Below are 57,552 nucleotides of genomic sequence, written 5' to 3'. Positions count from 1 at the left end.
CGCCACGGGCTGCAGATCCAACCCCATGCGGTCCTTGAGCGCGCGCTTGCGCTCCGCCAGGCAGCGGTCGTGGCACCGTTGATCGCCGCTGACGTTGAGCTTCAAAGTCTCTACCTGAGTATCCGCAACCGGTCGGCGTCCGGCCGATGAACACGGCGGCAAGCCACCAGACACCCGACCGCGGGTCCAGCGACCGCTGGCTCTTCTATGCCCTGGTCGCCTTACTCGTCTGGGCGCCGCTGCCGCTCGGCAGCAATCGCCCCTGGTCACAAGCCCTGCTGGAGTTTGGGATCTTTGCGCTGGCCGGTCTCTGGCTGGGTCTTGCCCTGCGCGGCCGCGTGGGACCGACCGCCGCCTGGTCGCAAGCCCGCTGGATGCTGATCGCCCTGATCGGCTGGCTCCTGCTCGGACTCCTGCAAGTCCTGCCGTTGCCGCTCGCCTGGCTGACCGTGATCTCGCCGATGGCAGCGCAACAATGGCTGGAGACGGCACTGGCCCTTACCGGCGGCCCGCCACCAACCTACGCGACACTGAGCCTTGACCCCCACGCCTCCCTGGTCTCGTGGCGACTTGGCCTGGCCTTGATCAGCCTGTTCGCGCTGCTATTGGTGCTGGCCCGCAGCCGCCGCCGCCTGCGCATCCTGGCGAGCACGCTGGTGCTGGCCGCGGTGGTGCAGGCGATGCTCGCCAGTTGGCTCACACTCTCGGGCGAGCCCTTCCTGTTCATCGCTGCGACCGGACGCGCCCACGGGACCTTCGCCAACCCCAATCACTTGGCCGGTTTCCTGGAGATGACCATTGCCTTGGGTATCGGCCTGCTGATCGCGGACCTCGCTCAACCGAATCAATATATGACCTGGCGGCAGCGCCTGCGCACCTGGACCAGCACCCTGTTGGGACCCAAGGCGCGATTGCGCATCTATCTCGCGATCCTGGTGAGCGCACTGGTGATGACAGCCTCGCGGATGGGCAACACCGCGTTTTTCATCAGTCTGGCGATCGCCGGACTCATTGGCGTACTGAGCTTTCGCCACTCACCGCGGCCGGTGCTGATCCTGCTGTTCAGTCTGGTCTTGGTGGATTTGTTGATTCTGGGGAGTTGGTTCGGACTCGACCGCGTGCGCGAGCGTTTGGAACAGACCGTATTGACCGAGGATGCCCGTTACCAGATCGGCGTGCGTGCGACGCGGTATCTGGAGGACTACCCCTGGCTGGGCAGCGGCGGCGGCAGCTTCTCCAGCGTCTATCCAGCCTACCGGAACGCGGAGTCGATTCCGCTGCATTTCGCGCACGCGGAAAATGACCTGCTGGAACTGCAACTGGAATACGGAATCATCGGCATGCTGCCGCTGGTCGCCGGCGTCGTGCTGTCCCTGGGCGCGGCACTGCGCGTGCTCTGGAGCCGGCGCGACGCCTTGTCGCGCGGCATGGCGTTCGCAAGTCTGATGGGCGTCACCGCGATCCTGATCCACTCCACGGCCGACGCCAATCTGCACATCCCGGCGAATGCGGCCCTGTTCATGGTCCTGCTCGCCCTGCCCTGGCTCGGTCTGGCGATCGGGCATGAGGAGACGCGCATCCCGCCGGAACAGCGCGGTCAACTGGCCGAAATCCCCCGCAGACCGGACATTCGGGGTCCGCGGTCAGGCGGACCTGCCGCCACTCCATAGCGGCGGCATCGAGCAACAACAAGCGCCCGAACAAAGGCGCCCCCAGGCCAGTCAGCACCTTGATCGCCTCGACCGCCTGAATGCTGCCGATGATGCCCACCACCGGCGCCAGAATAGCGTTGGCCGTGCAGGTGTCGTCGTCGGCGCCGCTCCTGGGGTAAAGACACTGGTAGCAAGGCCCGCCCGGTTGGCCTGAGAAGGTCGCGACCTGTCCCTCCATCCGGATGGCCGCCCCGCTGACCAACGGGCGACGCGCCGCAACACAGGCGGCATTCAGGGCAAAGCGGGTGGCGAAGTTATCGCTTCCATCCACCACCAGATCCAGGTCCTGAAGCAATGCGGGCAGGGTCTCCGCGGTGAGGCTGCGCTTGACGGTCTCCAATTCAACATCGGGATTCAACGCGCGCAGTGCCAGCCGTGCCGAATCCGCCTTCGCCATCCCGATCCGGTCCGTGGTGTGGAGGATCTGACGCTGGAGATTGGACAGGTCCACGGCATCGAAGTCAGCCAGCACCAGACGCCCGACCCCGGCCGCGGCCAGATACATCGCCACCGGCGACCCAAGTCCGCCGAGCCCGACCACCAGCACCCGCGCCTGGCGCAACCGCTCCTGGCCCTCGATGCCGAAGCCCGGGAGCATGATCTGCCGACTGTAACGCAGTAACTGAGTGTCGTTCATGCCTAAACCGCGTCCAGCGCGACATGCGAAATTTTCATGGTGTGTTCGGCCTTGGGGATTTCGCTAACCTCGGTGGAGACGCGGTTTAATGTCGTTGTCGTTGTCGAGTTAATCGTAGCCCCCGAATGCTCTCGCACCTCAATGCTTCGCGGTCCGCGCTTGGTCAGCCATGATGGCCCTCGCGCCTGCCGGTTATTGCCCCCCCAATACCAGCCGACCTTGTTCGTCGTCGATGGTAACTCGAAAACGGCCCAGCAGGCTCATGCCGAGCAGGGCGTTCCCGCCGAGCCGGCTGTCCTCAATAAAAGCGACCTCAATCCCGGCGATGCGTTGATCCTTCAGCCAGACCGCCGGGAGGGTACCGAGTGCCGCATCGGTTGGTCCGTTGGCGGTCTGCACCTGTTGCTGACGCAGCCCCTCGGGGGCGAGGCCCAGTTGGCCGATCAGCGAACTGGGGAGCACCACGTAATCCGCCCCGGTATCCACCAGCAGCAACCGCTGGACCCGCCGGCCGTTCGCGCCCTCCAGGGTCAGGGTCACCGCGTGGGAGGCGCCGACCCGCTGGGTTTCCAGCACCGTCTCACCCGCGGCCGCCTCGCCCCCCTGGGGCGCCGCCCCTGGGGCGGCGGCGACCGGCGGCGGCGGGACGTAAGGGACCTTCTCCCCCAGGATCAGGACCCGCTCAACCCCGCCTTGGGGCGACTGGACGATCACATGGTCGAACCCCTCCAGGAGCACGCGCAGATGCGGCAACAGGTCCGTGTCCTCGGCCCGGCCCTGCTTTTCACGGGTCGCGTCCAGGTCCGCGGGCTTCATCGTGAAGCCATGTACCGCCATGAGCCGCTCCAACTCCTGTGCGACCTCGACCTGAGGCGCACCGAGCAGCGGGCTGCCGCACGACCAGGCGAGCAACAACACCAGCCAAGCCAGCCGGGGTCTGGGGAAAAAAGATCGCGCGCGGGAATAGAACATCGAAATCGGACTCCTCAGGGCAAGCGGAGTGGAAAGGGTGCGACCGCCATCGAGACCCGCCGATGATCAGGCCAAAGCACCGGCAAGGAACACCGATGCGACGATCTTTTTCAATGGGCCTGGGGTATTGCGCTCACGGCACTCGCGACTGAGTGCGATGGTAACGTACCCAAGGTGCGGTCTCGACCCCGCGATGACGGTCGTTACCCGAGTCACGCGGCACAACAACCTCAAAGACGGAGCAAGACGATGAAACAGAGTCACCGTGCACGATCGGACACCAACGCTGTGACCCCAAGCGACGGGCGCGAGGACACAGCGAGGAACGCCGGTCTGAACGCACTATACCGCTTGGCCACCGCCTTCATCTTCGGCGGCGCTGGTGCCCTGTCACCGCTGCTACCCCAGGCCATGGGTTCGCCGGCACCGCCGCCCAGCCGGATCTGCACCCTGGACCAGGTGCTCGACGGCGACTCCCTGCGTTTGACCTGCAAGGGCAAGTCGGTCGAGGTCCGGCTGCACTGCATCGATGCCCCGGAGTATGAGCAAATCCCCTGGGGCAAAGCATCCCGCCGCCACCTGCGTGAGATCACGCCCCGACGGGTGGAACTCAAAACGCTCGACATCGACCAGTTCGGGCGAATCGTCGGGGAGATCTACACGACTGGTGCCAACCGCCGCTTTCTGAACCTGGAGCAGGTCGGCAGCGGTCACGCGGCGGTCTACGAACACTATTGCTCGGACCCGGCGTTCACGCAGGCGCAGCGCAAGGCACGCAAAGCCGGTCTTGGCATCTGGTCCAAGCCCGGGGCACAGCAGACGCCCTGGGTCTTCCGGCATCGCAAAGGGTCTTAAGGAGCGCTTGCTGTCACCTTGGTCGCCTCAAACCGGCCGCTCGAACAGATAGTGACTGACCCACCACTCCTGTCCGTCGCGATAGCCGAAGAGTTCGGCGCAGGCCATGAAAAACAGCCGCCAGCGCATCCACCAGACGCCCGCCTGCGCGGCCCCGTAGGTCTGCTCCAGGATCGGCCAGACCCGCGGGCGGGCGGCGTCCATCTGCGCCAGCCAGGTGTTGAGCGTGCGCTCATAATGGCGGCCATCCCAGCGCCAGCGCGCGAGAAACCGCAGGTGATCCTGAAAGTGCAGCGGCAGGTCGTCACTCGGCATGATCCCGCCGGAGAAGAAATACTGGCTCATCCAGTCGCTTGGTCCCTGATCCTCGAAGGCGTAGGGGTGGGCGCGGTGAACGAAGATATGCATCAGGAAGCGCCCGCCGGGCTTGAGCCAGTCATGTACGCGGGCGAACAACTGCCGGTGGTTGCGCATGTGCTCGAACATTTCGATCGAGACCACGCGGTCATAGCGCCCCGGCGCCTGGAACTGATTCATATCCGCGGTGATGATGGTCAGATTGCCGATCCCGCGCGCGCGCGCCTGCGCCTCGATGAAGCCGCGTTGCCCCTGCGAGTTGGAGACCCCGGTCACCCGGCAATGGGGGAAGCGCTCGGCCACGTAGAGGCTGAAAGCACCCCAACCGCAGCCCATTTCGAGGACCTCCATGCCGTCCTGGATGCCGGCGCGCTCCGCCGTGACCCGCAAGGACGCATCCTCCGCTTGAGCCAGGGTGTCGACCCCCGGCGGCCACAGGCAGGAACTGTACTTGCGCCGCGGTCCCAGGACCTCGACGAAAAACTCAGGCGGCAGTTCGTAATGCTGGGCGTTGGCCAGTTCCGGAACCGCGGCGATCGGCGCGGCATCCATCCAAGCGACGAAATCACGCACGGCATGGGCAGCCGCTTCGCAATCCTGTGTCGGGAGTGTGGCAAGCCGTTGACGCAGCAGCGCGCGAATTCCGCCACGCGTCACCCCATCGGGCACGACGCCCTGTTCCACCCAGCGGATTGCCGTTGCGGTTGCGTCGAACATCTCTGCGTCCCCCTGATTGACTGGATACCTCATAATCAACCAAGGTATTGCCGCCAACGCGGAATGCCAAGCCCTTCCCGGCGATCAGGCCCGCAGGACCCGCCCGGTACACCCGTCGCGGATCATGGACGGACGACCGGCCCCAACGCAGGTGCCGCCGACGATCAGGTCCGGTCCGTCGGGCAGGGCCAGCCGCACACCCAGGGCCGAGCGGGCCGGCGGGCGATCAGCGACGTTCGCACTGGTGGAGACGATGGCTCCGCCGTAGGCGCGACACAGCCCGGCGGCCAGCGGATGGGCAGTGACCCGCACCGCCAGAGTGTCGAACCGGCCGGTGAGCCAGCCCGGTGTCCGGGGCCGTACCGGCATCAGCCAGGTGTTGGGGCCCGGCCACGAGGCCAGGATCTCGGCCATCCGCGCGGGCGGCAGATCGACCACGAACGGCAGCAACTGGATCGGCTCGGCGGCGATCAGAATGAGGCCCTTGGCCGGGTCACGGCGCTTGATCGCGAGAATGCGCGCCACCGCCGCAGGGTCCCAGGGGTCGCACCCCAATCCGAAGACCGCCTCGGTCGGGTAGGCGATCACCCCCCCGTTGGCGATGACACGGGCGGCGAGGCGCAGTCGGTGATTGAGGAAGGCGGCATTCATATCGATCGTTATCGCAGCGGATTGCGGACAGGAACCAGGTCACTCGCTTATTCTAAACGTCACCCCGCCCCAACCGGAGGCTCGACCACGATGCACCCTCACCATGACTGACCAGCGCTCAAGGGAGACTTGAGCTTGACCCGCCTGTTTCCAGTCCTCACCGCGGCCTGCATACTGGCAGTTGGGCCGGGCGTCACCCGTGCCCTGGACCTAACCATCGCCTGTGGACGCACCGTCCAGGAAACCGCCCTGTGCAAGGAGGCCGTAGACGAGTGGGCGGCCAAGACAGGTCATCAGGTGCAGGTGATCACCGCGCCGACCGATGATGCGCAGCGGCTGGCCCGCTATCTGGACCTGCTCCAGGTCCGCGCTACGGAACTGGACGTGCTGGAGATCGACGCCCTCTGGTGTGGGCTGCTCAGCGCGCACCTGGCCGATCTGAAACCCCTCATCGCCGATCCCAATGGGGCCGATCCCAATGGGGCCGATCCCAATGGGGCGGATCATAACGAGGCGGATCACAACGGGGGAGATCCCGACAAGGCCGCGTTCGACTTCCTGGATCCACTGATCCGCAACGCGACCCTGGGTGAACGCCTGGTCGCCCTGCCGTGGTACCTGGAGCTCGGCCTCCTCTACTACCGCTCCGATCTGCTCGCCCGCTATAACCTTCAGGTCCCCCGCACCTGGAGTGAAGTCGAGGATGCCGCTCTGCGCATCCAGGAGGCCCAACGGCTCTTGGGTAACACCACCTTCTGGGGTTTCGTCTGGCCCGGCGGCGACGACGAGGCGCTCACCGCGACCGCCATCGAATGGATCAGCAGCCAAGGCGGGGGGACACTGGTCGAGCCGGACGGCCGGGTCTCGGTGAACAACCCCAGGGCCCAGTTCGCCCTGCAACGAGCGGCGGATTGGATCCGCGGCATTACCCCGGCGGCCGCCCTCACGGCTACGCCGCAAGACAACCTGGACGGTTTCCGGACGGGTGCGGCCGGTTTGATGCGCAACTGGTCCACGGCCTGGGCATCCCTGCAAGACCAACCGACTCCGGTCGCCGAGCGCGTCGCGGTGGCCCCGCTGCCTAGGGGCTCGGGTGTACCGGCGTCCGTCCTGGGCGGTGGTCAGTTGGCGGTCTCGCGTTACAGTCGCCACCCCACGGAGGCTGCGCGCCTGGTGCAACACCTCACCGGTGCCGCGGTCCAGCGGCGCCGCGCGCTGGACGCCGGCTTCAACCCGACGCGGGCGGACCTCTACACGGACCCGGAACTGATCGCGGCCCGGCCACTGCTTGCGGATTTGACCCCGGTCCTGCCCAACCTGATCGCGCGCCCATCGACGCCAACCGGCGCCCAGTACCCGGAGGTGAGCGCGACCTTTGCCGCCGCCGTGCGCGCGGTGCTGCGCGGCGATGCGGCACCGGACGCGGCGCTGGCGGGGCTGCAACGTACGCTCGACGCCCTGAGTCAGAACGGGACGGCCTGGTGACCCAAACCCGGCTCGCCACCTGGCTGCTCCTTACCCTGCTCGGATGCTCGGCCGGGGCCGCACCCGAGCGCCTGCGCATCGGCGTGGTCGGCCGGGAGGCGCCGCAGAATTTCATCGAAGCCCGCGGCGCGCTGCGGGGTTTCGACCACGACGTGGCGCAGGCGCTGTGCGCGCACCTGCGCGTGCAGTGTGAGCTCGTTCCCGTGGATCGGGACAGCCTGCTCCCGAAGGTCCAGAACGGCTCACTCGACGCGGCCGTCGCCTCCCTGTCGGTCACCGCCGCACCGCAGGCCCAAATCGGATTCACCCGACCTTACCACCGCAGCCCGGAGCGCTTCGTGGCACGCGCCGATCGGTTCGGACAGATCGATGCGGACGCACTCAAGGGCAAGCGCATCGGCGTGCGGCGCGGCACCGCCGCCGACGACTATCTCGTGAAGACCTACCCGGATCAGGTGCGGCTGGTGCGCTACAGTACCACCGACGACGCCTTGCTGGACCTGCTGCTGGGACGTCTGGACCTGGTGTTCGGGGGACAGTTGCTGTTGGACCAGGGCTTTCTGCGCAAGGCACAGGGCCGGGGCTTCGCCTTCGTCGGTCAGCCGCCCGCCGACCCGCGCTTGTCCGGCGACGGACCTGGTGTCGCGGTACGCCCGGATGCCCCGGACCTGCTCGCCCGCCTGGACGCCGCGGTTGCTGCCTTGGATGAGAGCGGGGTCTTCCGACACCTGGCGCGTCGCTGGTTTCAGGAGGACGGCCCGGGGCCGATCGCAACCCCCGCCACAGTCCCGACCGAAGTCGCCCGCCCCGCGGCACCAGCCGCACGTAAGCACTAGCGATCCGGTCCCGCTTGACCCTGATCGTCACCCGCTTCGTCTCGCCGTATCGCTGCTGCCAGTCCGTCGAAACCTGGCCGTCCGCATTTGAGACCGGCCAGAACGATCGCGCGGGTCAAAGCATCGGCAGGGGACGCGCCGCGCAGCAACCCATCGATGATCCCGGCATTCAATACGTCCCCGGCACCCAGGGTGTCGACGACCCGCTCGGGTGCACAAGCGGGGAGATGCAGCGGCGCGGTATCGCGCACCAGCAGCCAAGCCCCCGCATCACCCCAGCCGAGCACCAGGATGTCGGCAGTCGTCCGTTTCGCGAGCTCCGTGAGATAGACACGGGGATCAGCGGCAACCCCCGGACCGCCGTCCGCCAGAGCGAAGCCCCGTGCGATCAGCAGCACGTCCGGACCGCGTAACAGGGATTCAATTCCGGATCTGGGCTTTTCAAGCTCGACCGACAGAGGGATCCGCGGTAAGGCGCGACGACAGCGCGCCAACATCTGCCGCGTCTCATGCGGATTGCGCCCCTCGAAGTGAATCCAGTGCCAGCCGTCCAAGGGAATGCGTGCGAAGGCGGCGGCGTCCAGTTCCGGAAGATCGCGGTAGTGCACGATGGTGCGGCTGCCGGTCGCCTGGCTCAGGGCCACATAGGAGGTGGGGCTGATACCGTCGGGGACACGCACGGCATGGCGACAGTCGATACCGCGGGCGCTGAGATCGGCCTGGAGAAAGGCGCCGCCCGCGTCCTCGGCCAGCGTCCCGGCCCAGGCGCACGCATGGCCGAGGTCAGCCAATACGGCCAGGGTGTTGGCGCAGTTGCCGCCCCTGGCGCGGCGCTGCGCCGCGGCCCGCACCTCGGCGTCCTCCGGCGGATAGACAGCCACTGTATTGATCAGGTCGAGGGTGGCGATGCCGACGCCGAGTATGCGCCGCCGAGTCGGGGCATCCTGCACGGCCGCCTGCTGTTCCGAATGCCGTGTGTTCAAGGATCGCGCGCAACCCGAAACCCCAGCATGTTCAGCCGACTCTCAGGGAGAAACTTGGCCCGCACATGGGTCTTCATCGACGCGGCCGGTTTGTTGAAGGCACCGCCGCGGGCAACGCGATTGGTGCAGCCGCCATCGACCCGCGCACGCCCATCCGCCGGGGCACCCTCATAGCTTGCCGTATAGCAGTCAGCAACCCACTCCAGGACGTTTCCAGCCGTATCGTAGAGCCCGAAGGCGCTCGGCGCAAAGCTGCCAACCGGCGCGGTGGAGCGATTGTCCCACTGGCTGCCGCAGTCGAAACACAGGGCCTTACCGCGCTCCATGGAGAACCCCCAGGGGTACGAACTGCGCACCCCGGCGCGCGCGGCAAACTCCCACTCGGCCTCGCTTGGCAGACGGTAACGCTTGCCGGTCTGACGCGTCAGCCAGTCCGCATAAGCCTGGGCGTCCGACCAGGAGACCGCGACCACCGGACGCGTTCCGCGTCCCCAGCCAAAGGCTTCGGGCAACGGCCGCCCGGTGGCGCGCGCAAACCCATCATACTGCTGAAACGTGACTTCAAAGACACCGATCAGGAAGGGCGGGATTCGGACCTCATGCTCGGGTCCGCTGTCACTGCCGCCCATACTGTTCTGCCCCATCCGGAAAATACCGCCCGCCAGTACGGCCATGGTCGGCCCCAGGCTGCCGCCGCGCAGCCGGTCGCGCAGGGTCGGCGGCGGTTCGGCGGGCGGACCAACCGACACCGCGGGGATGAGCGTGACCTCCTCTTCGGGTCGCTCGGAGGCCCGGACCGCCTCGACCGCAACCGGCTCTGCCGATGCACCCTCCCCATCCGACGAGGTCGTACGCTCCCAGAAGCGGGGCAACTCCAGGCTGATGCCGCCCCATAGGAACAGCGCTACGACGGCAATCACGGCGAGTCCCGACAGCAATCCGGCCGAGAAGCTGATCACCTGGGGCACGACGCGTGGCGGGGTACTCAGGTCCACCGGCGGGAGGGGCAGCAGGTTCGAGTTCTGAGCCTGATGGACGACTGCCGCGATATCAACCGACTGCTCTTGAATCTCGGCCATTTGGCGCCGCAGCCGCTGAAGTTCGTCGCGCGCCGCCTTGAGCGACGTCTCCTTGCGCTGGACCTCGTTCTTGAGCGCATCAGCCTCCTGATGCCGGTCTTCCAACTCGTCTTCAAGTCGCCGGCACTCACCCGTGATCCGATCGAGTGTCTTGCCCCGCTCCCCCAGTGAATGCCTCAGGGTGGTGAGTTCCTGCTGCATGGCCTGCCGCTCGGTCGCGGACGAGACGGTGCTTTCCATTGCGTATTCGCGCTCGGCCAACTTGCGATTGAGGCGCGCGATCTCTTCCGCCGCATCTCTGCGCATCTGCTCGAGTTGGTTGCGCAACTCAAGCGTACCGCCGGTGTCGGCGAGCTCAAGGCGATCGGTTTGTTCGTTCATACAGGCATCAGCATCAACCGGTTCCGTCACCCGCAATCGAGGAACTCGGGGGCGACTCGAGGCGCCACATGGTCCAGGGTCGCCCAACCACACCGATCAGCGCACGACTATAAGCGTAAGCCAGCAAGAGCGACAGAACGACGTAGACGAACAGACTGGCTGACGCCATAAAGGCCTGCGGAAGATCCTGAAGGCTGCGCGCCAGATTCTGCACCGACCATTGTCCCAGGTCGTCCAGGGCCGAAACCAGCGAGGCGATCGTTGCGACCGGGGCGCAGGGGAGATCGAATCTCGTACTCCCATAGGTAATGACCTCCTGCCAGCGCAGTCCGATGAAGTTTTGCTCGTTCGCGAACACGAGGACCAAGAGGGACTCCAGCCAAAGAAACAGTGTGCTGACCCACATGGCCCAACGGCGGGCCGTGACATAACGGTACGGCTCGCGCAACTGTCCGGCGAAAACCCCGTAGAACCGCGGCAGCAGCAGCGACACCAACAAGACGTCGGCGAATATCAACGACCAATGACGCGACGCAAAACTCAGCGCGCTGACCATGAGGAACAGGGCCAGCACGGCAGACGTGAGGATCTCGATGGCGATGAGCAGGTAGCGACGCTGTAACAGCCGAAACAGGAAGGTGCGCGGCTCCAGGCACTCATTGAGAAACACGCGTCGCTTCGCCAGCGCGCTCTCAATACCGGAGACGAACACGATCACGGAAAAAACGACCCATATCCCCAAGATCGCCACGCAGCCGCTGCGATCGGCGATGAGGAACCACACCAGCAACAACAACCACACGATGGTCATCGTCAACAGGCGCGGAATGTCGCTGTATGTCACTGAAGTAATCTCCGATCCCGGCCGATGGCACATTGTAGTCCAGGGTGACTGGACGCCACTTGGAAAACGCGCACCACGCGATCAGCCCGGCCTTGATCATCGTTCCGGCCGTAGGGTGGACAAGCGATAGCGCAGTCCACCGAATCCGGCGTCGTCGCTGGTGGACTGCGCTGCGCTTGTCCACCCTACGATGTCCCGTGGCCGGAGCCGTGATCGCGGCCATCAGCCCCTCCTCAGCGCGACAGCCTGGTAGCGCGGCGTCCTCCAACTATCCAATACTGGATCGCGTGAGCCGGCGCCGTGAAGTTGTTCGCAGAAGCGCCGCACCGTGCCCGTTCCAGGCGGACAAACCGCTTAAAACCATTTCGGAAGCAGGATCAACCCCCAGGTCAACACGGTCAACGCGAAGCTCATGAAGACCGCGGCGGAGGCAATGTCTTTCGCGCGGGCGGACAGCTCGTGCCGCTCCATGCCGACGCGGTCCACGTTGGCCTCGATGGCGGAGTTGAGCAGTTCCACGATGAGCACGATCAACAGGCAGCCGACCAACAGCACGCGCTCGATCGGCGTTTCCCCCAGCCACAACCCGAGTGGGGCAAGAAACATCAACAGAAATAACTCCTGACGGAAGGCTTCCTCCGCCTCGAAACAGACCTTGAACCCCGCCATGGAATAGCCGAAGGCGTAAATGAGCCGCCGCCAGCCCCGAACGTTCTGATTGGCCATACTATGTACAGTTGGCTGTAGACCGCCACGCCAGATCCAATTGACGCGCCGCGCGCACGTCGTCGAGCCGGCGCACCGGCATGGTGTGTGGGGCGCCTTTCACCAGCTCCGGGTTGGTTCGTGCCTCCTCGCGAATGGCGACCAGCGCGGCGACGAAGTCGTCGAGCTCTTCCTTGGTCTCGGTCTCGGTCGGCTCGATCAACAGACACTCCGGCACCAATAGCGGGAAATAGGTGGTCGGGGCATGGAAGCCATAATCGAGCAGGCGCTTGGCGAAGTCCATGGCGTTGACGCCCAACTCTTTGGTTTCGCGTTTCATGGTAATAATGAACTCATGGCTGGCGCGCCGTTGCGGGTAGGCGGCATCGAATCCCGCCGCTTTGAGCCGGGCCATCAGATAATTTGCGTTGAGCGTCGAGAATTCGGAGACTCGCTTCATGCCCTCACGCCCGAGCATCCGCGCGTACACATAAGCGCGCAGCAGGATGCCCATGTTGCCTCCGAAGGCGGTCAACCGGCCAATGGATTGAGGCCGCTCGTGTTCACTCACCCAGCGATAGTCATCGCCGTCCTGGACGACCAGGGGCACCGGCAAGAAGGGCTCCAGGCGCTTGGATACGCCCACCGGACCAGCGCCTGGACCGCCGCCGCCGTGAGGGGTGGAAAAGGTCTTGTGCAGGTTCATGTGAATGACGTCGAAGCCCATGTCACCGGGCCGCACCTTGCCCAGAATGGCGTTGAGGTTGGCGCCGTCATAGTAGAGCAGTCCCCCGGCCGCGTGGACGATGCCCGCGATCTCCTGAATATTGCGGTCAAAGACGCCGACGGTGCTCGGATTGGTGAGCATGATGCCCGCGGTCTGGGGGCCAACCGCCTCACGCAGGGCCGCGATATCCACGTCCCCGTTCGGGCCGGTCGGGATCTCCCGTGCCACAAAGCCGCACATCACCGCCGAAGCGGGATTGGTCCCGTGGGCGGCGTCCGGCACCAAAATCTCGGTGCGGGCACCATCGTTGCGGGCGCGATGGTAGGCGCGAATCATGGCGACACCGGCGAACTCGCCCTGTGCCCCGGCAGACGGCGCCAGGGACACCGCGTGCATCCCCGTGACCTCCTTGAGCATCTCCTGCAGTTCGAACAGACAGGCCAGCAGCCCTTGGCCGTGGCTGTCCGGGGCCGCCGGGTGACGGGCCAGAAAGCCCGGCAGCATCGCCAGCGTATTGCAGGCCCGCGGGTTGTACTTCATGGTACAGGAGCCCAGCGGATAGAAATGGGTGTCGATAGAGAAGTTCTTCTGCGACAGCCTGGTGTAATGACGCACCGCCTGCAGCTCCGAGACCTCCGGCAACACCAGCGGGGCAACGCGCCGGGCGCTGACCGGAATGTCGGACACCTCTGCAGAATAGAGCGGCGCCTGAGCGGCGGCACGACGGCCGGGTCGGGATTGTTCGTGGATCAGCATGTGCGGCTTGTTTCGGTTCGGTGGGGTACTGCGCGGATCGCAGGACGTGGCAGGACCGATGAGGCCCATGGTGGCCTCATCGGTTCCGCGACTGACTAGAGCGCGGCCAGTGCCGCGTCGTAGTCCGGCTCTTGGGTGATCTCCGGGACCAACTGCGTATAGACGACCTTGTTGCCGGCATCGAGCACCACGACGGCGCGGGCGGTGATTCCGGCGAGCGGCCCATCGGCGATCAACACACCATAGTCCGTCGCGAAGTTGCGTGAGCGCATCATCGACAGACTCACGACATTGGTAATGCCCTCGGCCTCGCAGAAGCGGCCCATGGCGAACGGCAGGTCGGCCGAGATGACCAGTGCGACCGCGTCGGTCTTGCCGGCCATGGCCTCGTTGAACTTCTTGGTGGACGCGGCGCACACGCCGGTGTCCAGGCTCGGTACGATGTTCAGCAGCTTCTTCTTCCCGGCGAAGTCGGCCAGGGTCTTGTCACCCAGGTCTTTGGCAACCAGATGGAAATCGGGAGCCTGGCTGCCGACGGCGGGCAGTTCGCCGGACAGGCTGACGGGATTACCTTGCAGAGCGGTCTTGGCCATATGTCATCTCCAGTGGTGGTTGGGTTGGCGGATCATTGATGGCGGGTCGCACTATGGAAGGGTGCTAGATCTTAGGCTCCACGGGGCACTTCGCCTGCGTCCTTGCGGCGATCACCCGAGCCAGCGTCGTCACGTAGCGCTGCATTTCCTCCTCGGTCCGCAACTCGGTCGCGCAGACCAGAAGTGCCGGGTCCAGTTCCGGATAATCCGGACCCAGATCGAATCCGCCCAACACACCGTGGGCGGCCAGTGCATGCAACAAGTCCGCGGTCGGAGCGGGCAGGCGCAGCACTTGTTCGTGGAACATGGGGCGATCGAACCGGGGTTCCACCCCCGGAATCTCGCACAGCAGGGCCGCGAGCCGCCGGGTATTGGCGTGACAGGCCGCGGCCACCCGCTCCAGACCCGCCGTACCCAGCAGCGCCAGATGAATGGTGGCGGCGGTGACCAGTAACCCCTGATTGGTGCAGATGTTGGAGGTCGCCTTGCCGCGGCGGATATGCTGCTCCCGCGCCTGGAGTGTCAGGGTGAAGCCCGGCTTACCCTCCAGATCCAGGGTGCGGCCGACGATCCGCCCCGGCATCTGACGCATCAGGTCTTTCTTGCAGCACAGAAAACCCGCGTAGGGCCCGCCGGAGGAGAGCGGCATCCCCAGCGGCTGGGCCTCACCGCAGGCGATGTCCGCACCCCGCTCGGGGCCGGCCGCGCCCCACTCACCCGGCGCCTTGAGCAGTGCCAGGGCAATCGGGTTCACCACGGCGATGGCCAGCGCTCCCTGGGCGTGAGCCCAATCGGTCAGCACATCCACGTCTTCGATCACACCGAAGAAGTTCGGCTGATTGATGACGATCGCGGCAAAGCCGCCGTCACCGACCAGGGCGTCCAGCGCCGCGACCGGGGTCTGCCCGCCCTGGCGGTCGAAGGGGGCCTCAATGACCTCGATACCCTGAGATTCGACGATCCCGCGCAACACCCGCCGATAGGCCGGATGCAGGGCACGCGGGACCAGCACGCGATGCGACTTGGTCTTGCGGTTGGCGCGCACCGCCATCAGCACCGCCTCCGCCAGCGCCGAGGCTCCGTCATACAATGAGGCATTCGACACATCGAGCGCGGTCAGGGCCGTCATCATCGACTGGAATTCGTACAGCAGTTGCAAGGTACCCTGGCTCGCTTCCGCCTGATACGGCGTGTAGGCACTGTAGAACTCGCCGCGGGAAGCGATCTGCCACACCGCCGCCGGGATGTGGTGGTCATAGGCCCCAGCGCCAATGAAGCAAAGCGGCTGGCCATCGGCACGGGCCCGCGCCTGCATCAACCGGGTGATGTCCATTTCAGCCATCCCCGCGGGAATGGCGGCGAGTTCGCCGATGCGCAGTTCGCGTGGAATCTCGTCGAACAGGTCGTCGATGGTGGCGACGCCGATCGCACCGAGCATCGCGGCCACGTCTTCGTCGGTATGGGGTACGAAAGGCATGTCTGACTCAGGCCTCCGCGTCCAGCGCCGCCTGATAGCCGGCGGCATCGAGCAAACCATCGACGGCACCCGCATCGGCGATGCGCAGGGTGAAGATCCAGCCGTCCCCGTAAGCACTCTCGTTGATGAGTTCCGGTGTGTCGGCAAGTGCCGTATTGACCTCGACCACCTCGCCCGCCAACGGCGCATAGATATCGGACGCGGCCTTCACCGACTCGACCACGGCGCAGCCGTCGCCGGCCTCTACCTGCCGGCCGACGTCCGGGGTCTCAACGAAGACGATGTCGCCCAGCGCCTCTTGGGCATGGTCGGTAATGCCGACCGTGGCGGTGCCGTCGCCATGGACCTTCACCCACTCGTGGGTCTTGGTGTAGTGAAGGTCAGCGTGGACTACGCTCATGGTTCTCTCCGGGTAGGGGCCGGCGCGGCCGGCCATCGCTGTGAATCTAAAAGGCTTGAGCCGGTTTGCCGTGGCGCACGAAGGTGGTCTTGACCACCAGCGCCGGTACGGCCTTGCCGCGGATGTCGACCGCACAGGTCGCACCGAGCCCAGGCGCGACCCGCGCCAGCGCGATCGAGCGCTCCAGGGTCGGCGCAAAGCCGCCGGAGGTGATCTCGCCGACCACGCGCCCTTCGCTCAAGACCTGTTGGTGGCCGCGCAACACCCCCCGCCCGGTCAGCAACAGTCCCACGAAGTCGCGTCGCGCCGGGTTGTCGCGCAGCGCAACCAAGGCCTCGCGACCGATGAACTGACGCTCCAAGGGCTCCCAGGCGATGGTCCAGCCCAGACCGGACTCCAGGGGACCAACGGTCTCGTCCATGTCCTGGCCGTAGAGGTTCATGCCGGCCTCCAGCCGCAGCGTGTCACGCGCACCCAGGCCGCAGGGCTGAATCCCGGCGGCGATCAGGCCCTGCCAGAGACCCGGAGCATCCTCAGCGGGAAGTATGATCTCGAAGCCGTCCTCACCGGTATACCCCGTGCGGCCGACGAACCAACGCGCCCCATCGGCGGCGAAAAAGGGGGCAATAGCGAGGGCCGCGTCACGGCAGTCGGCAGGCAGGAGTGGGGCGGCGAGCGCACGCGCTTGGGGTCCCTGAATGGCGATCATCGCCAAATCACGCCGACGGTCGATCTGCACATCGAACCCCGCCGCGTGCGCCTGCATCCAGTCGAGGTCCTTATCCGCGGTGCCGGCGTTGACCACCAGGCGGTAGCGCTCGGGACCCCGGTAGTAACAGATCAGGTCATCCACGACTCCGCCCTGGTCGTTGAGCATGCAACTGTAGAGCGCCTTGCCGGGATCCTTGAGCTTCACCACGTCATTGGCGAGGAGCCGACGCAGAAAGCTGCCGGCACCGGAGCCTGTGATATCCACCGGCTGCATGTGGGAAACGTCGAAGATCCCGGCACGGCGACGCACCGCATGGTGTTCTTCGAGCTGGGAACCATAGTGCAGCGGCATGTCCCAACCGCCGAAGGGCACGATGCGGGCATTGAGCCGCTCATGCTCAGCAAACAAGGGGGTACGCAATCCCATTCGACTCTCCTCAAGATCAGGCGGAGCCGCCGCGAGAATCAAAACGACGCGGCAGCACGGTGCCATGGGCCCCTGGGGACCCGCGGCATCGCCCCTCTGTCCTGGACCTGAGAGTTTGCGGCTCGGCGTGAAGGGCCCCGCTTGACGGGGCAAAACGCACCCGCGCAGCAGATCGGTCACGCGGGGCCGGCTGCCCCATCGGTGGGTTGCGATCTGACGGGCAGACGGCAACCGCTCTCCAGAGTCGGTCTTGAGCCCCACGGTCCCTGTTGCCTGAGCGATTCCGGGCGGTGTTGCGCCTTCGGCGCCGGACCTTACAGCAGACTCCACGCGATTGATCGTGGCTGAAGGTCCGGTCTCTCCCGCGGGGCATGACGCGAGCCGTGACTATACGGGCGCCGTGATTGAATTTCCAGCGCCGGCTGACGCCTCACCCCCGGACCCGGACTCAAGGCTCAGACGATCCGGACGCCCCGGTCCCCGCGGTCTGCTCCTTGCGCTTGAATGCCGTGCCGCCGCAGTCGGCGCACGGCGGGATGCGTCCGGCCTGCACAAAGTGCGTCTCGGCGCCGCAGCGGTCGCACACCAGAGTACCGGGGCCGGTGACCTCGCCGGCCTGATACAGGCTGAACTGGCGGGCGTTCTCCGCCCACTGGGCGAGTTGCAGACTGGTCTGGTCCGCCGCCCGCGCGAACAGATCCATCATCCGCTGCTCCATCAACTCGAGGTCGAAGCGCCACCAGTCATGGATGGTCTGACCGGTCTCGGCGATATAGGTCGCCGCATCCTCGACGTCCCGGCGCAGATACTCAGAGACCTTATTGGCCTCCTCCCGGGTCAACTCACCCAGTTCCACCATATTGTCCCGCGCCGTCTCCAGTAACTCCCGGAAGCGGGGGACAGTTTCCTGCCCAGCCTGCCCCAGGGTCTCCTGGGTATGCTTGAGCATCTCCTCGTAGGCTTTCACCATCTTGTCGACTGGCGTCTCACCAGGCTGTTTCTGATCCGGATCGGTCATCGGGGGCTCCGTCTGGTTGGTCGGTAGAGGTCCCATCGCCTCGCGGGGGCGCGGTTCTGAATCTTAGACGTAGTTTGCGTGATGGAGCGGATTTCGCAACCGGCAAAAGGTCTCGATCCGCCCGCGTCCAACTCAGGCCCCGCAGATTCCGGCACGAATCGCCGCGATCTGCGCCGGACTATAGTCACGGGTCCGCTCCAGGTGGCCCCAGACCGGTTTTGGCCAGCACGCGTCCGCCGGGTTCCGTCCGATCACATGGATGTGCAACTGCGGCACCAGATTGCCGATCCAGGCGACGTTGACCCTGGTGCAGCCAAGCGAACCCACCAGATAATCGCTGACCCGCTTGCAATCCGCCAGCACCGCGTCGCGCTGGACGACGGCCAAGTCCAACAGGTTGGCCAGATCCGTCTCCGGAACCAGGATGCACCAGGGAACGGCGGCGTTCTTGTGCAACAACAGATGGGTCGCGGGCAGCCGCCCCAGGATATGGCAATCAGCGAGGAGCTGGGGATGGATTGCGAACATGGCCTTACTTCGACGTGGGGATTTCGGTGTGTGGGCCTTGATCATCAAGGAGGGCGAGAGCCACCGCAAGCTGCGCGCCACCTATGCAGCAGTTCTAAATTTGGGTAGCCGCCGCCAGCAGCGTGCCGGCCGCGGGGCTGATGGTGGATGCGCTGCGCTTATCCACCCTACAAAACCGACTCCGCTGTAGGGTGGATAAGGCGCGCCGCTCGGTGTCTGGGACCCGGCACAGCCGTCGCGCGCGCCGCATCCACCAGGGGCTACAAAACCGGCTCCGCTGTAGGGTGGATAAGGCGCGCCGCTCGGTGTCTGGGNCCCGGCACAGCCGTCGCGCGCGCCGCATCCACCAGGGGCCGCGCGATGCCGCCCAAATTTGGAATCGCTGTTGCGCAGCAAACCCGATTGCGTACGCGGCGCCGGACGTTCTTTGTTCTTCGGGTGGGGTCGCGTGGGATGGGTCCGCGCAGCGGACCCTACCGGCTCCGAGCAAGAACACGCTCCCGATTCCCGCTCGGAGCATCGCAAGCCTAGGGTCACCGGCGGCACCGATCCGAGCCTGTTGGGGGATGTGAAGACCTTGACGGCACCGCTGGCTTGCCTGCAAAGTCGCGGCTAACCATGGTCTCTTCCCGGTTTCACGATGAACCGCCCGCGCCTTTTCGTCTCCGCCGTCAGCAGCGAACTGCGCGGTGCCCGCCGCCTGGTCGCCGACACCCTGCGCCGGCTGGGCTTCGACACCGTGATCGAGGACGACTTCCCCACCGGGTACGGCGAACTGCGGGCTTGGCTGGAGCAGCAGATCGACGGCTGCGAGGGGGTCTTCCAATTGGTCGGCCTGGCCTACGGCGCCGAGCCGCCGCCCTGTGACGATCCGGTGCGCCCCTGGCCGGACCCCGAATGGAGACCCTGTTCCTACACCCAGTTCGAGCTCCTCTACGCGCTCCGCCGCGGCAAGCGCACCTGGTTCATCGAGGTCGAGCCGGGCTGCACGCGCGACCAGCAACCGGACAAACTCGATCTGCCCCACACCCGCGAGGGCGCTCCTCCGCACCCGGATCCCGCCGCCTACCAGGCCGAGCGCCGCGCCCGGCAACACGCCTATGTCGAGCGCCTGCGCGCCGCCAACCACCTGCGCCACAAGGCGGCGAGCGACGAGCGGATTAAGAACCTGGTGTATGAACTCAAGGACGAGTTGGCCGAACTGCGCCAACGCCAGGCACGCGACCGGCGCCGGCTCGGTTGGAGCATCGGCGGGCTCTTCGCGGCCTTGCTGCTGGTGGGGGCCGGCATCCTTGGTTACGTGCACTGGAACACGGAAGTCATCGTCAAGCAGACCGCCGCCCAACAGCAGATCACCACCGAACGCATCCGCGCCCACCTGCTCACCGCGGTCGAAGACGCCTACCAGCGCGATCTCACGACGGCCGCGGCCGCCGCCGACTGGGAGACCCGCGAGCGCCAACGCGAGGCCGCCGCCGCCCAGCGCGCCCAGCAACGCGCTCGCATCGATGACCTGGCCGCCTCCTTCGCCGCCATTGAGGCGCGCGGCGAAGCCGGCAGCGTCTTCACCGAACTCACCCGGATCTTGCAGGAACAGGGCGTCGACCCGGCACTCGCCTATGTCGCCGCCAAGCGCCCCGCCATCCTCGACCAGGTCCGCGCCCGCCAGGCCGCCGCCCGGCAACGCAACCGCGACGACCTGCAACCCCTGCTCACCAGCGCCGGCCTCTACGCCGCCAAGGGCGACCCCGCGTCCGCCGCCGCGCGCTATCAGGAGGTCCTGGACCTGGAACCGGACTGGCCCGAGGCACTGGCACCCGCCGCCTGGTTCTACCGGGACCGCGCCGACTTCGAGAAGGATCACGGCACCCTCACCGCCGCCCTGCCCCTGGCCCGGCAGGCACTGGACGCCGCCGGGCGCCTGACCGCCCGCCCGCCGGTCGCCCCCGCTCAGGAGCGGCTCCTGGCCGCCGCGCAATCGCAAGTGGCCGACTGCCTGGTGCTGCGCGGCCAGGCGGGCGACGCCGACCAGGCGGTTGGATTCTATCGGCAGGCGCTGGAGGTCTTGGAGCGCCTGCTGGCCGCCGCCCCGGACTCCGGCCCCCAGTTCGATCAAGCCGCGCGCGATGTCTCGGTGAGCCTGAACCAGCTCGGCGCCTTCCTCGCCGCCCGCGGCCTGCCGGGCGACGCCGACCAGGCCCTGGCTCACTACCAACGCGGACTGACGATCCGCCAGCGCCTGCTGGCCGCCACCCCCGACTCGGCGGCGAAGGCGCGGGATGTCGTCGTCTCGCACGCCAAGCTCGCCGCGCTCGGTGAGCGGACCGGGGACCAGGCCCTGGCTGAACACCACAAAGCCGCCTGCTATGCGGTGCTGCATCGCTCTATCGCGGCCGGCGTGACCTTTGATCCGCCGGTTATGCAGGTTTATGAGCAACTGCGGTCGGTGTTGGGCGACCCGCGCTGATCCCGCCGGCCTCACGCCACAGGGCCAAAGGTCCGCCCCACCAGGACGCCCAGGACGCTGGTCAGCAGGGCGGCGGACTCCGGGGCGAGCTGCACCAGCCCGGCCAGGGTCAGGAGCTTGAGGCCGGTGGCCAGGATGGCGGACAGGGAGCAGATGGCGAAGGTCCAGTAGCTTACCCGCCATTTGATCTGCTCCCGCCGGCAGCGGTTGCGATAGTAGGCGAGCGGACCCTTCTTGGGGTTGGGATCCCGCAGGCGCTGGTCCAAGGTAGCCGGCGGGCGCCGCGCGCCAGGGTTGGCCGCGCTGCGGTCGGGTGCTGCGCAGATGCAGGTGGCGCCGAGGGTGGCAAGTAGGTGGGTGCCGGCCATGATCGTCGTTACGGCCAAGTGATCACCCGGATTTTTCCACGGATGTCACAGATTCTCACAGATGAAGAAAAAAATATCTGTGCTCATCTGTGACCATCTGTGGATGCATTTTCCGCCCCAGGGCCTCGGCGGAAACTGGCCAGAACGATGATCAAGGCCCGCGGCATTAACGAACGAGGCGCGCGGCCTCATCAGCGCCGTCAGCCGCCGCCTCAACACCCGCCTGCCGCGCCATCACCCGCTGCACGGTCGCCAGCATCTCCTCGCGCTTGAACGGCTTGGTCACATAGTCGTCCATGCCGGCGGCGAGGCATAACTCGCGGTCGCCTGCCATGGCATTGGCTGTCATGGCGATCACCGGGGTATGGCGTCCGAGCAGCCGCGGCGCCAGGCCATCCGGCACTGCCTCGGGCCGCTCGGGATCTCGTCCGGTCTCCAGGGCGCGGATGATACGCGTGGTCTCCAGCCCGTCCATCTTGGGCATCTGCACGTCCATCATTACCAGGTCATAGGGATCGGCCGCCAAGGCGCGTAATGCGGCCTCACCGTCCACGGCTTCGGTCACCGGATGGTCGTCCTTCTCCAGGACCCGGCGCGCGATGACACTGTTGACATGGTTGTCCTCGACCAACAGGATGCGATAGATACCCTGGGGCCGTGGACTGGGTGCCGCCTCGGTCCGCGACTCCGCCCGCCGCCGGGCCTGCGCAAAGTCCTGCATGTGGGTGAGCAATTCGCCGATGATGAGCGGCTCGCTGACACAAAGCACATGGCTGCCGTCTGCCAACCGGTCGGCCTCATCCTTGTCCGGCTCGGAGAGTGCAATCAGGGCCAAATCCGGCGGGACCGGGATTTCGCGCAGAAAGGTGAGGATGTCGGTGGTGGTAGCGTCGCACAGGCATTTCTCCAGCACCACGATGCGGAACGGGTCCTGGGTCTGCGCCGCCGCCTTGAGCCGTGCATCCGCATCCGGCGCGGTGTAAACACACTCCGATCGACAGCCCATCAGGCTCATACGCTCGCAGACCAGCCCCATGGCGACCTGGTCGGTCCCGGCGACCAGCAGCCGCGGCGAACCCATGTCCGGGAGCGGACGCCCCTCGGCGCGGGGCAGACGCACCGTGAAGTAGAAGCGGCTGCCCTGCCCCGGCGCGCTTTCCACCCACATGCGGCCGTCCATCAACTGCGCGAGCCGCTCGGAGATGGACAACCCAAGCCCAGTACCCCCATGTTTCCGGTAGATGGTCTCGTCCGCCTGGGTAAAGCGGGAGAAGATACCGGCCTGACGCTCCCGGTCGATACCGGTACCCGTGTCCGACACCTCGAAACGCAGGGTGACGAAGCCGTCACGCGCGTCCGCCAACTCCGCATCGATGCGCACATGACCCGTCGATGTGAACTTGAACGCGTTACCGACCAGATTGATCAGAATTTGGCGCAAGCGCAGTGCATCACCGACCGCCGCGCGCGGAAAACTCGGATCGATGCGGTAATACAGGGCCACGCCGCTGCGCCGGCTGATGTCGGAGAAGGTCCGCACCACCTCTTCGATCACCTCGAACAGGTCGAATGAACACCGCTCCAGTTGGACCTGCTGGGCCTCGATCTTGGAGAAGTCCAGGATGTCGTTGAGCAACCCGAGCAGGGCATTGGCCGAGTTCAGGATGGTCTTGACGTCATGGCGTTGCTTCGGCGCCAGATCGCTGTCCAGAACCAGTGACGTCATACCGATGATGGCATTCATCGGCGTGCGGATTTCGTGACTCATATTGGCCAGAAAAACCGATTTGGCGCGATTGGCCGATTCCGCCGCATCGCGCGCGCGCTCCATGGCGGCCAGCTCCTCGCGCAGGCGTCGGCAGGTGCGCTCGATTGCAAACACGTCGCGATACGCCAGCGCCAGGACCACGAGGATGACACCCGCCGCCAACAACGCCTGGAACCCGCCGAAGCGCTGACGTTGCGCCGCGCCGCGCACCCCGAGGTCGTGCAGTCGCTCCTGGCTGCTGCGAATCAGGCGGTCAGCCTGTTCGCTCAATCGCTGGAAGGTCGACGGAAAGGTGCGCAGTACCTCATCCACCGCGGCGACGCGTTGCTCCTGCTCCTGACGCGCCTCCTGCTGCATCGCCGCATCACGCGCGGCGAGTAGCCGGATCAGGGTGTTGGCCTGCTCCTCCAGGGCCGCGAGCTTCGGTCTGAGTTCGATCGCCTCCAGCATGTCCGGACCGAACGCATCACCCGGGTTGTAACTGAACACGGGTGCCGACACCTGCGCCCCGTCTGGAGCAGAGGGATGCCGGACGCTGACCGCGCCACCCTCGCTCAATACCCGCAGCATGCCTCGGGTGTCATCGACCAGCGACAGCAGGTTGCGCGCGATCGGCAGACGCGTCCGGGTAGTGCTGACCATCCGATAAACGGCCGTCTCGATGCGCACCAGGTTCTGAGCGATCTGCTCCCCGATCCTCACCCGCGCCTGAGCGTTCTGAAGCTGCTGATCCAGCGCCTCCATCGAGCGGTTAAAGAAGAATGCGATCCCGACCAGGGCCAGGAGTCCGGCGAGCAAAAACCCCAGTGGGGCGATCAGCCGGACGCCGTTGCCTTTGATCTTCATGATGTCTCCCAGTCGGTGCGTCGGCAGCCCTCGGCCGCCGCGTCCAGCCAGGTCAGCCGGAACCCCGCAGTTTAGGCGATTGCCGCAAAATCATGTACCAGATCGCGAAGGATCGCGACGCAATCGCTCGAGCAGGTCAAGCAGCGGAGCCGCCTTGTCCAGCGTCTCGCGATACTCGGCCTCCGGGTCCGAGTCCGCGACGATCCCGCCGCCGGCCCACAGGCGGGCGACGCCGTTTGAGTACACCAGGGTACGGATCACGATATTGGTGTCCATGGCACCGTCGTGACCCAGATAGCCGATCGCCCCGCAGTAGATGCCGCGGCGCTGGGGTTCCAACTCCTCGATCACCTCCATGGCCCGCCGCTTGGGCGCGCCGGTGATGGAGCCGCCGGGAAAACAGGCGCGCAACAGATCGACCGCGGTGCGGCCCTCCGCCAACCGGCCGCGGACCGTGCTGACCAGGTGATGAACGCGAGCAAACCCCTCCACTTTGAACAATTCAGGAACCTGGATACTGCCGATCGCACAGACCTTCCCCAGGTCGTTGCGCAGCAGGTCGACGATCATGACATTCTCCGCCCGATCCTTGGGACTGGCCTGGAGGGCTTGCGCGAGCAGCCGGTCCTCGCCGGGATCGGCCACGCGCGGGCGGGTGCCCTTGATGGGCCGGGTCTCCACCGCGCCGTCACGCACCAGCAAGAAGCGCTCCGGGGATGAACACAGCACCTGACAATCCGGAGTCGCCAGATAGGCACTGAAAGGCGCCGGGTTGATGACCCGCAGATCCTGATAGGCCTGCCAGGGGTCACCCTGCGCCGACACGGCGAAGCGCTGCGCGAGGTTGACCTGATAACAATCGCCCTCACGCAAATAATGCTGGATACGACCGACCGCATGCAGATAGCGCCCACGGCTCAGATTGGAGCAGACCCGATCGAGCACGCGGAACGGCGCGCGGGACCGCGCCACCTGACGACCGGCAAGCGCGGCGGCGAACAATGCCCGGTACTTGGCGAGACGGCCGGGATCCCGCGCCACCAAGCGGGTACACCGCTCTTCGTGGTCCACCACCAGGGCCCAATCGTAGATACCGACCGCCATGTCCGGGGTGCCCTCGACATCCAGCGCCAGACTCGGCAGGCACTCCAGGCGACGTGCCAGATCATAGGCAAACCAGCCAATGGCGCCGCCGCTGAAGGGGAGACCCGAAACTGCGGGTCGCCGGGGTCCCAGTGCCTCCTGCACCAGACTGAAGGGGTCGGCCAGGGAGGTCCGCACAACGCGGCCGGCACGAACCTCGGTCAGCGGCCCGCGGGTCACCAGCCGCGTGCGCGGATCGGCGCTCAGGATGTCATAGCGGCCCTGCGTGCAATAGGGTCGGCCGCTGTCGAGAAAGACCGGCCAGCGGCGGTCGATCACGGCCGCAAACAGCGGGGCACTGTCCGGTCGATAGGGAAGATCGATGACTACCGGCGCATCAGTCAGCGATGTCATGGGATCTCACCGATGGGACCACCACCTCCTCCAGGAACAAGCAGCCGACAGCGCGCTACCAGCGGCCCGCCTCGCCGGCTCAGCATTGCAGTCATGGCTCAAGCCGGCGGGGCGGCACAGCGGTCGGCGGGCGGCCGAACACCGGGTGCAGCCCCGGCCGCACCGCCCGCGGTCACCGGGTCCGGATCACAGGTGGGCGGCGTAGGGATGGGCGATGCTGCCCCGCTTCTGCAACACCTCGGCGGCCTTGGGCTCGCCGGCCACGGCGCGCTGGATGGCTTCCTTGGTCGCCTGGTAGTTGAAATCCTGAATTTTGGCCTCGTCCTCAGCCTGCCAGTGCACAAAAACGCCGACACAGATAAAGATGTCGTCCGCCTCGGCGGCCGGAATGGTGCCGTCTTCCACGCAAGCGGCCACCGCCATCGCCACCCCCCGCTGGGCCGGTCCGAACATCTGCACCACCTGTTTGGAACCCTTGAGTGTGACCTTGTTGCACATCAGGGTACTGGGCTTGACCGGCAGATTCGGCGCCACCACCGCGAGCAGGTTGGTGAAGCCGTCCTTATTGTTCACCAGGCCGTTGCAGAACGCAGTCTCAGCCGCGGAACCGCGCGGCCCCATGATCAGATCGATGTGAGCGACCTCATTGCCGTCGCCCACCTGGGACTCACCAACCAGCGTCTTGTTAATCACTGCCATCGCATACGCTCCTTAGGGTTTTGGGTTTCTTAGAGTGAAGGCACCGGCGTAACCGGGCCGGTGCCTGGAATACGGCGGACAACCGCCGCGGATAAATCATCGCAACATAAGGGTTCCAGCGCACGGATCAGCAGACACGCCACGGTCAGATCAGCCGAGGTTCCGGGGTTGATGCCGGCCGTCTTGAGATCCAGGTCCAACGCGCGCAACGCCTCGGTGCAGACCTGCGGCCGCGCGGCCGCGGCCAGCGCGGCAGCGATCGGCGCGGCCCGGCGGCAAACCGCAACCGCCTGATCCAAGCCCAACTTGCGGGCGACATGCGAGTCCGGATAGCGCGCCAAAAAATCCAGATAGAGCCCCGCGGCGGCCCAGGCCGGGTCCAGCCACCGCGTCTCGAACCCGACGAGCAGCGGCAGCGCCCGCTCGAACAAATCATGAAAGCCATCGGCATATTGACAGGCGATTCGGTCGCGATGCGCCGCGGCGCCCATGACCTCCAGCGGCGTGGCGAGCGCCTCGCCGGAGACATCGTGTTCCGGCGCCACGCCCAGCCCACCGGGCGCGGCCAGTCGGATGGCGCGGAAGAGCCAGTCCGTATCCGTTCGATCCGCGGCATTGAGTACGCCGACCAGGCGCCGGCGCAAGCCCCCGCAGCCCGTCGGATCCAGGGCGGCCTGGATCAGCGGAGCACACAGCAGGAGTATACCGAGATTGGTGTTGCAGGCGACTGCCGCGCGTGTTGCGGAGACAGCGCGATAGATACGCTCCCCGAGCGCCGGACCCGGCTCGGTCAACGGGCCGGCACTGGCCTCGGCGCTACGCAGGAAATCGTCCACGGTCATCCCATGGCCGTCGGCGTCGCGATGCACGTTCCCCGGCTTGAGCGCGGCCAGTTCCAGACCACAGGCCTCCCGGTAGGCGTCGGCGATCAGCCGCCGCCGTAATGCAAAGGCTTCGCTCACCCGGGGCCTCGACTCGGAACGGCACGCATCACGACTCCCGCATCGCCCGCCGCGTCGCTGGATCCACCGCCGCGCCCTGATTGTGCCCCGCGACGACGCGGTAGCGCAGTGCCGACAACGCGCCGAACCGTGCCTTGAGGTTCAGTTCCAGCCAGCGTGCCTGGTCCAGGTCCGCAACCAGGACGAATCCGGTGGGACCCCAGGACGACTGCCCGCTGCCGACAAACCCCCGCTCCGCCGCCCAGTCCAGTGCGGCGGATACCGCCGGCGAGGCAAAACAGCCCCCCTGAACCGGAGCGAAATGACTGCCGACAGCCCGTTGAATCTGGCCGATGGCATCAGCGACCGGCGGCAACCGGCCCTCGATCAGCCCCGGCACCAACTGCATCAGGAGCAGGCGGCACAGGGACCCGACCGTCGCGTCAGGAAAGACCGGCAGTGCATCGAAGGCCCGAGCCTCTGGTTCGCCGTGCAACCCGCTGCCGCACTGATCGAGCAACAACAGCACCCGCCAATCCGCCGGAAAGGGGAAACGCATCACGACCGGGGGCACTTGCTGCAGGGCGCCGCGTCCGCAGTCGACGAGAAAACCGCCCTGGTCGAAGGCACCAACGCCGATACCCGAACGCTGACCTCGCCCCAGCGCCTGGGCGATGGTTCGGCTATCCCAGACCTCACCGTCGGCAGCCGGACCCAACAGCCGCTCCAACGCCGTACCGACGGCCAGCGCCAACTGGGTCCCGGAACCCAGGCCGGCATGATCAGGGATCGTCTCATGCAGTTGGAGACGGGCGCCGCCGGTCAGGCCCCGTGCCGCGGCAAAGGTACGGGCATACCCGAGTGCCCGCTCCGCGTCCATTCCCTCCGCGCTGAATCCGTCCGCCCGTTCCGCGGTCAAGCGGGTGGCAAAGCCATCGATGGTGAGTCCCAGGCTGCCGAACTGACGACCCAGACCGCCGTTGAGGTCCAGAAAACCAAGGTGCAGGCGGGCAGCGGCCGTCACGTCGACACGCGCAGACGGGCAGTGGATCATGTGGTTGCCTCTCACTTGGATGGATCGCCCGATGGCATCACTCGATGAGATCAGGAGCGCACACCAGCGACGTCGTAGCACGCGCAACGGGCAAGACGGCATCAAAACGGCATTCACGGCACCCATCAGCGCGGGCGGCAAGCGCTGACAGTCTCACCGAGGCACACCGGAGTTCGTTGACTGATTCTGCGACGCGGGGATTATCCGCAAAAGACGGGCGCCTTTGCCATAGGCCGCGAAGTTTAATCTGCAATCGATCCGCTAAGCCAAGAGGACCTGGAACTTGGACGCCGCAAATCCGGCGCGGCGACGCGGGTGACGACGGGGCAGCGCAGGCTGCGCCTCGCCCGGAGCACGGCGCACACTACCCTGCGGAGGCGGTCACCACACCCTCGGCACGGAAAATTGCATCCGCGCACTCAAGCTGCTCTTTGGTTGGCGATGGAGTCTCTTTGAGCTTGTACTCCATGCCCATCTCCTCCCACTTGTGCTCGCCCATTTTATGGAAGGGCAGCACTTCAACACGCTCGACATTCTTGAGTTTGGCCACGATGCGCGCAACAGCACGGATGTTATCCTCGCCATCGGTCAGACCGGGAACAAGCACGAATCGCACCCAGACCGGTTGCTTCCTGGCCTCCAGCCGTCGGGCGAATTCCAGTGTGGGCTGAAGCGGCACGCCGGTCACCCGTTGATACAACCCCGGCAGACCGGACTTGATATCGAGCAACACCAGATCCGTGGCATCGAGCAGCGCATCCGACGCACGTGCGCCGAGAAAACCGCTGGTGTCCAATGCCGTGTGCAACCCCAGTTCCTTGCAGCCCTGAAAGACCGCCTCGACGAACGCGGGCTGCACCAGCGGCTCACCGCCGCTGACGGTCACCCCGCCGTGGGTATGCATCAGATAGGGCTTGTACTCCGCGATCTCCTGCAGTAACGCGCGGCTCGATAGGAGCCGCCCGCCACCGAGCTTTTGCGTGTCCGGGTTATGGCAATAGAGGCAGGTCAGACGACAGCCGGCCAGAAACACGACAAAGCGCACGCCGGGACCATCGACGGTCCCGGCGGTCTCAACGGAGTGGACGTAGCCGTCCACCGCTGTGACTTCAGGCACAGCAGCCATGGAAGGTGCGGTTGACCACATCGAGCTGTTGCTCACGCGTCAGCTTGACAAAGTTGACCGCGTACCCCGACACCCGAATGGTGAGTTGCGGATACTTCTCCGGATGCTCCATGGCATCCAGCAGGGCTTCACGCTCCAGCACGTTGACATTGATGTGCTGAGCGCCGTTGCTGTGTGGATTCAAACCGAAGTAGGTATCCAGCAACCCGGTCAGATTGGCGATCTGATCCGACTCCACCGGTCCGAGCGCGCTCGGGACGATCGAGAAGGTGTAGGAGATCCCATCTTGCGCATGGCGGTAATCCAACTTGGCGACCGACGACATGGACGCCAAGGCACCCTTGAAGTCACGGCCGCTCATCGGATTGGCGCCGGGCGCGAAGGGTTCACCCTTCTTACGTCCGTCCGGCGTTGCCCCCGTTTTCTTGCCGTAGACCACATTGGAGGTGATGGTCAGGATCGACTGGGTATGCACCGCATTGCGATAGGCCGGGATCTTCTTGAGCTTCTCCATGAAGGCTTCCATGGCCCAGCGGGCAATCGCGTCCACCCGCTCGTCGTTGTTGCCGAAGCGCGGCGGATCGCCCTCGATGATGAAATCCTGGGCGAGACCGCGTTCGTCACGCACGGCCGTGACCTTGGCGTATTTGATCGCGGCCAGGGAGTCGGCCACCACGGACAAACCCGCCATGCCGCAGGCCAGGGTGCGCAGCACATCCTTATCATGCAGCGCCATTTCCAGCCGCTCGTAGGAGTATTTGTCATGCATGTAATGAATGACATTGAGCGCGCCGACATAGGTCCGTGCCAGCCAGTCCATCATCGGCAGGAAATGCCCGATCACCTCGTCGTAGTCCAACACATCGGAGGAAATCGGCTCCAGGGCCGGCCCGATCTGCTCGCCGGTCAACTCGTCACGCCCGCCGTTCAGGGCGTAGAGCATGCACTTGGCAAGATTGGCGCGCGCGCCGAAGAACTGCATCTGCTTGCCGATCCGCATGGGCGACACACAGCAGGCGATGCCGTAGTCGTCCCCCCAGAAGCCGCGCATGAGGTCATCGTTCTCATACTGGATCGATGAGGTGCGGATGGAGGTCAGCGCACAGAAATCCTTGAAACCCTGCGGCAGCGCATGCGACCAGAGAACGGTCAGATTCGGCTCCGGCGCAGGGCCCAGGGTATCGAGCGTGTGCAGGAAGCGGAAGGACGACTTGGTCACCAGCGTGCGGCCATCGGAACTCATGCCGCCGATGGATTCGGTCACCCAGGTCGGGTCGCCCGAGAACAGCGCGTCATAATCCGGCGTACGCAGGAACTTCACCAGCCGCAGCTTGATCACGAACTGGTCGAACAGCGCCTGAGCCTCGCTCTCGGTCAGGCGGTGGGCCTTCAGGTCGCGCTCCACATAGATGTCGAGGAAGGTCGAAGTGCGCCCCAGCGACATGGCGGCACCGTTCTGTTCCTTGATGGCGCCGAGATAACCGAAATAGAGCCACTGGATGGCTTCCTGGGCCGTGTTGGCCGGTCCGGAAATGTCGTAGCCATACTTGGAGGCCATCACCTTGAGGTCTTTCAGTGCGCGAATCTGATCGCTGAGCTCCTCGCGTTCACGAATCACCTCTTCGCTCATGCGCGCCGCGTCGCTGATGTCTTTCTGCTCTTCACGCTCGGCGATCAGGCGATCGACACCGTACAGGGCAACGCGGCGGTAGTCGCCGATAATCCGCCCACGGCCATAGGCGTCAGGCAAACCGGTGATGATGCCGGATTTGCGGATCGCCCGCATCTCGGACGTGTAGGCGTCAAATACGCCCTGATTGTGCGACTTACGATAGCGGCCGAAGATCTCCTGGATTGCCGGATCGATCTTATACCCGTAGGCCTTGAGCCCATCGACCACCATCTTGACGCCGCCGGTGGGCATGATCGCCCGCTTGAGCGGCTTGTCGGTCTGCAGACCGACAATCGATTCGAGTGATGGCTGGATATAGCCCGCACCATGCGACAACAGGTCCGACGGCACGCTGGTGTCGGCATCCAGCACCCCGCCTTTCTCATATTCCTCTTTGCGCAGTTCCATCACGCGGTTCCATAGCGCCTTGGTGGCCTTGGTGGCGCCCGCCAGGAACTTGTGGTCGCCGATATAGGGCGTGACGTTCCGCTGGATGAAATCGCGCACGTCGATCTCGTGCTGCCAGGGACCGGCAGTAAAGCCCGCCCATGAGACCTCGGGCGTATTGCCTTTGCCCCACGTTTGCTCGTCGTCGGCGAGCGCGGCGCTCTCGTGGTCTTGTCTGGTCATCGGGATGCTCCTCTGGATCTCTTCGTTTGTCTTGGTGGACAGCTTGCCTGCGCCGCCTGGCGTCAAGCCATCGGGCAGCGCACTCCGACCGTCTGCGCGGTCTTCATCTGCTGCGCGTTCTCCCGGCGTACCGGGGAGCGCGTCCGCACTCGGCGATTCTACACGAATCGCATAACTGCCAGCCGCGTCAAGCGGGACACGGCTGTTCATCGATGCGCCGAAGTTCAATCACACGGCTGGACCTTTGCCGACCTCCGACTCCGCGCAAGGCTGCCGAGGTTGGGCTTTCACATGATTATTCAAGTACTCATTTTCTTGGGGATAGGGCCGAACCAGCGGGCACGCAAGACCTAATCGGCCGGAATCCGCAAACCCGATCACTGAGGGGGCCCGCCCGCCCAGCCGTAACGGCCGGATCAAGATCGGGAATCAAACCCTCGGTTACACACCTGCATGCGGTAGCGGCAACGGTCGGTGCGTGCGAAGATCCGGCGCGTCAGCGCCCGACTGACCTGAAGGCCGACATTGCACTGTAATGTTTAAGCAATATTTATGCCGATAGTATACCAAGAGAAATCGCTTCAGGAAAGCGCTCTTGATCCGCGCCTGCAACCGAACAGATCCCCCCCTGGAATGTCAGATACCAGACAGGCACACTCAAGATTTGCAGGATTTCAGACATCCGCTTCATCGAGGAGACAACGGCGATGCCAAACGACAAGACCTACACCGACAGCGCGATCCGCCGGCACCTCACGACCGAGTTGCCCCGCTGGAGCTACGACGACGGCCGGCTGCAGCGCCATTACCGCACCAGCGGCTGGAAGGGCACGCTGATGGTGGTCAACACGGTCGGACATCTGGCAGAGGCGGCCTGGCACCACCCGGATCTGCAGGTCTCCTATGCCGACGTCATCGTGAAGCTCGTCACCCACTCCGCCAACGGCATCACCGACAAGGACTTCGAATTGGCGCGGAAGATCGAGGAGACGCTCATGTGGCGTCCCGGCACCGACAGCGCACTCGAGGGCACCCCGGACGACCCGCGCTTCGCGTACATCCAGTACGACTGAGGTGCCCGCGGCTTGAGCCGAACCCCGCAATGCCCGATCATGCCGGCCCGCACTCAGCCCGACCTCAGATCCATGAAATATACCGATCTCCGTGACTTCATCGAGCAACTGGAAGGACGCGGGGAACTCAAGCGCGTCCGGGCCGAGGTGGATCCCTACCTCGAAGTCACCGAGATCTGCGACCGCACCCTGCGCGCCGGTGGTCCCGCACTCCTGTTCGAGCGCCCCAAGGGCTCAGGGGTCCCCTTGCTCGGCAACCTGTTCGGCACCCCCAAGCGGGTCGCGCTCGGGATGGGCGAGGAGTCGGTCGAGGCATTGCGCGAGGTCGGGCGACTGCTCGCCTTCCTCAAAGAGCCGGACCCACCCAAGGGACTGCGTGAAGCCTGGGCGGCCTTGCCGATCTTTAAAAAGGTTCTCGACATGGCCCCGAAGGTGCGGCGCAATGCTCCCTGTCAGCAGCAAGTGTTCGCCGGCGATCAGGTCGACCTGGGGCGTTACCCGATCCAGCACTGCTGGCCGGGAGATGCCGCGCGTCTGATCACCTGGGGACTGGTGGTGACCCGCGGCCCGGAAAAGTCGCGCCAGAACCTTGGCATTTACCGCATGCAGGTGCTGGGGCCCAACCGCGTCATCATGCGCTGGCTCGCCCATCGCGGCGGGGCCCTGGATTTTCGTGACTTCCAGCGCGCGCATCCGGGCCAGCCCTTCCCGGTCGCGGTGGCCCTGGGCGCCGACCCGGCGACCATCCTGGGCGCGGTGACACCGGTACCCGACACCCTGTCGGAGTATGCCTTCGCGGGCTTGCTGCGCGGCAGCCGGACCGAACTGGCCGCCTGCCTGGGCTCCGACCTGCAAGTCCCGGCCAGCGCCGAAATCGTCCTTGAGGGCCACATCCACCCGGACGATCTGGCGCCCGAAGGCCCCTTCGGCGACCACACCGGCTATTACAACGAGGTCGACCGCTTCCCGGTCTTCACCATCGACCGCATCACCCAGCGCACCGACCCGATCTATCACAGCACCTACACGGGCCGGCCGCCGGATGAGCCGGCCATCCTCGGGGTCGCACTGAACGAGGTCTTCGTGCCGATCCTGAAAAAGCAGTTCCCGGAGATCGAGGATTTCTATCTGCCGCCCGAGGGCTGCTCTTACCGGCTCGCGGTCGTCAGCATGAAAAAGCAATACCCAGGCCATGCCAAGCGCGTGATGATGGGGGTCTGGTCCTTCCTGCGGCAGTTCATGTACACCAAGTTCGTCATCGTGGTGGACGACGACGTGAACACCCGCGACTGGAAGGATGTCATCTGGGCCATGACCACCCGCATGGACCCGGTACGCGATACGGTCCTGATCGAGAATACCCCGATCGACTACCTGGACTTCGCCTCCCCGGTGTCGGGTCTCGGGTCCAAGATCGGATTCGACGCGACCAACAAATGGCCCGGCGAGACGACCCGCGAGTGGGGCCGCCCGATTCGCATGGACGATGCGGTGCGCGAACGGGTCGATCGCATCTGGGGGGATCTTGGCATCGATGGTCCGCGGGCATGACCCGTCTTACCGGTCTGGCGCGGGGCGTGGAGCAGGAAATATTCGTTGAATCGCTTCTCCGACAACGACACCGACAACGACAACGACAACGACAACGATCATATTCGTTGTTTAACTTGACTCCCAACGCGTTACCTGAGGATATCAGGGTGATCGTCCAAGACAGTCTCCCGGAGCGAGGACTCAAGACCCAAGCGAATTCAGGATCGGTCGCCCGCTAAAGCAAGCGGCCGATCCGTCAAACGCGGCTTCGGGTCAGTAGCGCCCGCCGCCCTCACGGCCGCCGCCGTCGCGATCACGGTCGCGCCCGCCGCCGCCGCCCCAACCACCGCCTCCCCCACCACCGCCGCGCGGACGATTCTGCTCGCGCGGACGGGCCTCGTTGACGGTGAGCTTACGGCCCTTATAGACGGACTCGTTCAACTCCTTGATCGCGGTATCCGCATCCGCGTTGTTGGGCATATCGACAAACCCAAATCCTTTGGACTGACCCGAGAACTTGTCCTTGATCACCTCGGCGGCGGCGAGTTCGCCGTATTCGCCGAAGACCTCGCGCAGATCCTCATCAGTGACGCTATACGACAGGTTGCCTACGTAGATCCTCATCGCTGTCTCTCACGTTCGTGTGCATTGGTCGGAGGAAACCCGCCGAGCGACCAATACACAAGTCCGCTCGTCGGAAACTGAGAACTCCCTGCCGGCGCCGCCGAACCGCCATGGCGCGCGCCAAGATCCGCCTTGCCACATAGGGTAGGACATCTGAGACAAACCGCATCGCGCGATCGGAATCGGGCCCTGGGGATGGATCGGGAGTGGGTCCGGCAACCTGCAGACGGCGCCTGAATCGGCGCGTACTTCGGCTTTCGGACGGGTCGGGTCCCAAAGACATGCCCCGGGAGGGACTCCGGAGGGGCGATAGGGTAGTGTCTTGTCGGTCGATTGGAACCCTGGCGGCTGGCGGCAATGGAAACAGGGCGAAAAGTAGTGTATCGGGGTCAGTGCGTCAACCGTCGTTTGAGCAAAAAACATCACGAAACGCTAGGGACCGAATCCACCGGTGCGATATTCGTCCATCAACACCCCACCCAGGGAGCCAATGGCGGCGCCCAGCAGGGCGCCCTGACCGGCATTGGCAGTCAGCGACCCGATGATCGCGCCGACACCGGCGCCCAAGGCCGTCCCGCTCGCCTGCCTGGCCCGAGCCGTGGTCCCGCAACCGGAGAGTACCAGCACGGCAGTGAGCAGGACGGTCACGACAATGGGCTTCACCGAGGCCTCCCGATCAGTCGATATTGCCTTTGAGGTGCTGATCATAAAGGTAGCCGCCGAGTGCACCCACGCCGAGCCCGATCAGGGCGCCGGCCCCGGCTTGAGCGGTCAGTGAGCCGATCAGCGCACCGCCCGCGGCACCCATGAGCGCGCCGGTTGCTGAACGTGTCCCGGTCGTGTTACCGCACCCGGCCAGGGGCAGTGTGGTGATCAGGACCGCGGCGACCAAAGCCTTGGGGACGCCGACAGTCTTCATCGAGAAGGTCTTCATGAGGGTTCCTGGTAGTTGAGAAGCGTTGCCCGCGGCCGCGACCGCGGGCGCCTGAGGAGCGGCAGGTTCAGCCCTTACAGGGATACTTGGCCGCCAGGGCGCGAATCAGACCCACCACCGGCGGTTCGCCCATCAGCGTCGTATCCCCGATCTTTGCCGCGGCCCAGGCGTTGAACGCCGACAAACCCTCCTCGATGGTGGCGTTCGCCGGATAGCAGATCAGTCGCTTCATCTGCTTCGGCTTGCTGATCGCATCGTGGTATTGCACCGCGGACTCGATGAAGGCACGGCACGCCTGGTGTGCCATCGGATACTCGGTAGCGTTGGTCGGCACCGCGCAGACGGCATACAGGTCCTTGGTGGTATCGAAGCGGAAATCCGCATTTTCCACGGCCACGGCCGACTGGCCCAAGGCCAAGGCAATCCCGGCGGCAGCCAGGGCACGGATGAACGCTGAGTTGGCTTGCATCGATCGAGTCCCTAAAGAGTTGTTACGCGTGGCCGCGACAAGACGGCCCGTCGCAGCGACGGGCCGGCCGCTGGTCTTAATTGCTGAAGCTGCCGCGGGCGTGCTCGTCCACCAGGACGCCGCCCAGGGCACCGACCCCGGCGCCGATCAGGGCGCCGGTGCCGGCATTTGCGCTGAACGAGCCGATGATGGCACCAGTGGCGGCACCCATGCCGGTCCCGGTGGCGACCCGCGCACGGGAGGTGTCGCCGCAGCCGGTCATTGCCAGCCCGGCAGCCGCGGCAAGGAGGAGAATGGCGATCGGTTTCATGAAAAGCTCCGGGTAATGATGCGACGAGGAGAAATGTTGAACCGGGCGGCTCATCGGCAGGGATACGCTTGCGCCAGGGATCGCACCAGACCCACGACGGGCAGTTCGTTCATCTGCTTGGTGTTGTCCGCGTTCTTCTGACCCCAGGCGAGGAAAACATCCCGGGCACCGGCAATGGTGGCACCCTTGGGGTAGCAGATCAGCCGTTTCAGCTTCTTGCGGTCGCTGATCGCGTCGTGGTACTGCACCGTCGCTTCAATGAAGGCGCGGCAGCCGAAGGCCGCCGCGACCTGCGCCTGCGCGTCCATGCCGGCGGCACAGACGGCGAGCAGGTCCTTGGTCGTTTCGTAGTTGAAGCTGCTGTCATCGACAGCGCTGGCCGGCGCCGACAGCGACATGACCGCGATCAGGGCGGTCGCCAAGGCGGACGATCGGATGGTTGGGCTCACTGATTTGTCTCCTGGGTCGATCTGGTCGAAAACGACCGCCGGGCGGGTCCAAGCGGCCCCTGAGCAGCGCCCGAGCGGAAGCGAAGTCTAGCTGCTTGTCATCTTGCTGTCAGTCGCCGCTCATCTAGCCTTCGGACGTAATAACCGGACATAGGGGCGGGTTTCAAACCCGCCCCTACACGAAGATCTGTCTGGATATCAGGTGCAAACGCTATACCTAACAGACATCCGGGAAGAGGCGGTCAGGGGTCGACCTGATCAGGAGGTGCGCACGATGGCACAGGCGCGCAGCCCGTCCGCCAGGCTGGGATACCGCAAATTCAGACCCAACTCCTCACGCAGCTTGCGATTGCGCAGCCGGCGCGATTCGGCCAGGTAGGACAGCATCCCCGCGGAGACCTGACCGGCCGCCTCCGCCATCGGGATCAAAGGCGGGCGCGGCAGGCCCGCGGCGTCGGCAATCGCCAGGAAATAGTCGGTCATGGTACTGGGCGCGTCGTCGCAAGCATTGTACACGGCACCCGGCCGGCCGCGCTCCATCGCGGCGACACAGGCGGCGACCAGATCGTCCACATGGATGCGGTTGCTGAACGGCGATTCCTGCGGCCGCACCAGCGGCTGACCCTGACGGATACGCTCCAACGGGAGCCGGTCCGGACCGTAGATTCCGGCGACCCGCAAGATCACCAGTTCACCCCCGCTCGCCGCGCTCCAGCCCCTCAGGGTCTGCTCGGCATCCCACCGACGGCGCGCGCGGTCGACCCCGGGGCGGGCCGGCCAGGACTCGTCCACCCAGGCCCCCTGACAGTCGCCATAGACACCGGTGGTGCTGATGTAGACCACCCGGCGCGGGTGACCGGTCCGGGCGAACGCATCGACCAGAGCGCGGGTATGCTGGTCCTCGCTGCCCGCGGCCGACGACGGCGCCAGATGGAAGACGCGGGCGCCGTCCAGGACGCCAAGGGGCTCCGCTGCCGCCAGGCTGTCCGGCCCCAACTGGACACGCCGCGCCGGGATGCCGGCCGCGCCGAGGCGCTCGACCCCGGCGGGGCTTTGCACCAGCCCGGTCACGGACAAACCAAGGTCCAGGTATTGGCGGGCCAGACGCGTGCCCACATATCCGCAGCCGACAATGATGATTTCGTCGATGATTTCGTCCACAATCCCGCCGCAGTCATTCGTTTGCAATCCAGTCGGATTATTCACGCAAAGGCGCGCCGGCGCAAAGACGGTCGACTGACATGAGTTTCCAGATCCGCACCGAGCCTGCCGACCAGCGCTTCGACGCGGCGCCCGGCGAGACCATTCTCACCGCCGCACTGCGCCAGGGCGTGGGGCTGCCTTACGGCTGCCGCAACGGCACCTGCGGCGCCTGTGCCGCCCGGCTCATCACCGGTCAGGTCGACTATCCGAGCGACGCGACGAGCGGTCTGGAAGGCAAACCGCCGGGGACCTGCCTCACCTGCCAGGCGGTTCCGACGGCCGATCTGGTCCTCGGCGTGACGCCAATTCGCGGCGTCGCCCAGATCGAGGTCCGGACCCTGCCCTGCCGCGTGATCCGTAAGGAACACCTGAGCCATGACGTGGTGCGCCTCTATCTGAAACTGCCGGAGCAGCAGCGGCTCCAGTTCTTCGCCGGCCAGTATCTGGACTTCATCCTGCGTGATGGGCGCAAGCGGGCCTTCTCCATTGCCAATGCCCCCCATGACGACGCGGCCATAGAACTGCATGTACGCCATGTGCCCCAGGGCCAATTCACGGATTATGTGTTCAATGACTTGCAGGAAAAGACCATCCTGCGCATCCAGGGACCGCTCGGCACCTTCTATCTGCGCGAAGACTCCGACCGCCCCCTCATTCTGGTGGGCGGCGGCACCGGCTTTGCACCGCTCAAAGCCATGATCGAGCACGCTTTTTTTATCGGGATCGAACGCCCGATGCAACTTTACTGGGGGGTGCGGGCACGCCGCGATCTTTATCTTCCGGATCTGCCGCCCGCCTGGACGCGGGCGCACCCGCAATTCACCTACACCCCGGTGCTCTCGGAACCCGACCCGGACTGGCAGGGACGGACCGGGTTCGTCCATGAGGCGGTTGCAGCGAATCACCCGGATCTGAGCGGAGTCGACTGCTACATGAGCGGCCCGCCGCCGATGGTGGAGGCCGGCCGCCGCGCCTTCGAGGCCCGCGGCTTGCCTCGGGATCACCTGTTCTCCGACGCCTTCGAATACGCCCCGGAGACCCGCGCGGCAGCGGGCGGCTGAGCCAGCCACACACGGTTCGCGACGACCGGTCAACCCCGATATCCTTGCCTCTGCGCCCCGTTCGCGGTCAAACTCCGCGGCCGGATGGGAACCTTCCCGACTGCCATCAGAGAATCATCGCCATGCGCTCAGCCCGAACCGGCATCGCCGCCTACCTGGCCCTGTGCAGTGCCGTCATCTTGTTCGCCCTGCTGGTCAACGGCTGCGCATCGAACCCGGCCCCCGTGACCTGGAGCGCGCCCGGAATCACACCCAAGCCCTACCGCAATCTGGTCGTGTTCGGCGTCGCGGCCAACGGCAAGGTGCGGCGTGCCTATGAGGTGAATTTCGTTGCCGCGCTGCGCGCACGCGGGGTCTCGGCGCGCGCCGGACATGGCCTGCTGCCCGACGGCGGTCTGGGGGACGTTCAGGCGGTCAAACGCGCTGTTGCCGGCACCGGCGCACAAGGCGTCATCATCACCCATCTGGTGGGCGAGCGCTCCGCACAGGTCCAGTCCCGCAACTTCGTCAACCCCAGCCTCTCCGGCAGTCTCTATCCCTATTACCAGCGGGTCCACGGCTATGTCACCGAACCCGGCTATTACGCCAACTTCCCGATGCTCCAGCTCGAGACCAACCTGTATGACGTCGCCCGCGAGAAGCTGGTCTGGTCCGCGCGTTCACAGCCAATGGACCCGGGCTCCGAGAAAACCACCATCAACGAGGTCATCGAGACCATGATCCGCAGTCTGGCAGAGGCCGGATTCCTTCCCGAATAGCGCCGTTCTACCCATCCTACGCGCGTCTGCGACCACATCACTTTGGACCGCACCCTGAGCCGGCCAGCGATTCCAAATTTGGGCGGCATCGCGCGACCCCTGGTGGATGCGGCGCGCGCGACCGCCGTGCCGGGTCCCTGACACCGAGCGGCGCGCCTTATCCACCCTACAGCGGTGCCGGTTTTGTAGGGCGGATAAGCGCAGCGCATCCACCATCAGCCTCGCGGCCGGCACGCTGCTGGCGGCGGCCACCCAAATTTAGAACTGCTGCTGAGCCGGCACCACAACCCAAGACGGCGGCCAGCTGTGCGATGATAGAGGTCTGACCCTCAGTGTCGTGTCGGCGCGTCGCCGCTCATCGGCGGTGCATCGATTCGCGGAGTCTCCCAGGTGGTATTTCAGCTCCGTCGGTCGACCAAGCGCCTGCTGGCTTTGGTGGCGACCTTGCCCGCCGCGCTGCTGCTGCTGGCCGTCATCTATATGCTGGGGATGTCCCACTTGGAGGGGGACCCGCGCGGCTTTTGGGATAGCCTGGAGTGGGCCTCCGAGACCCTCACCACCACCGGCTACGGACGCGATGCCCATTGGCACCATCCGGCCATGACGCTCTTCGTGGTCACGGTGCAGTTGAGCGGCATGTTTCTGATCTTTCTCCTCTTCCCAACCTATGTTCTGCCCTATTTCGAAGAACGTTTCGAGCAGCGCCTGCCGCGCAGACTCCCGTCGATGGGTGGACGCGTGCTGTTTCATCGCTACGGTCCCAGCGTCGACTCGCTGGTCGCGGAGCTGCGGCGGGTGGGGGCACCGTTCGTCATCCTGGAGCAGGATCGGGCGATCGGGCGCGCGCTCGTCGATCGAGGCTTCCGCGTGGTGGTGGGGCAATTGGACGAGGACCCCGAATTGCTGGCCGGGGTGGAGCGCGCCCGCGCATTGGTCACCAGCGCGGACGACCACTTAGGCGCCACCTTTGTCATGATCGCCCGCGAGCGGGGCTTCGCCGGCCCGATCTACGCGCTGGCCGCAAACCCGCTGCACCGGGCACCCCTGATCAAGGTCGGGGCCACCCTGGTCTATACGCCGAGCCATGTGCTGGCCGCCGCGCTCGCCGCCCATGCGAGCACCCGCATCAGCCCCCAGGCCGAGGGGCTGCAATCACTGGGCGGTCAGGCCGGGATCGCCGAATACCGAGTCCACCCGGAGAGCCCCCTGGCCGGCCAGGCGCTGGGTGCGATCCACCTGCGCGAGCGGCTCGGCATCAACCTGATCGGTCAGTGGCAGGGAGGCAGGTTTACACCCGCCCGCGGACCGGCGACCCGCATCGCCGCCGGGGCCATTCTGGTCGCGATCGGCCGTCCCGAGAATCTGGTCAGGCTGGAGGCCCTGGCCGCTCCCATCCGCCGCGCCGGTGCGATCGTCGTGGCTGGCCTCGGCGAGGTCGGACGTAAGGTCGTCGAGATGTTGCATGACGCGGGCGAGACGACCATCGTCATCGACGAACACGACCATCCGGGGGTTGACGTCGTGGGCAATGTCCTGGATCCGCACACGCTGGAGCAGGCGCGGGTCAGGGAGGCCGGCACCCTGGTGCTGGCCCTGAGCGACGACAGTTCCGGGGTCTTCGGCACCGCGGTGATCCGGGACTATGCCCCGCACGTCCGTCTGATCGCACGGGTCAACCGCGCCTCCAATGTTCCCAGACTCCATCAGGCAGGGGCGGACTTCGCCCTCGCGGTGGGTCAGGTCGCCGGGCAGCTCCTGGCCCATCACCTGCTGGGCGAGAGCGGCCTGTCCGTCGAACAACGGCTGCGCTGCATGCGCGTCCGGCCGGGGACCTTGGTGGGTAAGCACCCCTGGCACGCCGGAGTACGGGAACGCAGCGGCGCCTCGGTGGTCGCCATGGAGCGCGGCGGCGAGGTATTCGTGGATCTTCCTGCGGACTTGCGAGTTACGCCCGAAGATGCGCTCTTCATCTGCGGCACCACCGAGGGTCTCAGCCTCTTCCAGCGCGAGTTCCGCTCCGCCCCTTGGGTCGTCGGCGCCGGGACCTAGCGCCTCCCTGAGAGACCGGGCAAGGCGGCGCATCTTGGTGGTCAGGGTAGCGGATCGCCGTTGGCATCGGCCGGATCGGCGGCGCTGTGATTCTGGCGTAAACAGATGGAGCGCTTTAAGCTTTCCGTTTTTGCCCATGAGCGGTACCCTGCGTCTTCTCGGGCCCTGCCAATGACCCCCCGGCGGGCACCCCATTTCCGGAGTCTTCATCTTGGATATCGACATTCTCAATGCTGATTTCGGGATCAGCGGAACCCTGCGTTTCACCACGGGACGCGGCGGCTTGACCATGATCGAGATCGACAACGGCTTGGCGACCGCCCTGATCTCACCCTATGCGGGCCAGGTGCTGGCCTACCGTCCGGCGGGCGCCGCGGCCGACCTGCTGTTCATCAGCAAGCGCGCCTATTTCGCGCCGGGCAAGGCGATCAAGGGCGGCATCCCCATCTGCTGGCCCTGGTTCGGCGCCGACCCCGAGGGCCTGGAGCGGCCCGCCCACGGCTTCGTGCGCACCTGGCCCTGGTCAGTCCTGGCGACCAGCGCGCTGCCGAGCGGCGCCACCCGCGTGACCCTGGGCGTGGCCGACGACGCCCGGACCCGCGCCCTGTGGCCCTATTATTTCAACCTGCTGGTGGAGATCACCGTCGGCGCCACCCTGGGGGTGGAACTGATCACCCGCAATGCCGGTGATCGGACCTTCCAGATCACCCAGGGTCTGCACACCTATTTCAGCGTCGGCGACGCCACCCGGGTGCGCGTGCTGGGGCTGGACGGCTGTTCCTATATCGATAAGGCCGCCGGGGCGCAGAACGCCATCCGCACCCAGGAGGGGCCGCTCACGATCGCCGCCGAGGTCAACCGTATCTATGAGTCGGTACCGCCGGCCCTGACCATCGAAGACCCGGTGCTGGAGCGGCGCATTCGCATCAACAGCCGTCACAGCGCCACCTGCGTGGTATGGAACCCCTGGGTGGCGACCGCCCGCGCCATGGATGACCTGGACGATGAGGACTATCGCATCATGCTGTGTGTGGAGACCGTCAACACCGCCTCCGAGGTGATCGATGTCCCCGGCGGCGGCGAGACCCGGGTGGCGGCCGACTACGCCGTAGAGCCCCTGTGAAGGCGACCGCGGCGCTCTCGCACCTCCCGCGGCGGGCAAGCACCAGGCAGTTCCGCTCACCGACCCTGGTTCCCGAGGGACTCAGGACATCATGACCCCGGAGCCGACACTCCAGGAAGCCCCTGACCGCCTGTGGCAACAGTGGCTGGACTGGGCCGCCGCCCAGGGCCGCGCGCGGCCCGCCGCCCCCGCATTCGACGCCCTCCGGGCACGAATCTGGGAGGCCAGTGAATACGTCGCGCTGGCCGCGGCCCGCCACCCGGCCGAGTTCGCCGACCTGCTGGACTCCGGCGATCTGGAGCGGATCTATCAGCCCGGCGACCTCGCATCCCGGCTGGCCGGCGCCCTGGCCGGCGTGACCGACGAGCCGACCCTGCAGCGCGCCCTGCGGCGCTTACGCCGCCGCGAGCAAACGCGCATCATCTGGCGCGACCTGGGCGGCCTGGCCGGGTTGGACGAAACCCTGGAAGACCTCTCTGAACTGGCCGATTGCTGCATCCGCGAAGCCTTGACGCGGCTCCACGACTGGACGCGCGCCGAACTCGGTACACCGGTCGATCCCGCCGACCCGGCCGACGCGGCGGGCGGCCCGGCCCGCGAGCAACACCTGCTGGTCATCGGCATGGGCAAGCTCGGGGCGCGCGAGCTGAACCTGTCGTCCGACATCGACCTGATCTTCGCCTTTCCCGCCCAAGGCCAGGTGAGCGGCGGACCGCGCGAGCTGACCAATCAACAGTTCTTTCTGCGGCTCGCCCAGCGCCTGGTGCAGACGCTCGACAACCAGACCGTCGACGGCTTCGTCTTCCGCGTGGACACCCGGCTGCGCCCCTTCGGCGATGCCGGCCCACTGGTGATGGCGCTCGATGCGCTGGAGGACTATTACCAGTCGCAGGCGCGCGAGTGGGAGCGCTACGCGATGATCAAGGCGCGCGTCCTGACCGGCGACCCGCCGGCCGTCGCCGCCCTGGAGAACCTGTTGCGGCCCTTCGTCTACCGGCGCTACCTCGACTTTGGCGCCATCGACTCCCTGCGTGATCTCAAGCAGATGATCGCCAAGGAACTCTACAAGAAAGGCATGGACGCCAATATCAAGCTTGGTCCGGGCGGCATCCGCGAGGTCGAGTTCATCGGCCAGGCTTTTCAGTTGGTGCGCGGCGGGCGCGATCCGGATCTGCAGACCCGCCCGATCCGCCGGGTGCTGACGCTGCTCGGACAGCGCGGGCGGCTGCCGGCCGTCGCCGTGCAGCAACTCGATGACGCCTACTGTTTCCTGCGCCTGGTGGAGAACCGCATCCAGGCCTACCGGGACCGGCAAACCCACCTGCTGCCCGCCGACGACCTGGGGCGGCTGCGGCTGGCGCGCGCCATGGACTGTGCCGACTGGGACACCTTCGTCAAGGTCCTGGATGGCCACCGGCAGCGCGTCCAGGATCAGTTCGATCAGGTCTTCATGGCCCCGCCGACCGAGCCCTCCGGCCTGGACCCGGACCTCAGCGCGCTGTGGCGCGGGACCCTGGACGACGCGCGCGCCCTGGAGGTCCTGGCCGCCGCGCGTTTTACCGACCCCCAGGCGGCCCGACAGCGACTGGGCACCTTTCGCGACGCCACCGCCCGCAAGGGGCTGAGCACCCGCGGCGGGGAGCGGCTCCACCAGTTGATGCCGCTGGCGCTTCAGGTCATTGCCGCCAGCGAGGCACCGGATTTGGCGTTGGAGCGCGTCCTGCGGGTACTGGAGTCGGTGGTGCGGCGCACCGCCTATCTGGCCATGCTGCTGGAACGGCCGATGGCCCTCACGCAGCTCGCGCGGCTCACCGGCATGAGCCCCTGGATCGCGGAGCAGATCGTCCGCCAGCCGCTGCTGCTCGACGAACTGATCGACCCGCGCCGACTCTACACCCCCCAGCGGCGCCACGATCTCGAGACCGAGCTGAGCGCCCTGCTCGCCCCGATCGACCCGGAGGATTTGGATCAGCAGATGGAGCGGCTGCGGCAATTCGCCCACGGCAACATGCTGCGGGTGGCCGCCGCCGACCTGACCGGGGTGGTCCCGCTGATGAAGGTCAGCGATTACCTGACCGAGATCGCCGAGGTCGCGGTCGCCCGCACCCTGGCGCTGACCTTCGCCCATCTGGCCAGGCGCCATGGCCGGCCCGCGGGCCTGCAGGGCGCCGACAGCGGCCTGCTGGTCCTGGGTTACGGCAAACTCGGCGGGCTGGAGCTGGGCTACGGGTCCGACCTCGACCTGGTGTTTCTCCACGGCAGCCTCCAACCGAGCGTCGAGACCGACGGCCCCAAACCCATCAGCGCCGAGCAGTTCTACAACCGGCTCGGCCAGCGCATGATCCACATGATGACCGCGCACACCCCGTCGGGCATCCTCTACGAACTGGACATGCGCCTGCGTCCGGACGGCAACAAGGGCATGTTGGTGCGCTCACTGACGGCCTTCGCGGACTATCAGGAACACAGTGCCTGGACCTGGGAACACCAGGCGCTGATCCGCGCCCGGCCGGTGGCGGGCGACGCCGCGCTGGCCGAGCGCTACAGCGTGATCCGCCACGCCATCATCTGTCGGCCGCGTGATCCCGAGCGGCTGCGCGAGGACGTCCGGGCCATGCGCGCGCGCATGCGCGACAGCCTGGACAAGAGCGGACGCGGACGTTTCGACCTCAAACAAGGGCGCGGCGGTATTGCCGACATCGAGTTTATGGTTCAATACTCGGTCCTGCGGTGGGCCGCGCGGTACCCGGACCTGGCATTCTGGACCGACAACATCCGTCAACTGGAAACCCTGGCCCGGCTGGACCTGCTGCCCGGTCAAACCACGGCCGAGCTCACGGACGCCTACAAGGCCCTGCGCGGCGCCTATCATCGCAGCACCTTGCAGGATCAGCCCAAGACGGTGCCCGACGACGCCCTGCTCGCGGAGCGCGCGCGTGTCCGCGGCCTGTGGCGGGAGCTGATGGGCGATTGACGCCGCGGATCGGGCCGGCCGACCGGCACTCTTTTGGAATCAACCAGGGCGGAGCACCGGCCCCGACCCGAGCGGAGTAGCACATGGTGACGATGGCGGACCGTGACGGTCTGATCTGGCTGGACGGTGAAATGGTGCCCTGGCGCGAGGCCAAGGTGCATGTCCTGACCCACACGCTGCACTACGGCATGGGCGTCTTCGAAGGCGTGCGCGCCTATCAGACCGACCGCGGCGCGGCCATCTTCCGCCTCCAGGAGCACACGGACCGGCTGTTCAACTCGGCCCACATCCTGGGGATGCCCATGCCCTGCGACCGTGCGACCCTGCATGCCGCGCAGTGCGCCGTGGTGCGGGAGAACGCGCTCGACTCCGCCTACATCCGTCCCATGTGCTTCTATGGCGCCGAGGGTATGGGCCTGCGCGCCGACAACCTCAAGGTCCACTGCATGGTCGCCGCCTGGGAATGGGGTGCCTATCTGGGCGAGGACAACATGAAGAACGGCATCCGCATTCGCGTGTCGTCCTTCACCCGCCACCATGTGAACATCACCATGTGCCGGGCCAAGGCCAACGGAAACTACATGAATTCCATGATGGCGCTGCAAGAGGCCCTGCGCGACGGCTATGACGAGGCGCTGTTGCTGGACACCTCCGGCTATGTCATGGAAGGCAGCGGGGAGAACATCTTCATCGTGCGCGACGGGGTGCTCTATACCCCGGATCTGACCTCCGCCCTGGACGGCATCACCCGCCGCACCGTCTTCGCCCTGTGCGAAGAGTTGGGTCTGCGGGTGGTCGAGAAACGCATCACCCGCGATGAGGTCTACATCGCCGACGAGGCCTTCTTCACCGGCACCGCCGCCGAGGTGACGCCGATCCGCGAGGTCGACAACCGCACCATCGGCAAGGGCGGCCGCGGTCCGCTCACCGAACGCCTGCAAGCGCTCTATTTCGATCAGGTCCATGGCCGCCGGGACACGCACCCGGAGTGGCTGACCCTGGTCTGAACCGATTCCGGCCCGGCGTGCGCCGGGTCGGGGCCGGCATCGCTGCAACCAATCCAGATACCGGAGCCCCCAATGCACCAGGCCGCCGCCCAGCCGAGCAACCCGACCGCCGCGCATCAGCACGCCGACAGCATCGCGGTCAGCCGCGCCGACCTGCCGCTCTGCTGCCCGCGTCCTGCCGACAAACTATGGAACATGCACCCGCGAGTCTACCTGCCGATCGAGAACAGCCCCGACGGCACCGCCGTCTGCCCCTACTGCGGGGCCCATTACCGACTCATCGACTGAGCCGGCCGTTATACCGAACGGGTTTCAGTTTTTCGTTAGAGTCTGTAGGGGCGGGTTTGAAACCCGCCCCTTGTCCGGTTATCACGTCCGAAGGCTATCATTCGCCAATCACGCGGTTTCATCAGGGCCGCACAGGCCACGCCCCATGCCTAGAGTCGACACCGACGCTTTCTATCGCCTGGCACTCGAACGCTACGGCCATAATGCCGAGGGTGCCCACTGGGAATCGGCCCTCACCCAGCGCGTTCGGTTCGATGTGCTGCGCCGTTTGCTGCCCGCGGATCCGGCCGACCTGACCCTGGTCGACGTCGGCTGCGGCATGGGCGACTTCTATACCTACCTGAAATCGGTAGGGGCACTGCCGGGGCGTTATCTCGGCATCGACGTGGTCGCCCCCATGGTCGAACTCGCCCGCGCCCGTACGCGCCAGGAAATCCTGCTGCTCGATGCCTTGCAGGACGATCTGCCGGAGGCCGACTACTACATCTGCAGCGGCGCCATGAATACCTTCACGCGCGATGAGACCCGGCAATTCATCGCGCGCTGCCTGGCGGCCGCGCGCGAGGGCTTTCTCTTCAACCTGCTCCGCGGCCTCGACGACTGCGACACCTTCAACTACTGGGAACCGGACGAGATCCTCGCCCTCGCCCAGGATCTGGGGGCCGTCTGCGCCATCGAGACCGGCTATTTGCGTGAAGACTTCACCGTGGTCCTGCGCCGCGCCAGGCGGCCTTGATCGTAATCCCGGCCAGCGGCGTGCGTCGTCAGGGCTTCCAGCCCTGAGGATGTCAGGCCAGGATGGCCTGACTACGCACCCGGCGAGTCCAAGTGGCCGGAATCTTGATCAAGGCCCGCCAGGCCTAGCTGATTTGATCGACACCGGCGTCCGCTTGACGCAGCGCCGCCTGTCCGAGCTGTTTCAGAATGCGCCGCTGCATCGCCGGGCTATCGTCCGGTCCCTCGATATACATGGGCCGACCGTTCATCCCGAAGGTGAAGTCGACCGGGCACTCGGCCGCGTCGATATCACCGAAAATCAACCCGGCGACCCGGTAGTCCGGATGCGGCTCGAAACCGAGATTCCTGGCATAGGCCGCCGCATCCTCGACCAGCTTGCGCGCGTAGGCCGGCTCCTGCCGCACGAGCGCGCCTCCCGGACCGTCCTGAATCCTGTCCAGGAATGCGGGATACTCCGCGCCCTCGAAGATCTTGAAGAGCGCGTTCTTGACACCCAGGCAGTAGGTATCGACGAGGATTCCAGCCATCGCATAGCGGCCATCCGGCAACAGCCGGCTGATCCACACGGTGCCGATCCCCGCTTTGAACAGGTTATCAGGAACCAGAACGTCCGCGATCGGCGCCCGCACCGCTGCCGCCCACTCGCGCGCCTTGGACAAGACACCCGGCTGGCCGGAAGCCCCCTGTCTCACCTGCTTGCGTTTCAGCTCCCGCTTGGCCCGCTTCTTCTGCAAGGTCTTCTGATCAAGTGCCATTGATACCTACCCCTTTGAAAAAATAAATATGGAAAAAGCGGCCAGCCGTCAGCTTGCGTTGCAACCGGATTCGCTCAGCGTGACAGCATACGCTGAACCACTCCCGCGTCAGTCGCCGTCCGCAGCGCGCATTGCGCGATCCAGCGAAGGCCCGTCATCCTGCACTCAGGTTATGATTCGCGTCTCTGGAAATAACCGCGTACCCGCGTCGGCGGCGCCCAGCCCGCCGGCATCGCCCCGCCAACCATCCTTGGGAGATCCTCGTGGAAGAACGCAACGTCGATGTCGCAATTATCGGCTCGGGGACCGCCGGCCTCAACGCCATGGGTCAGGCGCGCCGGGCCGACAAGTCCTTTGTCCTGATCAACGGCGGCGAGCCTGGAACCACCTGCGCGCGCGTCGGCTGCATGCCGTCCAAGGCCATGATCCAGATCGCCGAGGATTACCATCGACGCATGCACCTGGGTCGGTATGGCGTCGCCGGGCACGAAGACCTGACCCTGGATGTTCCGCAGGCGCTGGAGCACGTCCAGGATCTGCGCGACACCTTCGTCGACCGGGTGTTGAGCAACAGCACCGACGACATGCCGGCGGACCTCTTCATCCAGGGCTATGCCCGCCTGCTCGAACCGACCCTGGTCGAGGTGGCCGGCCAGCGCATCCGCGCCCGCGCGGTGGTGATCGCCACCGGCTCACGACCGCTGGTGCCGGAACCCTGGCGCGCGTTCGGCGATCGGGTGATCACGACCGATGAAGTCTTCGAACTCGAAGCCCTGCCGACCGCCATGGCGGTCATCGGCCTGGGGACCATCGGCCTCGAACTCGGCCAAAGCCTGTCGCGGCTGGGTGTGCAGATCACCGGCTTCGACCAACTCACCAGCATCGCCGGGATTTCCGACCCCGAGGTCAACCAGTGCGCCATCGATCTCATGGGGCGGGAGTTTACGATCCGCCTGGGCGAGCCGGCGCGAATCGAAGCAGAAGGCGACCAACTGCGGGTGACCGCGGGCGAACACAGTGTCCTGGTCGACAAGGTCCTGTGCAGTATCGGACGCGTCCCCCGCGTGGACGGGCTCGGACTGGAGGTGCTCGGGCTGCCCCTGGACGCGCGCGGTCTCCCACCCGTCGACCACCACAGCATGCAGGTCGGCGACCTGCCGGTCTTCATCGCCGGTGACATCTCCGGTGATCGCCCACTGCTGCACGAGGCCGGCGACGAGGGCAAGATCGCCGGCTACAACGCCGCCCGCATCGACCAAACCCCGACGCGCTTCCGCCGCAAGACACCGCTTTTCATCAACTTCTGCGACCCCAACATCTGCGCGATCGGCCTGCGCTGGGAGCAACTCGATCCGGCGACCACGGCGGTCGGTCAAGTCAAGTTCGCCCCGGTCGGCCGGGCGCTCATCATGGGCAAGAACCGCGGCCTGCTGCGCGTCTATGCCGACCAGGCCAGCGGACGCCTCCTCGGCGGCGAAATGATCGGCCCCAAGGGCGAGCATCTGGCGCACCTGCTGTGCTGGTGTATCGAACAGGGCCTGACCGTCGGCGACCTGCTGCGGATGCCCTTTTATCACCCGGTCATCGAGGAAGCTCTGCAATCCGCGCTCTATGACCTGTATGCCAAGGTGAATACCAAGAACAGCGGCGGTCTGACTGAGCTGGCGCCGTTGTCGGACTGAGCCATCCCATCCGGACGACAGCCACTCGCGGCACATCGCCTACGCCGAATCGGGATCGCCGGCACAGCAGGGTGCGTGACGAGCCCTTGAGTTCCGGCGCCAGGTGGACACGAGGCGGACGCGTCGGACCACCTCAGTGCGCCAGGAAGGGATTGATCACCTTCACCCCGTCATAGTCCTGGCCATGGTTCAGATCCTCCGAATACAGCACCGAGGCGCCCAGAACACTAGCGGCAGCGATGATCGCCGCGTCCCAATAGGCGATCTGGAAGCGCTCCTTCAGCCGCAGCGCATCCAGGAGTAGGGCGGCATCCGATGCCACAGTCGGATGCCGGAGGAACTGGCGGATCGCCGCCACGGCGTCGGCGTGGGTCATGGCACTGCGTGGTGGCCGCACCACGTTGACGTAAAACTCCTGAAGGACCTGCACCGACAGCCCCCAGCCAGGTCTGCTCAGGACCTCCCGTGCCTGCGTCCGCTTGGCGGCCTCGGCCGCGTCGGTCGAGACCGCGTAGAGCAGAACATTGGTATCGATGAAGGAATCAACGCGCATGGGCCTCCTCGCGGGTCAACCGGTCGGCCGCCCGGAAGCCCTGGGCGCAGTCCAGGGCCGCGAAGAGCGCCGCGGCCGGGTCCGGGTCGGCATCGGCGGCGCGGGCAAAGGTGCGCAGGTAATCGCGCACCAGGGCGCTCACCGTGGTGTTGCGTTCGGCGGCGGCAATGCGCGCGCAACGGTAGGTCTCTTCATCGACAGATAGGGTGATATTTTTCATTGCGCATCCACAGTCTCACAGTTACACAGGATTAATATAGACCTTGGACCGCAGCGACTTCAAGTGCGTCGCCGCTCTCACGCCCTCCCCAAGGGAGGGATCGGACGCGCGCTCGTCAAGGTCGTCGAGGCTCTCAAGGAGTCGTTCGGCCAGTACCGCCCGGTCTTCGACCGGCAAACGGAGTGCGGTCTTCAAGACCGCTTCAACAATGACCATGGTTTCTTCTCGCTGATAGCGGTTGCTTGAATCGCTTGAACACTGGCTCTGAGTTTCCGCCCATTGACAACCGACAGCAATGCCGCCAGCCTCAAGCGCGGGGCTGATCAGCGCGGCGCATCCACCAGCCGTCGCGCCGCCTGCCGACAGCACTGCCAAAAATTTCCGGCTGACGTGACTGCACGACCGTCAACCGCCTGCAACGCATCGACCTGACCACTGTTTTCAGGTGCACCAAATATGCTGAACCGCATTCGACGCTTCTTCGACACGCATCTGGGCACCGACCCCACCGACCAGGACCCGGCCGCGGCCGCCCGGTGTGCCGCCGCCGCTCTGCTGCTGGAGATGGCGCACATGGATGACGCCATGACGGCGGTGGAACAGGCGGCCATCGTCGCCGCGGTGCGTGAACGCTTCGGCCTGTCGCCCGAACAGGCTGAAGAATTAATTGCCTGCGCCCAGGAAGAGCGACAGCAGGCGACCGACGACCACCAGTTCACCTCACTCATCAACGGCCAGTTCGACCCCCGGCAGCGGGCCGCCCTGGTCGAACTGCTGTGGCAGGTCGCCTATGCCGATCAGGTGCTGTGCAAACATGAGGAGTATCTGGTGCGCAAGGTGGCGAATCTGCTCCATGTGCCGCACCAGACCTTCATCGCCGCGAAACATCGGGTGATGGGCGAGACCGTCGGGGCGGTGCAGAACCCGGTATAGCGCAGTCCATCATGCCAATGCCTTCCAGTGATTGAACGGTCTCCGCCCCCCCGGCGGGCGCGGGTGCATTTCCGACTTTGGAACCAGGGTGCCTGGCAGGTCGATCGCAACCCGCCCGGGTGCCCCGGCGGCCTGACCGAGGTGCCGCTGCCACTGCCCTAGTCCGGTCACCCGCGCGATGGCCCCCTCCGCTGGTTAGCCCGTTTCACATGGCACTGATACACTCGCCGCACCCCACCTGGAGAATGAGCACCGGATGCCCGACACCGCGACCGACCGCCCCGTGCGGCTGCTGCACCTGTCCGATCTTCAGTTCCGCGCCGACCGCGCCTGGGATGCGGACCCGGTACTGCGCGACTTGGTGCAGTTCATCCGCGCCGAGGTCGCGGCGGGCCTGGTACCGGACCTGGTGGTCATCACCGGGGATCTTGGTTACTCCGGCAAGGCCGGGGAATACCAGCCGGGGCACAAGCGCAAACCCGGCGAGTCGTCGTGCTCGGCCCTGGAATGGTTGGAGGGGCTCTGGCCCGCCCTGTCGCCGGGCTCGGCGCAACCGCTGCCGCGGGACCGGCTGCTGCTGGTGCCGGGCAACCATGACGTGGATTGGGAATCGATCGACATCGTTGCCGAGGCAACTCAGGATCGCTTGTTGACTCGCCAAGATCAGAAGCAGATCGGCACGGTTCTCGGTGCTGCGACCCAGCGTAAGGTCCTCATCAGTCGCCACGCCGCCTATCTTGCCTTCTGCCGGGTTTGGCTCGGTAAAGCCCAATCCGTGCCTTGGTGGCAGCGCAGCATCCCGCTCCACGGCCAATGCCTGCACGTCGCCGGACTCGACTCCGCCTGGATGGCCTGCACCGATCAGGATCAGGGCCGGTTGCTGCTCGGACGCTACCAGGTGCATCAGACCGTGATGCACAAGGATGCAGACGGGGCCGACTGGCGCATCGCCCTGATGCACCACCCGTTGGAGTATCTGGCGGCGTTCGACCTGCACGAGGCACGTCAGAATATCCACCTGCACTGCGATCTGCTGCTGCACGGTCACCGGCGTGAGCCCGCAGCCTGCCGGGTGGTGCCCGCGGACCCCAAACGCGCCTGCCTGGAACTCGCCGCCGGTTGCATCTACCACGGCAGTGGCCACCCCAACGCCTTCCAGTGGCTCGAACTGCACCCCAACCCCAAGCGCGTGCGCGTCCTCTTCCGCACCTGGATCGATGGCAAATGGACGGAGGACCGGAACCAGCCTGGCGACCATGACGGCGACGGGGCGGCGGATTTTCTCCTGGACCAGCCGCCGACCACGAACACCCCCACCCAAGTCGCCGGCGCGCCTGCGGTCCCTGCCGCCTATCTCGACTGGCTGCGCCGCAAAAACGAATCGGTCGAACTCCTGGGTCTGGAGGCGCAGGCGCAACACCCCACCCAGCTCAGTCAGGTCTATGTTCCCGCCATCACGCCCGCCCGGCGCGGGCCGACAGCGCCCGTCCGGTGCGACCCGGTCGGGCCGACACCGCCCGACCCGGCCGCACCGGACGGGCAGCCGGACGATCGGCCGCAATACGAACAACTGCTCAGCCGTCTGGGCGAGGCGTCGCTCTTTTGTTCCGGCGACCCCGGTGCCGGCAAGTCCACCTTCTGCCGCTGGCTGGCCTTGGTCGTGGCCGGCGGCGCCTTGCCTGCCCACCCGATCGCCGAGCCGGACGCCTACCGCGAGACCTTCCCCGCGGCGCTGCGCGACCGGCTGCCGGTCCTGGTCCCACTGCGGGACTTCTGGACCACACTGCCACTGACACCGGGCAACCATCACCTGAGCCCAACCGCCCTGAGCACCGCCCTGGGCCACTGGCTCACCGACTGGGCCGGGGGGCGCCTGGATGCGGCGACCTTCACCGCCCTGCTCGACGCCGGCCGCTGCCTGCTCATCCTGGACGGCATCGATGAGGTCCCGATCGCGCACGGTGACGGGAACCGGCAGACCTACCCGCGCGCCTGTCTGCTCGCCGCACTCGCGGACGCACTCGACGCTTGGACCCAAGCCGGCAATCGTCTACTGCTGACCAGCCGCCCCTACGGCCTGCGCCCGCAAGACCTGCGGCGCCTGGCCCTGCCCGGGGCACCGCTGGCCGCCTTGGACGCGGACCTCCAGCCGCTCTTCATCCAGCGCTGGTACGCCGCCGCCGACCCCGCTCAGGGCGCGGAGAAGGCCGGCGGCCTGATCGATCACCTCGCCGACCGCCCGGACCTGCAAGAGCTCAAACGCAACCCCATGCTGCTCACCGCACTTTGCGTGCGCTACAACGAAGGCCGGCGGCTGCCTCAGGACCGTCATGACCTCTACGACAAGCTGGTCAACAACGTCCTGTTCAACCGCTACCGCGGCGCGGACAACGAGCGCGCCGCCGTGCGCGGGCGCCTCGGCGCCATCGCGCTCGGGATGCACACCGGGGCCGCGCTTCAGATGCAGCGCGTCACCCCGGAGGCGGCCGTCAGCCTGGAGGAGGTGGAGCGCATCCTCACCGACTATGCCGAGCTCAATCCGGCCACCGAGGCGGGCACCGCCGCCGCCGTTGAGCGCCGCGACGAACTGCTCGCCCGCTCCGGCCTGCTGCTCGCCCGCGGGACCGGCAAGGCCGGCTTCTATCACCTGAGCTTCCAGGAATTCCTGGCCGCCGAGCACCTGGCCCGCACCCGCCGCGAACCCGACTGGTTCGCCTCCGTGGTCACCGCCCGCGCCCCGGTCCCCGAGTGGCGGCTCACCCTGAGCTTCCTATTCGGCCGGATGCTGGAGCGCAACGGTGAGCAATGGGCACTGGACGCCGCCCGCGACCTACTCACCACCCAGGACCGCGCCGCGGTTCGTGCCAACCCCGTCGCCGCCGTGGTCTGCGCCGACTGGCTCGAGCTGCTCAAACGCAAGGAACTCAACCTGCTGGATCTCGCGGACCGCTACGCGGACCTCGCCGTGGAGGCCATCGCGGATGAGATTGCGCTCAAGGACCGGTTCCGGCTGGGGATGGTCCTGGGGCTGGTCGGCGACCCGCGGCTCGGCGACCCGCGCGACCCGGCCTGGCAGAAGCGGGGGTTCGTCCTGGTTCCGGCCGGGCACTATGCGTATCAGAAAGGTCAGGGGGAGATCGCAGCGCCCTTCCGGATCGGCCGCTACCCGGTGACCAACAGCCAGTATGGGCTGTTCATCGCGGACGGCGGCTACCGGGAGTCCCGCTGGTGGTCCGCCGCGGGCTGGGCCTGGCGCGAAGCCGGGTCCGTGAACCTGCCCGCATATTGGCAGGACAGCCGCTTCAACACCGCCAACCAGCCGGTGGTGGGCGTCTCCTTCTGGGAGGCGGACGCCTTCTGCCGCTGGGCCGGGGGACGCCTGCCCAGGGAGCAGGAGTGGGAGGCCGCCGCCCGCGGTCCCCAGGGGTACGGGTACCCCTGGGGCGGCCAGTGGGAGGACGGGATCTGCAACAGCGCCGAGGCGGGTCTCGATGTCACCTCCCCGGTCGGGCTCTTCCCCCGTTCGGGGCAGGCCCAGCTTGGCCTGGAGGACTTGGCGGGCAACTGCTGGGAGTGGTGCGACGACTTCTATTTTGAGGACAAGCGGGAAGGCGGATCGCCGCGCGTGGTGCGCGGCGGTGCCTTCTGGCTCGAGGCCGGGTACCTGCGCTCCACAATCCGGTACTGGAACGCGGCCATGTTCCGGGGCAGGGACTCCGGGTTCCGCTGCGTCCTGGCCGCGCGCCGTCAGCCTTGACCCATTGATCTTTCAACCCTTTCTTCAACGGACCGCGCAGCGGTCCGTTCGCGTTTGACACTGACTTACAATTTGTCAGTGTGATTGTCAGTGTCGTTGTCAGTGTAAATGACACTGTCAAACACCGTTGTCACCCGCCCAGCGCGCCCCACATCCCCCGAAACGCTGGCAGACCGCGCGCCGGATGAGCGGGGTCCAGCGCGTAGGATGCGGTGAGTACTCGAACCGCATCACCCGTCCGTTCGCTCGCTCCCACGCTCCAGCGTGGGAGTGTCGTGCGGGCGCTCCGCGTCCGGTCTGCGCACTGGACGCAGAGCGCCCGCACCTGCTCCCCCGCTGGAGCGCGGGAGCTAGAGCCAAGAACTTATCTCACGCCAAGCAAGCCAAGAAGAGCGCAATCCTGCGGTGACCCCCGTCACCCCGCGAGCGCCTCCGGTTTCGATAGCGCCTTGAAGAACCTTGGCGTCTTGGCGCCTTGGCGTGAGACATTCCGGATCTGAGCCAAGCCGGTGCGGCGGATACGCCCGTTTGAGCGCAATTCGCCACCAGTGCCCGTCCCTCACCGCACCCGACCCTCCTCGAAGCGTGCCCGCAGAGCCGCCAGGTCGTGCTCCAGGCGCTGCCGTGCCTGGGCCTCCGCGTCGGCCCGCCGCGCCTCGGCGTCGGCCCGGTCCACCGCCTCGCGTTTGGCCTGGGCCTCGGCATCGGCCCGCCGCGTCTCGGCGTCGGCCCGCTGCGCTTCGGCAGCGGCCCGGTCCACGGCCTCGCGTTTGGCCTGGGCCTCGGCGTCGGCCCGCCGCGCTTCGGCATCGGCTTGCCGCGCCGCAGCCTCCGCCCGTTCCCGATCCGCGCGCCAGCCGGGGAGGACGAAGCCGGCATAGACCGAATCATCACGCAGCGCCTCCAGGTCGGGTCGGCGCGCCAGGTCGGCCGGGCGGAATTGCAGCCCCGGCAGCACCCGCGAGCAGATCACCCCGGCCTGTGGTTCGATGGGTGTATAGAACCCGGCGGCGGTGCGGGTGTAGAACGCCTGGTGGGCGGGATGCTGATGCAGGATGTAATACTCGGGCACGCCCCCGGCAGCGTATTCGGCCTTCTTGGTCACGGTGTCGCGCACGATGCCGCTGCGCTCCTGGTCGG

General features: G+C 66.2%; 52 protein-coding genes, 2 pseudogenes and 1 riboswitch (1 of these 55 only partly in view). Of the genes and pseudogenes, 19 read left to right on the top strand and 35 right to left on the bottom strand.

The window, feature by feature from the left end:
* Window positions 1-150: the 3' end of a hypothetical protein gene (locus tag A39O_RS0126710; RefSeq protein ID WP_157640437.1), read on the top strand. The gene continues 540 nt to the left of window position 1, outside the view; the window shows 150 of its 690 coding nt (coding positions 541-690); the start codon falls outside the window, past its left edge; its stop codon occupies window positions 148-150.
* Window positions 147-1,337 (top strand): annotated as a pseudogene (locus A39O_RS43420) (O-antigen ligase family protein); the annotation flags it as partial. The gene A39O_RS0126710 and the pseudogene A39O_RS43420, both read left to right, overlap by 4 nt.
* A gap of 181 nt (window positions 1,338-1,518) precedes the next feature.
* Here the strand turns inward: A39O_RS43420 and A39O_RS39375 are convergent.
* A complete protein-coding gene (locus tag A39O_RS39375; protein WP_026199761.1) occupies window positions 1,519-2,349 on the bottom strand; it encodes a HesA/MoeB/ThiF family protein in 831 nt (276 codons plus the stop codon).
* Between the two features lie 192 nt (window positions 2,350-2,541).
* Window positions 2,542-3,321, bottom strand: a complete 780-nt coding sequence (locus tag A39O_RS0126695) for a retropepsin-like aspartic protease family protein (RefSeq protein ID WP_020507722.1) — start codon at window positions 3,319-3,321, stop codon at window positions 2,542-2,544.
* A 249-nt stretch (window positions 3,322-3,570) separates the two neighbouring features.
* Between A39O_RS0126695 and A39O_RS0126690 the strand changes: the two genes are divergently transcribed.
* The gene (locus tag A39O_RS0126690) at window positions 3,571-4,176 is read left to right on the top strand and encodes a thermonuclease family protein (RefSeq protein ID WP_245561987.1); all 606 of its coding nucleotides are present in this window, start codon (window positions 3,571-3,573) and stop codon (window positions 4,174-4,176) included.
* A gap of 27 nt (window positions 4,177-4,203) precedes the next feature.
* Here A39O_RS0126690 and A39O_RS0126685 read toward each other — a convergent pair whose 3' ends face one another.
* Together A39O_RS0126685 and A39O_RS0126680 are read right to left on the bottom strand one after the other, a co-directional pair.
* Window positions 4,204-5,250 (bottom strand): SAM-dependent methyltransferase, encoded by a 1,047-nt coding sequence (locus A39O_RS0126685; RefSeq protein ID WP_020507720.1) that lies wholly within the window; start codon window positions 5,248-5,250, stop codon window positions 4,204-4,206.
* Window positions 5,251-5,334: 84 nt separating this feature from the next.
* Window positions 5,335-5,901, bottom strand: a complete 567-nt coding sequence (locus A39O_RS0126680; RefSeq protein WP_020507719.1) for an L-threonylcarbamoyladenylate synthase — start codon at window positions 5,899-5,901, stop codon at window positions 5,335-5,337.
* Window positions 5,902-6,036: 135 nt separating this feature from the next.
* On the opposite strand from A39O_RS0126680, the gene A39O_RS0126675 reads away from it, so the two are divergent.
* Window positions 6,037-7,386: an ABC transporter substrate-binding protein gene (locus A39O_RS0126675; protein ID WP_026199760.1), complete on the top strand. Its 1,350-nt coding sequence runs from the start codon at window positions 6,037-6,039 to the stop codon at window positions 7,384-7,386.
* Complete coding sequence (locus tag A39O_RS0126670; RefSeq protein ID WP_020507717.1) at window positions 7,383-8,222, top strand: transporter substrate-binding domain-containing protein; 840 nt, start codon at window positions 7,383-7,385, stop codon at window positions 8,220-8,222. The genes A39O_RS0126675 and A39O_RS0126670 overlap by 4 nt, the downstream gene beginning before the upstream one ends.
* Here A39O_RS0126670 and A39O_RS0126665 read toward each other — a convergent pair.
* The 11 genes from A39O_RS0126665 to A39O_RS0126615 form a co-directional block, all read right to left on the bottom strand.
* On the bottom strand, window positions 8,219-9,205 hold the full coding sequence (locus A39O_RS0126665) for a PfkB family carbohydrate kinase (RefSeq protein WP_020507716.1): 987 nt from the start codon (window positions 9,203-9,205) through the stop codon (window positions 8,219-8,221). The genes A39O_RS0126670 and A39O_RS0126665 overlap by 4 nt on opposite strands.
* Window positions 9,202-10,665, bottom strand: a complete 1,464-nt coding sequence (locus tag A39O_RS0126660) for a formylglycine-generating enzyme family protein (RefSeq protein ID WP_020507715.1) — start codon at window positions 10,663-10,665, stop codon at window positions 9,202-9,204. The genes A39O_RS0126665 and A39O_RS0126660 overlap by 4 nt, the downstream gene beginning before the upstream one ends.
* A gap of 13 nt (window positions 10,666-10,678) precedes the next feature.
* A complete protein-coding gene (locus A39O_RS0126655; protein ID WP_020507714.1) occupies window positions 10,679-11,509 on the bottom strand; it encodes a hypothetical protein in 831 nt (276 codons plus the stop codon).
* Between the two features lie 354 nt (window positions 11,510-11,863).
* Window positions 11,864-12,235 (bottom strand): diacylglycerol kinase, encoded by a 372-nt coding sequence (locus tag A39O_RS0126650; protein ID WP_020507713.1) that lies wholly within the window; start codon window positions 12,233-12,235, stop codon window positions 11,864-11,866.
* Between the two features lies 1 nt (window position 12,236).
* Window positions 12,237-13,697, bottom strand: coding sequence for an aminomethyl-transferring glycine dehydrogenase subunit GcvPB (gcvPB, locus tag A39O_RS0126645; protein ID WP_020507712.1), 1,461 nt, complete (start codon window positions 13,695-13,697; stop codon window positions 12,237-12,239).
* Window positions 13,698-13,792: 95 nt separating this feature from the next.
* Window positions 13,793-14,290 carry a thiol peroxidase gene (gene tpx, locus A39O_RS0126640; protein WP_020507711.1) on the bottom strand — a complete coding sequence of 166 codons (498 nt, stop codon included), beginning with the start codon at window positions 14,288-14,290 and terminating at the stop codon, window positions 13,793-13,795.
* A 64-nt stretch (window positions 14,291-14,354) separates the two neighbouring features.
* The gene (gcvPA, locus tag A39O_RS0126635; RefSeq protein ID WP_020507710.1) at window positions 14,355-15,767 is read right to left on the bottom strand and encodes an aminomethyl-transferring glycine dehydrogenase subunit GcvPA; all 1,413 of its coding nucleotides are present in this window, start codon (window positions 15,765-15,767) and stop codon (window positions 14,355-14,357) included.
* Between the two features lie 7 nt (window positions 15,768-15,774).
* Window positions 15,775-16,167: a glycine cleavage system protein GcvH gene (gcvH, locus tag A39O_RS0126630; RefSeq protein ID WP_026199758.1), complete on the bottom strand. Its 393-nt coding sequence runs from the start codon at window positions 16,165-16,167 to the stop codon at window positions 15,775-15,777.
* A 46-nt stretch (window positions 16,168-16,213) separates the two neighbouring features.
* Complete coding sequence (gcvT, locus tag A39O_RS0126625) at window positions 16,214-17,305, bottom strand: glycine cleavage system aminomethyltransferase GcvT (protein ID WP_020507708.1); 1,092 nt, start codon at window positions 17,303-17,305, stop codon at window positions 16,214-16,216.
* Window positions 17,306-17,555: 250 nt separating this feature from the next.
* A riboswitch (glycine riboswitch) is annotated at window positions 17,556-17,680 on the bottom strand.
* A 73-nt stretch (window positions 17,681-17,753) separates the two neighbouring features.
* Window positions 17,754-18,323, bottom strand: a complete 570-nt coding sequence (locus A39O_RS0126620; RefSeq protein ID WP_040528854.1) for a zinc ribbon-containing protein — start codon at window positions 18,321-18,323, stop codon at window positions 17,754-17,756.
* 132 nt (window positions 18,324-18,455) lie between these two features.
* The gene (locus tag A39O_RS0126615) at window positions 18,456-18,851 is read right to left on the bottom strand and encodes an HIT family protein (RefSeq protein WP_020507706.1); all 396 of its coding nucleotides are present in this window, start codon (window positions 18,849-18,851) and stop codon (window positions 18,456-18,458) included.
* Window positions 18,852-19,491: 640 nt separating this feature from the next.
* Here A39O_RS0126615 and A39O_RS37180 point away from each other — a divergent pair.
* On the top strand, window positions 19,492-21,318 hold the full coding sequence (locus A39O_RS37180; protein ID WP_020507705.1) for a tetratricopeptide repeat protein: 1,827 nt from the start codon (window positions 19,492-19,494) through the stop codon (window positions 21,316-21,318).
* Between the two features lie 11 nt (window positions 21,319-21,329).
* Here the strand turns inward: A39O_RS37180 and A39O_RS0126605 are convergent, their stop codons facing one another.
* From A39O_RS0126605 to pflB, 8 genes are all read right to left on the bottom strand, one after another.
* Complete coding sequence (locus A39O_RS0126605) at window positions 21,330-21,704, bottom strand: hypothetical protein (protein WP_157640436.1); 375 nt, start codon at window positions 21,702-21,704, stop codon at window positions 21,330-21,332.
* Window positions 21,705-21,852: 148 nt separating this feature from the next.
* Window positions 21,853-24,300 carry an ATP-binding protein gene (locus A39O_RS35360; RefSeq protein ID WP_020507703.1) on the bottom strand — a complete coding sequence of 816 codons (2,448 nt, stop codon included), beginning with the start codon at window positions 24,298-24,300 and terminating at the stop codon, window positions 21,853-21,855.
* Window positions 24,301-24,390: 90 nt separating this feature from the next.
* Entirely contained in the window at window positions 24,391-25,797 is a 1,407-nt protein-coding gene (gene pabB / locus A39O_RS0126595; protein WP_020507702.1) for an aminodeoxychorismate synthase component I, read from the bottom strand.
* A gap of 186 nt (window positions 25,798-25,983) precedes the next feature.
* Window positions 25,984-26,496 carry a formaldehyde-activating enzyme gene (fae, locus tag A39O_RS0126590; RefSeq protein WP_020507701.1) on the bottom strand — a complete coding sequence of 171 codons (513 nt, stop codon included), beginning with the start codon at window positions 26,494-26,496 and terminating at the stop codon, window positions 25,984-25,986.
* 29 nt (window positions 26,497-26,525) lie between these two features.
* Window positions 26,526-27,458 (bottom strand): triphosphoribosyl-dephospho-CoA synthase, encoded by a 933-nt coding sequence (locus A39O_RS0126585; RefSeq protein WP_020507700.1) that lies wholly within the window; start codon window positions 27,456-27,458, stop codon window positions 26,526-26,528.
* A 28-nt stretch (window positions 27,459-27,486) separates the two neighbouring features.
* Window positions 27,487-28,491: a beta-ribofuranosylaminobenzene 5'-phosphate synthase family protein gene (locus A39O_RS0126580; protein WP_026199757.1), complete on the bottom strand. Its 1,005-nt coding sequence runs from the start codon at window positions 28,489-28,491 to the stop codon at window positions 27,487-27,489.
* Between the two features lie 364 nt (window positions 28,492-28,855).
* Window positions 28,856-29,617 (bottom strand): pyruvate formate-lyase-activating protein, encoded by a 762-nt coding sequence (pflA, locus tag A39O_RS0126575; protein WP_040528852.1) that lies wholly within the window; start codon window positions 29,615-29,617, stop codon window positions 28,856-28,858.
* Window positions 29,601-31,919, bottom strand: coding sequence for a formate C-acetyltransferase (gene pflB / locus A39O_RS0126570; RefSeq protein ID WP_020507697.1), 2,319 nt, complete (start codon window positions 31,917-31,919; stop codon window positions 29,601-29,603). Before pflB ends, pflA begins: the two co-directional genes overlap by 17 nt.
* Window positions 31,920-32,626: 707 nt before the next feature.
* Between pflB and A39O_RS0126565 the strand changes: the two genes are divergently transcribed.
* Both A39O_RS0126565 and ubiD read left to right on the top strand, forming a co-directional pair.
* Window positions 32,627-32,992, top strand: a complete 366-nt coding sequence (locus tag A39O_RS0126565) for a 4a-hydroxytetrahydrobiopterin dehydratase (protein ID WP_020507696.1) — start codon at window positions 32,627-32,629, stop codon at window positions 32,990-32,992.
* A gap of 72 nt (window positions 32,993-33,064) precedes the next feature.
* Window positions 33,065-34,543, top strand: a complete 1,479-nt coding sequence (gene ubiD / locus A39O_RS0126560; protein ID WP_020507695.1) for a 4-hydroxy-3-polyprenylbenzoate decarboxylase — start codon at window positions 33,065-33,067, stop codon at window positions 34,541-34,543.
* Between the two features lie 255 nt (window positions 34,544-34,798).
* Here the strand turns inward: ubiD and A39O_RS0126555 are convergent, their stop codons facing one another.
* The 7 genes from A39O_RS0126555 to A39O_RS0126525 form a co-directional block, all read right to left on the bottom strand.
* On the bottom strand, window positions 34,799-35,149 hold the full coding sequence (locus A39O_RS0126555; RefSeq protein WP_020507694.1) for an RNA recognition motif domain-containing protein: 351 nt from the start codon (window positions 35,147-35,149) through the stop codon (window positions 34,799-34,801).
* A gap of 432 nt (window positions 35,150-35,581) precedes the next feature.
* The gene (locus A39O_RS0126550) at window positions 35,582-35,812 is read right to left on the bottom strand and encodes a YMGG-like glycine zipper-containing protein (protein WP_020507693.1); all 231 of its coding nucleotides are present in this window, start codon (window positions 35,810-35,812) and stop codon (window positions 35,582-35,584) included.
* Between the two features lie 13 nt (window positions 35,813-35,825).
* Window positions 35,826-36,083, bottom strand: coding sequence for a glycine zipper domain-containing protein (locus A39O_RS0126545; RefSeq protein WP_020507692.1), 258 nt, complete (start codon window positions 36,081-36,083; stop codon window positions 35,826-35,828).
* Between the two features lie 67 nt (window positions 36,084-36,150).
* Window positions 36,151-36,552, bottom strand: a complete 402-nt coding sequence (locus A39O_RS0126540) for a Rap1a/Tai family immunity protein (RefSeq protein ID WP_020507691.1) — start codon at window positions 36,550-36,552, stop codon at window positions 36,151-36,153.
* A 76-nt stretch (window positions 36,553-36,628) separates the two neighbouring features.
* A complete protein-coding gene (locus tag A39O_RS0126535) occupies window positions 36,629-36,862 on the bottom strand; it encodes a glycine zipper domain-containing protein (RefSeq protein WP_026199755.1) in 234 nt (77 codons plus the stop codon).
* Between the two features lie 50 nt (window positions 36,863-36,912).
* Entirely contained in the window at window positions 36,913-37,311 is a 399-nt protein-coding gene (locus tag A39O_RS0126530; RefSeq protein WP_245561986.1) for a Rap1a/Tai family immunity protein, read from the bottom strand.
* Between the two features lie 258 nt (window positions 37,312-37,569).
* Complete coding sequence (locus A39O_RS0126525) at window positions 37,570-38,499, bottom strand: SDR family oxidoreductase (RefSeq protein ID WP_020507688.1); 930 nt, start codon at window positions 38,497-38,499, stop codon at window positions 37,570-37,572.
* A 53-nt stretch (window positions 38,500-38,552) separates the two neighbouring features.
* Between A39O_RS0126525 and A39O_RS0126520 the strand changes: the two genes are divergently transcribed.
* From A39O_RS0126520 to A39O_RS0126485, 8 genes are all read left to right on the top strand, one after another.
* A complete protein-coding gene (locus A39O_RS0126520; RefSeq protein WP_020507687.1) occupies window positions 38,553-39,575 on the top strand; it encodes a CDP-6-deoxy-delta-3,4-glucoseen reductase in 1,023 nt (340 codons plus the stop codon).
* A 122-nt stretch (window positions 39,576-39,697) separates the two neighbouring features.
* The gene (locus A39O_RS0126515) at window positions 39,698-40,333 is read left to right on the top strand and encodes a hypothetical protein (RefSeq protein WP_020507686.1); all 636 of its coding nucleotides are present in this window, start codon (window positions 39,698-39,700) and stop codon (window positions 40,331-40,333) included.
* A gap of 390 nt (window positions 40,334-40,723) precedes the next feature.
* On the top strand, window positions 40,724-42,382 hold the full coding sequence (locus tag A39O_RS0126510) for a potassium channel family protein (protein WP_020507685.1): 1,659 nt from the start codon (window positions 40,724-40,726) through the stop codon (window positions 42,380-42,382).
* 211 nt (window positions 42,383-42,593) lie between these two features.
* Window positions 42,594-43,505: a D-hexose-6-phosphate mutarotase gene (locus tag A39O_RS0126505; protein WP_020507684.1), complete on the top strand. Its 912-nt coding sequence runs from the start codon at window positions 42,594-42,596 to the stop codon at window positions 43,503-43,505.
* A 91-nt stretch (window positions 43,506-43,596) separates the two neighbouring features.
* The gene (gene glnE / locus A39O_RS0126500) at window positions 43,597-46,479 is read left to right on the top strand and encodes a bifunctional [glutamate--ammonia ligase]-adenylyl-L-tyrosine phosphorylase/[glutamate--ammonia-ligase] adenylyltransferase (protein WP_020507683.1); all 2,883 of its coding nucleotides are present in this window, start codon (window positions 43,597-43,599) and stop codon (window positions 46,477-46,479) included.
* Window positions 46,480-46,562: 83 nt separating this feature from the next.
* Window positions 46,563-47,486: a branched-chain amino acid transaminase gene (locus A39O_RS0126495; RefSeq protein WP_020507682.1), complete on the top strand. Its 924-nt coding sequence runs from the start codon at window positions 46,563-46,565 to the stop codon at window positions 47,484-47,486.
* Window positions 47,487-47,558: 72 nt separating this feature from the next.
* Window positions 47,559-47,774, top strand: a complete 216-nt coding sequence (locus tag A39O_RS0126490; protein ID WP_020507681.1) for a zinc-finger domain-containing protein — start codon at window positions 47,559-47,561, stop codon at window positions 47,772-47,774.
* Window positions 47,775-47,919: 145 nt separating this feature from the next.
* Entirely contained in the window at window positions 47,920-48,510 is a 591-nt protein-coding gene (locus A39O_RS0126485; RefSeq protein ID WP_020507680.1) for a class I SAM-dependent methyltransferase, read from the top strand.
* Window positions 48,511-48,634: 124 nt separating this feature from the next.
* Here A39O_RS0126485 and A39O_RS0126480 read toward each other — a convergent pair whose 3' ends face one another.
* The gene (locus A39O_RS0126480) at window positions 48,635-49,267 is read right to left on the bottom strand and encodes a hypothetical protein (protein WP_020507679.1); all 633 of its coding nucleotides are present in this window, start codon (window positions 49,265-49,267) and stop codon (window positions 48,635-48,637) included.
* 263 nt (window positions 49,268-49,530) lie between these two features.
* Between A39O_RS0126480 and A39O_RS0126475 the strand changes: the two genes are divergently transcribed.
* A complete protein-coding gene (locus A39O_RS0126475; RefSeq protein WP_020507678.1) occupies window positions 49,531-50,949 on the top strand; it encodes a dihydrolipoyl dehydrogenase in 1,419 nt (472 codons plus the stop codon).
* Between the two features lie 133 nt (window positions 50,950-51,082).
* Here A39O_RS0126475 and A39O_RS0126470 read toward each other — a convergent pair whose 3' ends face one another.
* From A39O_RS0126470 to A39O_RS41290, 3 genes are read right to left on the bottom strand one after another with little or no spacing between them, the layout of a single operon-like run.
* The gene (locus A39O_RS0126470; RefSeq protein ID WP_020507677.1) at window positions 51,083-51,502 is read right to left on the bottom strand and encodes a PIN domain-containing protein; all 420 of its coding nucleotides are present in this window, start codon (window positions 51,500-51,502) and stop codon (window positions 51,083-51,085) included.
* Window positions 51,492-51,722: a hypothetical protein gene (locus tag A39O_RS0126465; RefSeq protein ID WP_020507676.1), complete on the bottom strand. Its 231-nt coding sequence runs from the start codon at window positions 51,720-51,722 to the stop codon at window positions 51,492-51,494. Before A39O_RS0126465 ends, A39O_RS0126470 begins: the two co-directional genes overlap by 11 nt.
* A 21-nt stretch (window positions 51,723-51,743) precedes the next feature.
* Window positions 51,744-52,091, bottom strand: coding sequence for a hypothetical protein (locus tag A39O_RS41290; protein WP_157640434.1), 348 nt, complete (start codon window positions 52,089-52,091; stop codon window positions 51,744-51,746).
* A gap of 87 nt (window positions 52,092-52,178) precedes the next feature.
* Between A39O_RS41290 and A39O_RS0126455 the strand changes: the two genes are divergently transcribed.
* Both A39O_RS0126455 and A39O_RS37175 read left to right on the top strand, forming a co-directional pair.
* Window positions 52,179-52,655 carry a tellurite resistance TerB family protein gene (locus A39O_RS0126455; protein ID WP_020507674.1) on the top strand — a complete coding sequence of 159 codons (477 nt, stop codon included), beginning with the start codon at window positions 52,179-52,181 and terminating at the stop codon, window positions 52,653-52,655.
* Between the two features lie 256 nt (window positions 52,656-52,911).
* The gene (locus tag A39O_RS37175; RefSeq protein ID WP_020507672.1) at window positions 52,912-56,412 is read left to right on the top strand and encodes an SUMF1/EgtB/PvdO family nonheme iron enzyme; all 3,501 of its coding nucleotides are present in this window, start codon (window positions 52,912-52,914) and stop codon (window positions 56,410-56,412) included.
* Between the two features lie 559 nt (window positions 56,413-56,971).
* Here the strand turns inward: A39O_RS37175 and A39O_RS0126440 are convergent.
* Window positions 56,972-57,552 (bottom strand): annotated as a pseudogene (locus A39O_RS0126440) (Uma2 family endonuclease); the annotation flags it as partial.

This window comes from Lamprocystis purpurea DSM 4197, from assembly GCF_000379525.1.
Taxonomy (GTDB): Bacteria; Pseudomonadota; Gammaproteobacteria; order Chromatiales; family Chromatiaceae; genus Thiodictyon; species Thiodictyon purpureum.
The sequence above is the reverse complement of the archived record's forward strand: the minus strand, read 5'-3'. Positions and strand labels throughout refer to the sequence as shown.

Coding starts and splice junctions, on each gene's coding strand:
- A39O_RS39375 (WP_026199761.1), bottom strand. CDS start 2,349: ATGAACGACACTCAGTTACTGCGTTACAGTCGGCAGATCATGCTCCCG.
- A39O_RS0126695 (WP_020507722.1), bottom strand. CDS start 3,321: ATGTTCTATTCCCGCGCGCGATCTTTTTTCCCCAGACCCCGGCTGGCT.
- A39O_RS0126690 (WP_245561987.1), top strand. CDS start 3,571: ATGAAACAGAGTCACCGTGCACGATCGGACACCAACGCTGTGACCCCA.
- A39O_RS0126685 (WP_020507720.1), bottom strand. CDS start 5,250: ATGTTCGACGCAACCGCAACGGCAATCCGCTGGGTGGAACAGGGCGTC.
- A39O_RS0126680 (WP_020507719.1), bottom strand. CDS start 5,901: ATGAATGCCGCCTTCCTCAATCACCGACTGCGCCTCGCCGCCCGTGTC.
- A39O_RS0126660 (WP_020507715.1), bottom strand. CDS start 10,665: ATGAACGAACAAACCGATCGCCTTGAGCTCGCCGACACCGGCGGTACG.
- A39O_RS0126650 (WP_020507713.1), bottom strand. CDS start 12,235: ATGGCCAATCAGAACGTTCGGGGCTGGCGGCGGCTCATTTACGCCTTC.
- gcvPB (WP_020507712.1), bottom strand. CDS start 13,697: ATGCTGATCCACGAACAATCCCGACCCGGCCGTCGTGCCGCCGCTCAG.
- tpx (WP_020507711.1), bottom strand. CDS start 14,290: ATGGCCAAGACCGCTCTGCAAGGTAATCCCGTCAGCCTGTCCGGCGAA.
- gcvPA (WP_020507710.1), bottom strand. CDS start 15,767: ATGCCTTTCGTACCCCATACCGACGAAGACGTGGCCGCGATGCTCGGT.
- gcvH (WP_026199758.1), bottom strand. CDS start 16,167: ATGAGCGTAGTCCACGCTGACCTTCACTACACCAAGACCCACGAGTGG.
- gcvT (WP_020507708.1), bottom strand. CDS start 17,305: ATGGGATTGCGTACCCCCTTGTTTGCTGAGCATGAGCGGCTCAATGCC.
- A39O_RS0126620 (WP_040528854.1), bottom strand. CDS start 18,323: ATGACCGATCCGGATCAGAAACAGCCTGGTGAGACGCCAGTCGACAAG.
- A39O_RS0126615 (WP_020507706.1), bottom strand. CDS start 18,851: ATGTTCGCAATCCATCCCCAGCTCCTCGCTGATTGCCATATCCTGGGG.
- A39O_RS37180 (WP_020507705.1), top strand. CDS start 19,492: ATGAACCGCCCGCGCCTTTTCGTCTCCGCCGTCAGCAGCGAACTGCGC.
- A39O_RS35360 (WP_020507703.1), bottom strand. CDS start 24,300: ATGAAGATCAAAGGCAACGGCGTCCGGCTGATCGCCCCACTGGGGTTT.
- pabB (WP_020507702.1), bottom strand. CDS start 25,797: ATGACATCGCTGACTGATGCGCCGGTAGTCATCGATCTTCCCTATCGA.
- fae (WP_020507701.1), bottom strand. CDS start 26,496: ATGGCAGTGATTAACAAGACGCTGGTTGGTGAGTCCCAGGTGGGCGAC.
- A39O_RS0126580 (WP_026199757.1), bottom strand. CDS start 28,491: ATGATCCACTGCCCGTCTGCGCGTGTCGACGTGACGGCCGCTGCCCGC.
- pflA (WP_040528852.1), bottom strand. CDS start 29,617: ATGGCTGCTGTGCCTGAAGTCACAGCGGTGGACGGCTACGTCCACTCC.
- pflB (WP_020507697.1), bottom strand. CDS start 31,919: ATGACCAGACAAGACCACGAGAGCGCCGCGCTCGCCGACGACGAGCAA.
- A39O_RS0126565 (WP_020507696.1), top strand. CDS start 32,627: ATGCCAAACGACAAGACCTACACCGACAGCGCGATCCGCCGGCACCTC.
- ubiD (WP_020507695.1), top strand. CDS start 33,065: ATGAAATATACCGATCTCCGTGACTTCATCGAGCAACTGGAAGGACGC.
- A39O_RS0126555 (WP_020507694.1), bottom strand. CDS start 35,149: ATGAGGATCTACGTAGGCAACCTGTCGTATAGCGTCACTGATGAGGAT.
- A39O_RS0126545 (WP_020507692.1), bottom strand. CDS start 36,083: ATGAAGACCTTCTCGATGAAGACTGTCGGCGTCCCCAAGGCTTTGGTC.
- A39O_RS0126540 (WP_020507691.1), bottom strand. CDS start 36,552: ATGCAAGCCAACTCAGCGTTCATCCGTGCCCTGGCTGCCGCCGGGATT.
- A39O_RS0126535 (WP_026199755.1), bottom strand. CDS start 36,862: ATGAAACCGATCGCCATTCTCCTCCTTGCCGCGGCTGCCGGGCTGGCA.
- A39O_RS0126520 (WP_020507687.1), top strand. CDS start 38,553: ATGAGTTTCCAGATCCGCACCGAGCCTGCCGACCAGCGCTTCGACGCG.
- A39O_RS0126515 (WP_020507686.1), top strand. CDS start 39,698: ATGCGCTCAGCCCGAACCGGCATCGCCGCCTACCTGGCCCTGTGCAGT.
- glnE (WP_020507683.1), top strand. CDS start 43,597: ATGACCCCGGAGCCGACACTCCAGGAAGCCCCTGACCGCCTGTGGCAA.
- A39O_RS0126495 (WP_020507682.1), top strand. CDS start 46,563: ATGGTGACGATGGCGGACCGTGACGGTCTGATCTGGCTGGACGGTGAA.
- A39O_RS0126490 (WP_020507681.1), top strand. CDS start 47,559: ATGCACCAGGCCGCCGCCCAGCCGAGCAACCCGACCGCCGCGCATCAG.
- A39O_RS0126485 (WP_020507680.1), top strand. CDS start 47,920: ATGCCTAGAGTCGACACCGACGCTTTCTATCGCCTGGCACTCGAACGC.
- A39O_RS0126480 (WP_020507679.1), bottom strand. CDS start 49,267: ATGGCACTTGATCAGAAGACCTTGCAGAAGAAGCGGGCCAAGCGGGAG.
- A39O_RS0126470 (WP_020507677.1), bottom strand. CDS start 51,502: ATGCGCGTTGATTCCTTCATCGATACCAATGTTCTGCTCTACGCGGTC.
- A39O_RS0126465 (WP_020507676.1), bottom strand. CDS start 51,722: ATGAAAAATATCACCCTATCTGTCGATGAAGAGACCTACCGTTGCGCG.
- A39O_RS0126455 (WP_020507674.1), top strand. CDS start 52,179: ATGCTGAACCGCATTCGACGCTTCTTCGACACGCATCTGGGCACCGAC.
- A39O_RS37175 (WP_020507672.1), top strand. CDS start 52,912: ATGCCCGACACCGCGACCGACCGCCCCGTGCGGCTGCTGCACCTGTCC.